Raw genomic sequence first — 56,028 nt, forward strand, 5'->3', positions numbered from 1 at the left:
GGGGGCAGCCAGGTCCAGCAGGTCGTCGACCTGGTCAACGCCGAACGGGCCAAGGCCGGCTGCGCCGCCGTCACGGTGGACGCCAAGCTGACCCTCGCCGCCCAGCAGCACAGCCAGGACCAGGCCGACCACAAGAACATGACGCACACCGGCAGCGACGGCAGCGACGCCGGCCAGCGGCTGGACCGGGCCGGTTACACCTGGCGCACCTACGGCGAGAACGTCGCCTGGAACCAGCAGTCCCCGGCTGCGGTGATGGACGCCTGGATGAACAGCTCCGGCCACCGGGCCAACATCCTCAACTGCGCGTTCACCGAGATCGGCGTGGGTGTGGCCAGTAGCAACGGGCCGTACTGGACGCAGGACTTCGCCGCCCCGCGCTGACCGGGGACGGCCGGCCCCCGGCGACGACGTGACCGCGTCGTCGCCGGGGGCCTCTCGTTTGACCGGGTGAGGCGTGCGACGTACCGCACGGGACCCGGGAGCCGCCGATGCGCATCCGGCCGTCAGCGTCCGCGACGCGCGGCGGGTCGCCGCTGCCCACCCGGCCACCGCTGCGCCACCCGGCCCGCCGGGTGCTGTCGGCCACGCTGGCACTCACCCTGCTGACCCCGGTGTACGCCTGCCGTCCCGACCTCGGCCCGCCCGGCGCACCGACCCCGTGGCCGCCCGGCACGGCCCGGCAGTGGCGGTGGCAGTGGCAGCTCACCGGCCCGGTCGACACCACCGTCGACGCCGACGTCTTCCTCCTCGACCCGGTCCGGGTGAGCACCGCCGAGACCGGGGCGTTGCGTCGGCGCGACCGGCGGCTGATCTGTCACGTGCCGGTCGGGACGTACGCCGGGAAGGATCCGGACGCCGCGCGCTACCCGGCGGCGGTCGGCGGCGGTGCGGCGGGGCGGCCCGGGAGCCGGTGGGTCGACATCCGGCGGTGGGACCTGCTGCGTCCCGTCCTGGCCGACCGGTTCCGGCTCTGCCGGGGCAAGGGTTTCGGCGCGGTGGCCCTCGTCGACGCCGACGGGTACGCCCACCGGTCGGGTTTCCCGCTCGACTTCGACGACCAGTTGGCGTTCAACCGGCGGTCCGCCGCGCTGGCCCGGACCCTGGGTCTCTCCCCCGGCCTGGTCGGCGACGTCGCGCAGGTGGCCACGCTGGCCCCGGACTTCGACTTCGCGGTCGACGAGGAGTGCGTCCGGCTGCGCCGCTGCGCCAAGCTGCTCCCGTTCGCCGACGCGGACAAGCCGGTCTTCCAGGTCGAGTACGCCGGGGACCCGGCGGGTTTCTGCGTGACGACCGTCGGCTACGGCTTCGCCTCGATCCGCAAGAACCGCACCCTGGACGCCTGGCGCGTGCCCTGTCCCACCGTCCCCGGACCGGTCCCCGGCACACCGGGGTGACCCGGACCGCGAGCTGCGGTCCGGGTCATCCGCGCCGCCGGCCACGGCGCTGCACCACCCGCAAGGGCGGTCACCGGCGGCGAGTGGGCGGGGCGGCGGCCCCGGGGCTGGTGGAACGGCCGGTCAGTGTGCCCCGACCAGCTCCGGCGTCGGGTCGGCCGGTGGGGTGGCGGCGGGCCGGCTGCGCCCGCGCAGGAAGCGGGGCGCCCACCAGTTGGCCTCACCGAGCAGGGTCATCACCGACGGCAGCACCACCGCCCGGATGATCGTGGCGTCCAGCAGGATCGCCGCGGCCAGCCCGATACCGAGCTGCTTCATGTCGATCGTGCTGAGCGAGGCGAAGATCGCGAACACTCCCACCATCACGATCGCCGCGCTGGTCACCACACCCGCCGAGGAGGTGATGCCGTAGGCGACCGCGTCGGCGTTGGACCGGCCGGCGCGTACCGCCTCCCGGATCCGGCTGACCACGAAGACGTGGTAGTCCATGGAGAGCCCGAAGAGCACCACGAACAGGAACAGCGGCAGCCAGGAGACGATCGCCCCCATCGAGGTGAAACCGAGCAGGTCCTGCGCCCACTCGCCCTGGAAGACCAGCACCAGCAGGCCGTAGGCGGCCCCGGCGGAGAGCAGGTTGAGCAGGATCGAGGTGAGGGCGACCACCACCGACCGGAACGTCCAGGTCATCACGAGGAAGGTCAGCGCCAGCACGAACGCCATCACCAGCGGCAGCTTCTCCCGGATGTGCCGGGCGTAGTCCTCGCTGGCGGCCACCCCGCCACCGACGGCGTACTCGACGCCGGGGATGCCACGCAGTGCGGCGGGCAGCAGGTCGTCGCGGAGTTCGTGCAGGGAGCGCACCGACCGGTCGTCCCGGCTGGCGTACGGGGTGGCCACCTCCAGCACCGACACCCGGCGGTCCGCCGACACCTCGATCTTCGGGCCGTCCGCCTCCACGGGGGCGAACAGCGGGTCGGCGGCGGCGGTGCGGGCCAGCCCGGTCAGCGCGACGCGCACCTGGTCGGCCTGTTCGGCGGGGGCCCGGACGGCGACCGTGTGGCTGGTGCCGGTGCTCGGGAAGGCGGCGGTCAGCCGGTCGTACGCCTGCATCGCCGGGGTGGTCCGGGGCAGGTCCTCCATGCCGGGGAACTTCAGCTTCATGCCGAGCGCCGGGGCGGCCAGGGCGAGCAGCAGCCCCACCGAGACGATCAGGGTGGCCCGGGGCGCGCGCAGCGCGGGCCGCAGCACCGCCGGCCAGAACCGGGGCCGGGCCGGCTGCCCGTGCCGTCCGGTGCGGGGCGCGGTGAGCCGCCACAGCAGCGGCACCCGGGGGCGGTCCACCCAGCGGCCCAGCTTGGCCAGCAGCGCCGGCAGCACGGTCAGCGAGCCGGTCACCGCGACGGCGACCACCAGGATCGAGCCGACGGCGAGGGACGAGAAGACCACGTCGTCGGCGAGCATCAGGCCGGCCATCGAGATGATCACCGCGAAGCCGGAGACGACCACGGCATGCCCGGAGGTCTCGGCGGCGATCTCCACCGCGTCCAGCCCGGACCGGCCCTTGGCCCGTTCCTCCCGTTCCCGTCGGACGTAGAACAGCGAGTAGTCCACCCCGACGGCCATCCCGATCAGCAGGATCACGCTGGAGGTGGTGTCGGTGGCGGGCACCAGGTGGGAGGCGAGGGTGGACAGCCCCATCGCGGCGGCCACCGAGGAGAGCGCCAGCAGCACCGGCACCCCGGCGGCGATCAGCGCGCCGAACGCGACGATCAGGATGGCCAGGGTGACCGGCAGGCTGAGCAGCTCGGCCCGCTTGAAGTCCCGGCCCAGGGTGTCGTCCAGCGCCTGGTTGATCGACGGGCCGCCGACCTGCTCGATCCGCAGCTGCGGGTGGGCGGCCTGGGCGGCGGCGGTGGCGTCGCGCAGCGGCTGCACCCGGTCGGCGGCGGTCTCCGGATCACCGGCCATGGTGATCGGCACCAGCAGCGCGGCACCGTCGCGCGACGGCACCGGCTCGCCCACCGACGCCACTCCGGTGATCTGCCGCAGCCGGTCGGCCGCGTCGGTCGCGGCGGCCTGCGCGGCGGCCCGGTCCAGGGTGCCGGTACGCGGGGTGATCAGGATGTTCTCCACCGCCGGATCGGTGAACTTCCCCTCGGTGACGATCACGTCGGCGTGACCGGACTCGCCGATCGCCTGGTCCGCCTGGGTGGCCTCGTTCAGGCCGGCGGCGTTGCCACCGACGAAACACACCGCCACGAAGACCACCCAGAGCGCGATCGCGCGCCACGGGTGCTCGGCGCTCCACCGCGCCAACCGCACCGTCACCGGTCTGCCGCCCATCTCCGTCGGGCCCCCTTCCCGCCGGCGCCCTGCCGACCGTGCTGACGCTAGGGACGGCGACGGCGGGGCACATCGGGGAACGGCCCCGGCCCACCCCGGACGCCGCGGAGGCGGCCGGGTCGGGTCGCCCGGGACGACCGACCGGGTGGATCAGCGTAAATCCGGCAGAGGCCCGGAGTGCCGTCGGCGCGGCACACCGGTGCAACCCCGAACCGGGTCGGGGTCACCCCCTGAGGGCACCCCGGGGGCGGGGCTGACAGCGCGGGCAGCTGTACGACGACCGGTTCATGAACGCCTCCCGGCGGATCGGCGCCCCGCAACGCCGGCAGGGTTCCCCTTCCCGGCCGTAGGCGTTGAGCGACCTGTCGAAGTAGCCGCTCTCCCCGTTGACGTTGACGTACAGGTCGTCGAAGCTCGTGCCGCCCTGCTTGATCGCCTCGGCCAGGACGTCCCGTACGTGCCCGAGCAGCCGACCCGCGGCGGGGGCGGTCACCGCGTCGGTGGGGCGGGCCCCGTGCAGCCGGGCCCGCCACAGCGCCTCGTCGGCGTAGATGTTGCCCACCCCGGAGATCAGTGTCTGGTCCAGCAGGGCCCGTTTGACCTCCGTACGCCGTCGGCGCAGGGCGGTGACGAACCCGGTGTCGGAGAATTCCGGGTCCATCGGGTCGCGGGCGATGTGCGCGATCTCGGCGGGCAGAACGGCGCTGCCCTCGCTGACCGCCAGCCCACCGAACGTCCGCTGGTCGACGAAGCGCAGTTGCGGGCCGTCGTCGGCGAACCGGAACCGGACCCGCAGGTGCAGCTCGTCGGCCGCCTCGGCCGGCTGGAGCAGCAACTGCCCCGACATGCCCAGGTGGCCGACGAGCGCGTCACCGCTGTCCAGTGGCAGCCAGAGGTACTTGCCGCGCCGCCGCACGTCGGTCACCGTCCGGCCGGCGAGCACGTCGGCGAAGTGCGCCGGGCCGGGGACGTGTCGCCGCACGGCCCGGGGGTGGCGCACCTCCACCGTCGAGATCCGTCGACCGGTGACCCACTGGGCCAGCCCCTGCCGCACCGTCTCGACCTCGGGCAGTTCAGGCACGACCCAGACCCGCCTCGGCGGTCTCGTCGGCCGCCGGCTCCTGCGCGTCGGGTGGCGCGGCGTCCGCGCGGTCCCGCTCGGCCTGCGCGGTCAGCTCCCGCCAGGCCGCGTCGGCGGCCCGCTGTTCGGCCTCCTTCTTACTGCGCCCCTCGGATCCGCCGTAGCGGTTGCCGGCCACCACCACCCAGGCCGTGAAGGTCTTCAGGTGGTCGGGTCCGGTGCCCTCGATCCGGTACTCGGGCACGCCCAGCCCCAGCGCGGCGGTCAGCTCCTGGAGGCTGGTCTTCCAGTCCAGGGCGGCGCCCCGGCCCGCCGACTCGGCCATCAGCGGATCGAACAGCCGGTGGATGACCTCCGCTGCGGTGTCCAGCCCGTACTGGAGGTAGATCGCGCCGAGCAGCGCCTCCAGGGTGTCGGCGAGGATGCTCGCCTTGTCCCGGCCGCCGGTGCTCTCCTCCCCCTTGCCGAGCAGCAGGTAGGCGCCGAGCCCGTCGGGGCCGAGCCCCCGGGCGACGTCGGCCAGGGCACGCATGTTGACCACGCTGGCCCGCAGCTTCGCCAGTTGCCCCTCGGGCAGGTCCGGGTGGTTGCGGAACAACGCCGTGGTGATCACCACGCCGAGCACCGAGTCACCGAGGAACTCCAGCCGCTCGTTGGTCGGCAGCCCACCGTTCTCGTAGGCGTACGACCGGTGGGTCAACGCCCGCTCCAGCAGCTCGGGGTCGAGGGTCACCCCGAACGCCGTCTCCAGGTGGGCGACGGGCGCGCGCCGCCGCTTGTCGTTGGTCATGCTCCTACCTCTGCTCCGTTCCCGCCGGCGGGGTACGCGGACTCATGGCCCGTACGCCGGTGACCTGTTCGTTCAGGACTGCGAGGCTGGCCGGCACACACCTGGTGCTCATGGCCGTCTCCTCGGCTCGCGGCGATCCGCACCGGGAGGATCGGACCCGGCCGATGCCTGCGGGTCCTCCTGGTCGGTGCCGCCGCCGGTCGGCAGGCCGGCGATCTGTTCCCGGACCCGGTCGGTGGCCCGGCGACGCCACAGGTGGGCGGCCAGGGCGATGCCGGAGGCGACGTCGTCGGGGGTCGCCGCGCCGTGGCAGACCACCACGGTGCCGGCCACCCCGAGCAGGGCCGCCGCCCGCGGGGCGTCACCGCCGGCGGGTGGGCCCCCGGTCATCGTGTACGCCCCCTCGATGGCCTTGAGCAGGACGTTACCGGTGAAACCGTCGGTTACCACCACGTCGGCGCGCAGGCCGAGCGTCACGTCGTAGCCCTCGACCAGCCCGACGTAGCGGGCGGCGCAGGGCAGTGGGGCGGCGGCGAGGAGGGGGTCGGCGGTGCGGCGGGGGCGGTCCCCCTTGCCGGTCTCGGTGCCCACCGAGAGCAGGCCGACCCGGGGTGCGACGATGGCGTGCGCGACGGCGGCGTAGGCCGCGCCGAGCACGGCGTGCCGGGCCAGGGTGGCCGGGCGGGGCTCCAGCGAGCCGCCGACGTCGAGCAGGATCACCGGGCCGGAGACGGCCGGCAGGCTCGCCACCAGCGCGGGCCGGCGCACGTCGACCCAGCGGCCGAAGCCGAGGGCGGCGGCGGAGACGGTGGCGCCGGTGGACCCGGCGGAGACCAGGGCGTCGGCGGCGCCGTCGCGGACGGCGGAGACGGCCGCGCGGACGGTGCTGTCGGCCCGTGGGGCGTGGTCGGCCGGCCCGGCGGCGGTACGGGTCGCGCGGATGGTGATCCGGGTCCGTTGCTCCGGGGTCAGGGCGTCGACCACCCCGGCCGCGACCTCGGTCGGGCCGACGAGCAGCAGGTGCAGGTCCGGGTCGGCCCGCACCGCCCGCAGAGCGCCGTCAACCACGACGGCGGGAGCATCGTCCCCGCCGAGGAGGTCAACGGCGATCCGCGCGGTGCCCGGCTCCATCGCCACGCCGGCCGGAGCGGGCCGGTCGACGTCGGAGGGAGCCGGGGCACCGGGCGATCGCCGGGGTGCGCGCGCCACCCGACCTGTGGTCGGGGGTGTCACTCGGCGTCCAGGTCAGACCTCGAGAACCTGGCGGCCGTTGTACGTGCCGCAGACGGAGCACGCCGCGTGCGGCAGCTTGGGGGACTTGCACTGCGGGCAGGCCACGGTCGCGACCACAGCCGCCTTCCAGTTCGCCCGGCGGGACCGGGTGTTGCTGCGCGACATCTTGCGCTTCGGGACGGCCACGGTTCCTACTCCTCTGTACGGTTCAGTTGCGACAGGCTCGCCCAACGCGGGTCGATCTGCTGGTGGCTGTGATCGGCCGGCAGATCGTCCCAGTGCACCCCGCACTCGGGGCACAGTCCTGGGCAGTCCTCCCGGCAGAGCGGGTTGGTCGGCAGCGTGAGCACCACCGCGTCCCGCAGCGCCGGCTCCAGGTCGATCAGATCGTCCTGCATCCGGCCCACCTCGTCCTCGTCGGTCGTGATGTCCGTGGTGCTGTTCTCGTACGCGTACAGCTCCTGGACGTTCACGGTCAACGAGTAGTCGATCGCGCGCAGGCAACGACCGCACTCGCCCTGGACGGGACCGGTGATGGTCCCGGAGACGAGCACACCCTCGGACACCGACTCCAACCTCAGGTCGAGGTCGAGGTCCGCACCCTCCGGCACGCTGATCAACTCTCCGCCGAGGTCCGCCGGTGCCGGCACGACCCGCCGATGCGTACGCAACGCACCAGGGCGACGCGGCAGGTCCCTCGTGTCGAGGACCAGCGGCGCCCTGGGGTTGAGTGATGAAGGCGAGTGTTTGGGCATAGTCAGACTCCGGCCGGTGAGAGGCCGACAAAAAAGGTTACCTGGGCGACCGCCGGATCGTCGAACCGGGGGCGACGCCCGACCCGTCCGTCGGTGCGATGAGGTGCCGCTCAGAAGGGTAGCGGGCGCTCCGCCTCGTCCCCACCGAAGGTGCCGATCTCCCGTAGCGCGTGCATCTTGTCCCGCCCGCGCTCGATCGACGCCAGCGCCCGGGTGAGGAACTGCTCGAAGTTCGCCAGCGCGGTGTCGACGTAGTCGTCGACCTCCTCCCGCAGCCGCTGCGCCTCGGCGCGGGCCTCGGCGATGATCCGGGCCCCCTCGTGCTCGGCGGAGACCGTGATCTCGTTCACCGAGACCAGGCGGGCGTGTTCCGCCTCACCTTCGCTGATGATCCGGTCGGCCTCCCGCTTACCGGCATCCATGATCTTGTCGCGCTCCTCCAGGAGGGCGGCGGCGCGACGCAGGTCGGCGGGGAGGTCGGCGCGCATCTCGTCGAGAGCCGCGATCATCTCGCCCCGGTCGACCATGCAGTTGTTGCGCGACATCGGGACGGAGCGCGCCTGCTCCAGCACGCCGATCAGTTCGTCGATGCGATCGAGCGGGTCCACCGGTACCTCACCCCTGTCGTTCGTCTGCCGACCTACATGATGCGGCCTGCGCCCGACTTCGGCGCTGCACCACATGATGTCGTGCCCGGGCCACCACCGCCCTCACCACCCCGCCACGACGCGCCGCCCGCCTCCGATCCGCCGCCCCGGCGTCGGGGGGCCGGCGGCGGGCGGTCAGGGGCGCGGGGTGGTGAGCCGGGCCGCGAGCGCCTGCCGGACGGTGTCGGGGACGTGGGACGAGATGTCGCCGCCCCACTTGGCCACGTCCTTGACCAGGCTGGAGGAGAGGAACGAGTAGAGCGGGTTGGTCGGCATGAACAGGGTCTCCACGCCGGCCAGGCCGATGTTCATCTGGGCCATCTGCAACTCGTAGTCGAAGTCGCTGACCGCCCGCAGGCCCTTGATCAGCACACTCGCCTCCTGCGCCCGGCAGAAGTCGACGAGCAGCCCACGGAAGGACGCCACCCGCACGTTGCCGTACGAGGAGGTCACCTCGTGGAGCATGTCGATCCGCTCCTCGACGGTGAACAGGCCACTCTTGGACTGGTTCACCAGCACACCGACGATCACCTCGTCGAAGAGCCGGCTGGCCCGTCCGATGATGTCGAGGTGTCCGTTGGTGACCGGGTCGAACGAGCCGGGACACACCGCACGTCTCATGATCGGCGACCGTACCAAAGAGTGGTCTCGCCGTAACGCCGGCTGCGTTCGGCGGTGATGCCCCGCACCCAGTCGACCGGGCCGGTACGGGTGGACCGCTCGACCACCACCAGCGCGTCGGGGGCGAGCCAGTCGTGCTCCACCAGCGCGGTCAGCAGGGCGGCGATCTCGGTGTCCGGCACCGCGTAGGGGGGGTCGGCGAAGACCACGTCGTACGACACGTCGCCGGGGCCGGCCGCGAGCACGCCGGCCACCTTGCCGGTGACCAGCCGGGCGGCCGGGGCGGCCCGGAGCGCGGCGACGTTCTCCCGGATCACCCGGGCGGCCCGGGGATCGGACTCGACCAGCAGCACGTGCTCGGCCCCCCGGGACAGCGCCTCCAGCCCGACCGCGCCGGAGCCGGCGTACAGGTCGGCGAAGCGCGCGCCGACCAGATCCACCTCGGCGGCGACGGCGCTGAACAGTGCCTCGCGCACCCGGTCGGAGGTGGGGCGGGTGCCGGCGCCGGGGGGTGCGGCGATCCGCCGACCGCCGAGCGTGCCGGCCACGATCCGGGTCACCGTCTTTCCCTGCGCATGCCTGTGACGCTACGCGACCACCGACGCGGGCCGGCGACGCGGTGCGCCCCGTCCGGGTGACCGGAACATCACCCCCAGTAGATCAATGATCTCGAATACATAACAACACTCCCGGTGCCCGTCGTGCACTATGTCCGTATCGACGGGCCCACTAGGGTCGGCCCGGTGCCGGTGCCGCTCCGCCGGCCAGGGCGTCGCACGGCGTCGTCACGGCGCTCCCGACACGCGCCGTGACCAGGCAACGCCACCCCCGCCGCGCCCTGACGCACCCTCACCCCGGGAGTACGCGTGATCCGTCCCCAGCTGTCGCTACGGCGACCGCTCGCCGTGACCGCCGCCGCCCTGGCCGGCCTGGCCACGGTCCTCGCCTGCACCGCCCCGGCGGGCGCCAGCTCACCCTCGCCGTCCCCCACGCCCACCACGACGGCGAGCGCGACCGCCACCACCCCGGCGGGCGGGCAGTCCACGTCGTCCTGTGTCGCCGCCGCCGACGCGCGTTACACGCACACCTTCGACGGTCCGGCGGGCCGCGCCTCGATCACCCTGACCAACGGCCCACTCTGCCGGGGCGAGGAGCAGGACCTGGCCCTGGTGTCGTACGTGACGCCGTCGGCGACGTTCGCCGTGCCGCAGTACGTGCTCGACAAGTCGATCAAGATGTTCACCGGGGTCGCCCCGGGCGAGCTGGGGGTGGCCACCCTCGACTTCGCCGTCGAGGTGCCGAACTGCCACACCCAGGTCGACTTCGTCTTCGGCAGCAAGCTGATCGACCCGCTGACCGACACCAGTGACCGGTACGGCGACCGCAAGGTCGGCAGCCCGTCCGGCATCGGCGCCCGCTCCACTGGCCCGCGTGCCTGGTTCAACGGCGGTTCAGGCACCTGCTCCGCGGCCCCCGAGGTGATCGCCGAGTCCGACTGCGACGGCAACGTCGAACTGACCCTGGTCAACCGCAGCGGCAACGCTGCGGCGACGTTCACCATCACCGGCAGCGGTGGCTTCACCGAGAAGGTGACCGTCCCCCTGCGCAAGATCGAGACCCGCAAGCTCAGCGCCGGGGAGGCGCAGGACATCACCGTGGCCGCCGCCGGCATGAAGGACTTCACCGGTGGGTGGCAGAAGCCCGAGGACTGCCAGCAGCCCGAGGCCGGCACGCCCGACGCCAGCTATGAGTCCAGCTGCGACAAGATGGTCTTCCGGATCAGCAACCCGGAGGACGGCACCCCGCTGACCTCGGTCTTCACCCCCAACAAGGGCGAGCCGAAGAAGCTCACCGTCGAGCCGGGACGGACCGGGACGGTCAGCTTCCCCGCCACCAAGGGGCTCACCGTCACCGTCACCGGCGACCTCGACTCCGGCGGCCCGGTGAAGTGGGAGCAGCCGGAGGACTGCCCGTCCACCGGTGGTGGCGGTGGCGGCGGCGACCAGGACGGCGGCCTCCCGGTGACCGGTGCGGCGGCCGGCGCCATCGCCGCCGGCGCGGCCACCCTGCTGGTGGCCGGCGCGGTGCTCTTCCTCGTCGCCCGACGCCGACGGATCCACTTCACCGTCTGACCGCAGCACGCCCCCGGGGCGCGTCGACCGACCGGTCGACGCGCCCCGCGCGTTTCGGGCTTGACCCTGCCGCAGCGTCAACCCCGGATGCTGACGCCATGTCAGCCGATCAATCGACAATGTCGCCGGCCCATGGGCCCGCCATCCAGGTCCGGGGCCTGACGAAGTCCTACCGGGAACTGCGCGTGCTGCGCGGGGTGGACCTCGACGTGGCACCGGGCAGCATCCTCGCCCTGCTCGGCGCCAACGGGGCGGGGAAGACCACCCTGGTACGCATCCTGGCCACCCTGCTCAAACCCGACGGCGGGACGGCCCACGTGCACGGTCTCGACGTCACCACCCGGGCGGCGAGGGTACGGGAGTCCGTCAGCCTCACCGGCCAGTTCGCCGCCGTCGACGAGATCCTCACCGGCCGGGAGAACCTGGTGCTGGTCGCCCGGCTGCGCCACCTGCGCGACCCCGGTCGGGTCGCCGACGACCTGCTCGGCCGCTTCGCGCTCACCGAGGCGGGAGGCCGGCGGGTGGGCACGTACTCCGGTGGGATGCGCCGCCGCCTCGACATCGCGATGAGCCTCATCGGCGACCCGCCGGTGGTCTTCCTCGACGAACCGACCACCGGGCTCGACCCGCAGGGCCGGCTGGAGGTGTGGCAGGCCGTCCGGGAACTCGCCCGGCAGGGCACGACGGTGCTGCTCACCACGCAGTACCTCGACGAGGCGGAGCAGCTCGCCGACCGGATCGCCGTCCTGCACCACGGGCGCATCATCGCCGACGGCACGCTCGCCGAACTCCGCCGGCTGCTCCCACCCGCCACCGTGGAGTACGTCGAGAAGCAGCCCACCCTGGAGGACGTGTTCCTGGCCATCGTCGGCGACGGCGACGGCGACGACGGGACCCGCACCCGCACCGATGAGACCGTGGACGCCGTCGCCCCGACGGCACGAGCAGTTGAGGAACCCCGATGACCAGACACTTCCTCGGTGACACCGCCGCCCTGCTGGGGCGGTCGCTGCGACACATCAGCCGCAGCCCGGACACCATCATCACCACCGCGATCATGCCGATCGCGTTCCTGCTGCTCTTCGTCTACGTGTTCGGCGGCGCGATCGAGACCGGGTCCGACCGGTACGTCAACTACCTGCTGCCCGGCATCCTGCTGATCACGGTCGTCTCCGGCATCTCCTACACCGCCTACCGGCTCTTCCTGGACCTCAAGGGCGGCATCTTCGAACGGTTCCAGTCCATGCCGATCGCCCGCTCGGCCGTGCTCTGGGCGCACGTGCTGACCTCGCTGGTGGCCAACCTGATCTCACTCGTGGTGGTGGTGCTGGTCGCCCTGGCCATGGGCTTCCGCTCGGGGGCCGGCGTGCTGGGCTGGCTGGCGGTCGCCGGCATCATGCTGCTGTTCACCCTGGCGCTGACCTGGCTCGCGGTCATCCCGGGCCTCACCGCCACCTCCGTCGACGGCGCGAGCGCGTTCTCCTACCCGCTCATCCTGCTGCCGTTCGTCAGCTCCGCCTTCGTGCCCACCGACACCATGCCCGGCCCGGTACGCGCGTTCGCCGAGCACCAGCCGGTGACGTCCATAGTGAACACGATCCGCGCCCTGTTCGCCGGCCAGCCGGTGGGCGGCGACATCTGGACCGCGCTCGCCTGGTGCGCCGGCCTCCTCGTCCTCGCGTACGCCGGCGCGATGGCCGTCCACCACCGCAAGGTCGGTTGACGGTGCTCCCACGTCGGGCAGGCTGAGGCCATGTTGACGATCGGACGGTTGGCGTCCTACGCCGGGGTGACCATCCGCGCCGTACGGCACTACCACCAGATCGGGCTGCTGCCGGAGCCGGAACGCGACGCCTCCGGCTACCGGACGTACGACGCGGCTGCGGTGGTGCGGCTGGTGAGGATCCGGACCCTCGCCGAGGCCGGCGTCCCGCTGGCCCGGGTCCGCGAACTGCTCGACGCCGACCCGGAGACGTTCACCGCCGCCACCGCCGGGATCGACCGCCAGCTGCGGGCCCAGATCCGGGCGTTGCAGGAGCACCGACGACGGATCGCCCGGCTCAGCGGCGGTGACACCCTCGCCGTCCCCCCGGAGGTGGTCGACTACCTGGACCGGCTCCGCGCCGCCGGTGTGCCAACGGTCGCCGTCGAGGCCGAGCGGGACGGGTGGATCCTGATGGCGGCGCGCTGGCCGGACGCGATCCCGGCGATGATGGCCGACAAGGTGGCCCAGCTGGACAATCCCCAGGTCGTCCAGCTCTACCGGCTGGTCGGCCGGCTCGCCGAGAACTGGCAGGACGAGGAGTTGCTGCGCGAGACGGCCGACCTGATGGCCGACCTGTTCGCGCAGGCGGACGCCGCCGGGGAGCTGGAGATGCAGGAGGAGGTCACCCCGGACCCCGCGTTCGTCCGGTTGATGGACTCGTTCGCCGACGCCGCCCATCCGGTCGTCAGGCGACTGCGCAGACTCGTCGCCGACCGGGGCTGGACCGGCTGGACCGTCGTCGAGAAACGCCGCCCCTGAGCCGCCGGGCGGTAGCCCTCCGTCCGGGGGGACGCCGCCGGGCGGTAGCCCCTTGTCCAAGGGATGCCGCCGGGCGGTAGCCCCTTGTCCGGGGGACGCCGCCGGGCGGTAGCCCACCCGTCCCGGGGACGCCGGCCGGCGGGTCGACCGGTGCCCCGACGGCCGACCGCCGTCCCCGACGCCCGAGGCGGCGGTCAGCCCTTCTCCAGGTATTCCGCGCGTTCCTCGTCGACCAGGGCGGCGACCGAGGCGGCCAGCGCCGGGTGCCGCGCCAACTGCGGGTCCTGCTCGACCAGGGTGATCGCCTCGGCGCGGGCATCGCGGATCAGGTCGGCGTCGCGCAGCAGGGACAGCAGCCGCAGGTGCGAGCGCCGACCGGACTGGGTCGCCCCCAGCACGTCACCCTCCCGGCGCTGCTCCAGATCCAGCTCGGCCAGCTTGAACCCGTCGGTGGTGGAGGCGACCGCGTCCAACCGTTCCCGCGCCGACGAACCCTCGGCCGCCTCGCTGACCAGCAGGCAGAGCCCGGGGGCAGCGCCCCGGCCGACCCGGCCCCGCAGCTGGTGCAGCTGCGAGACACCGAACCGGTCGGCGTCCAGCACGATCATCACGGTGGCGTTGGGCACGTTCACGCCGACCTCCACCACCGTGGTCGCGACCAGCACGTCCAGGTCGCCGTCGGCGAAGGACCGCATCACCGCGTCCTTCTCGTCGGCGGGCAGCCGCCCGTGCAGGACGCCGATCCGCAGCCCGTGCAGCGGCCCCTCGGCGAGCAGCGGCGCCACCTCGGTCACCGCCAGCGGTGGACGTCGTCCGTTGTCGTCCTCGCGGGGTGGCTCCTCCTCGGCCGCCGGCCCCTCGCCGATGCGCGGGCACACCACGTACGCCTGGTGGCCGGCGGTGACCTCCTCGCGCACCCGCCGCCAGGCCCGGTCCAGGAAGGCTGGTTTCTCCGCCACCGGCACCACGTGCGAGGCGATCGGGGAGCGTCCCTGCGGCAACTGGGACAGGGTGGAGGTCTCCAGGTCGCCGTAGACGGTCATCGCCACCGTGCGGGGGATCGGGGTGGCGGTCATCACCAGCACGTGCGGTGGCTGGTCGGCCTTGGCGCGCAGGGCGTCGCGCTGCTCCACGCCGAAACGGTGCTGCTCGTCGACCACCACCAGGCCCAGGTCGGCGAAGTCGACCCCCTCGTAGAGCAGGGCGTGGGTGCCGAGCACGATGCCGGCCCGCCCCTGCGCCACCTCGGCCAGGGCCCGCCGTCGTGCTGCCGCGCCCAGCGAGCCGGTGACCAGCTCCACCCGGGTCGCGTCGTCGGCCGCCCCCAGCTCACCGGCCTGTGCCAGCGGGCCGAGCAGGTCGAGCATGCCCCGGTGGTGCTGGGCGGCGAGCACCTCGGTCGGGGCGAGCAGTGCCGCCTGACCTCCCGCATCGACCACCTGGAGCATCGCCCGCAACGCCACCACCGTCTTGCCGGAACCGACCTCGCCCTGCAACAGCCGGTGCATCGGGTGCGGGGTGGCCAGATCGGCGGCGATCTCGACGCCGACGTCGCGCTGGCCGGGGGTCAGCTCGTAGGGCAGCCGGGCGTCGAAGGCGTCGAGCAGGCCACCCGCCTTCGCGGGGCGCGGGGTGGCCGGCGAGGACGCCGACCGAAGCTTGCGCTGCACCAGGGTCAGCTGCACGGCGAACGCCTCGTCCCACTTGAGCCGGCGGCGGGCCCGGTACAGCTCCTCCTTGCTGGACGGCCGGTGGATCTCGCGCAGCGCGGTGTCGATGCCGACCAGCTTCCGGCCGACCCTCATCGGCGTGGGCAGCGGGTCGTCCGGCGGGGTGACGGTGTCCAGCACCACCCGGACGCAGCGGGCGATCACCCAGGTCGGCACGGCTGCGGCGGCCGGGTAGACCGGGATCAGCGCCCCGGCGAACTCCTCGACCTCCTCGGAGGCCGCCACCTCACCCTCGCCCCCCTCGCCGAGCAGGACGTACTCCGGGCCGTTGAGCTGCCGCTTGCCCCGGAACTCGGTGACCTTGCCGGCGAACAGCCCCCACCGGCCGGGGCGCAGCTCCCGCTCCCGCCACGCCTGGTTGCCGAAGAAGGTGAGCGTCAGCGTCCCGCCGGAGTTGTCGCCGACGGTCACCTCCAGCAGGTTGCCCCGCCGCTGCCGCATCGGGCGGACCGCCGTGCGCTGCACCTGGGCCAGGACGGTGACCTGCTCACCGACGTCCAACGCACGGATGTCGGTGTGCTCGCCGCGCTCGTCGTACCGGCGCGGGAAGTGGTAGATCAGGTCACCGGCGGTGTGCAGGTCGAGGTGACCGGCGAGCGCCTTGGCGGTCTTCTCCCCCACCAGCTTGGTGAGCGCGGTGTCCACCGTGGCCGGCTCGGACGTCGTCATTCGACCCCCACCAGGAGCGGATAGTGCGGTTGCCCACCCGAATACGCCTGCACCTCGACGAAGGGCCAGCGCCGGGTCACGTGCGCCCGGACCGCCTCGGCGAGGCCGGCGGGGGCGTCCGCGCCGGTGAGCAGGGTGACCAGTTCACCGCCGCCGCCGAGCATCCGGTCGACCACGGCGGCGCAGGTGTCGACCAGGTCGCTGCCGATCAGGTGGACCTCCCCCTCGACCAGGGCCAGCACGTCACCGGGGCGGCACGGGCCGGCCACGGTCAGCGCCTCCCGGCTGGCGTGGCACACCTCGGCGTACCGGCAGGCACCGGCGGCCTCGGCCATCGCGATGACGTCGTCGGCGAACCGGCGCTGCGGGTCGCGGACGGCGAGCGCGGCGAGCGCCTGCACCGGCGAGCGGGTCGGCACCACGCTCACCTCCACCCCGAGCCGGTGCGCCTCCCGGGCGGCGGCGTTCGCCACCGCCTGGGTGTTCGGGTCGTTGGGGAGCACCACCACCCGGGCGGCGGCGGTGGCCCGGATCGCGTCCAGCAGCTCGCCGGTGGACGGGTTGCCCGGCACCACCGTCGCGCCCTCCCCGCCGAACAGCTCGGCGATGCCGACGCCGGGCGCGACCACCACGGCCGCCCGGCCGTCGGCGGCGGGACCGGGTCGCCGGGCCGGCGCGGCCTGGTCGGCGAACCGGGTCACCGATATCCGGTACGGCCGGCCGGCGGCCACCCCGGCCTCGACGGCCGCCCCGACGTCGTTGACGTGGACGTGGACGTTCCAGGTGCCGGACTCCGCCGGCGTACCGGCGTCACCCACCACCACCAGCGAGTCGCCCAGCGTGGCCAGCTCGGCGCGCATCCGGGTCACCGCCTCGTGCGGCGCGTCGAGCAGGAACTGCACCTCGTAGGCGTAGTCGGAGGAGCCGGTCTCCCGGACGGCGGTCAGCGGCCCACGGGCCGGCCGGGTCACCGGCGCGGGCCCGGCCACAGGCTCCCCCGTGACCACCTCGACCAGGGCGTCGAGCAGCAGGCAGAGTCCCCGGCCACCGGCGTCGACCACCCCGGCACGGGCCAGCGCGGGCAACTGGTCGGGGGTACGGGCCAGCGCGCGGGCCGCCTCCCCGGCGGCGGCCCGGACCACCGTGCGCAGGTCGTCGCTGTCGGCCTGCTCGGCGGCGGTCGCGGCGGCGGCGACCACGCTGAGCACCGTGCCCTCGACCGGCTGGGCCACCGCGGCGTAGGCGGCGGTGGTGGCGTCGCGCAGCGCACCGGCCAACGCCCGGCCGGCGACGGTGGGCACACCGCCGAGTGCCTCGGCGAGCCCGCGCAGGAGCTGCGAGAGGATCACCCCGGAGTTGCCCCGGGCACCGAGCAACGCACCCCTGGCCATCAGCCGCAGCGCGTGCCCGTGCGCGGTGTCGCCGTCCTCCGGCAGGGTGCCGAGGCCCACCGAGAGCGCCTGCTGGGCCGAGGTGAGGGTGAGCACGAGGTTGGTGCCGGTGTCCCCGTCGGGCACGGGATAGACGTTGAGGTCGTCGATCTCACCCTGGTGCCGGCGCAGCGCGGCGAGACCGCTCGCGCACCAGCGGCGTACCGCGGCGGCGTCGAGGGTGTCCAGCACGGCCAGAAGCCTACTGGCGGCGGCCGACACCCGCCGGGGTCGGCCGGCGTGTCCCCGCGGCGGCCGGCGGCGACGCCTTCCGACGGTGGCCGGCCCGGTCCGCGCGCCGTCCGGAACGGTGACCGGCTGCCCGCCACTGCGGTCCGGGACGGTGACCGGCTGCCCGCCGCAGCGGGCCGGGACGGGCCGGTTGGGCGGGGCGGGGGTGCATCGGGTAACCTGGCCAGGTTGTCCGGGCAGCGCCTGCCGGCGACCTCATGAACGTATCAATCTCAGGAGTATCCCGTGGCTAGCGTGTGCGACGTCTGTGGCAAGGGGCCGGGCTTCGGCCACAACGTGTCCCACTCGCACCGGCGGACCAACCGCCGCTGGAACCCGAACATCCAGTCGGTGCGTACCCCGGCCGGTGGCGGCAACACCAAGAAGCTCCAGGTCTGCACCTCGTGCATCAAGGCCGGCAAGGTCACCCGCGCCTGACCGGGTAACACCACCACCGCTCCAGCTCCGACAGTACCGGCGGGCCGTCCCGGCCCGCCGGTACTGTCGTGTCCCCGCACCCGGTGGCCGACCCGTACGGAGGACGACCGTTGGACCTTGACCTGGGCCCTGACGAGATGATCGTGGTGGGCGCCTCGATCGGCATCATGCGCTGGTTCACCGAGGAGCTGCCGCCGGGCAGCGTGGTACTCGTCGAGGAGCCGGAGATCATCGCCCGGCGGGACGTCACCACGACGGTGACCCGCCTGCCGGTGGTCTCCCGGGTGGTGTCCGCCCGCTACCAGACCGGGCTGGACGTCGAGGAGTTGCTGGCCCGCGAGCCGGGGCTGACCACCGCCCGGCTGGTGATGCCCGGCCTGGAGTACGCGGTCGGTGCCGCCGCCCGGCTCGCCGACCGGCTGGGCCTGCCCGGGGCCGGCCCGCAGGCCGCCGACGTCTTCTCCGACAAGCACCGGATGCGCCTGCTCGCCGACCGGGCCGGGCTGGCCAATCCGGCCTACGAGCTGGTCGACTCCCCGCAGCGGGCGGCGACGTTCGCGGCCCGGTTCGGTGGCCGCTGCGTGTTGAAGCCGACCCGCCGCTCCGGCAGCCTCGGCGTGCAACTGATCGCCCCCGGTGACGACGTGTCGGCGGCCTGGTCGGCGACCGCCGCCCCGGAGGAACCGGTGGAGGCGGCCAGCGACCTGCCCACCGAGGTGCTGGTCGAGCAGACCCTGGTCGGCCCGGAATACAGCGTCGAGCTGCTGGTCGCCGACGGCGAGGTGTGCTTCGGCAACGTCACCGACAAGCGGGTGCTGCCGGGTCGTCGCCCGGTGGAGACCGGGCACACGGTCCCCTCGGCGCTGCCGGCGGCCCGCCGGGCGGAACTGGTCGAGGCAGCCACCCGGCTGGCGACGGCGGCCGGTTTCCGCACCGGTGTGCTGCACAGCGAGTGGATCGTCGCCGACGGGGTGCCGACGTTGGTGGAGTGCGCCGCCCGGCTGCCCGGCGACATGATCTCCGCGTTGGTCTCGGTGGCGTACGAGTGCGGTTTCATCGACGCCTACCTGCGGACGCTGCGCGGCGAGCGGCCCCGGCTCCCGGCCCGGCCGTCCGGGGCGGCGGCGGTGGAGTTCCTGCTGCCACCGCCGGGGACGCTCACCGCGATCGACGGGCTGCGCGACGCCCGGCGGGTGCCCGGTGTGCTGGCCGTGCAGCTCGACGTGGCGGTCGGCGACCGGGTCGGTGACGTCACCTCGTCGGTGCGGCGCGGCGGGCACGTGCTGGCCTGGGGCGCCGACCCGGCGGAGGCGACCGCCACGGCCCGCGCCGGTGCCGACCGGTTCCGCTTCACCGTCGCCTGACACCGCCGCACCGGCCGGGTGGGTCGGGGATTCACCCGGTGGCACGGCCCTGCGGCGGGCGGGTCAGAGTGTCCGGCCGAACGACAGGCAGCCGGGGGCGTCGGCGTAGTAGCCGAAGTTGGTGATCCGCTCGTACCCCGCCGAGGTGTAGAGGGCGACCGCCTCGGGCTGCCGGTCGCCGCACTCCAGGATGATCCGCCGGCGACCGTGCCGGCGGGCCGACTCCTCGACGGCGGCGAGCAGGGCGCGGGCCGCACCGCGCCCCCGCACGGCCGGCACGGTGTACATCCGCTTCAGCTCCGCGGCGTCGTCGCCGTGGCTGCGCCACCCCGCGCAGCCGACCGGGGCACCGTCGAGGTGGGCGACGAGGAACTCACCGTGCGGTGGGACGAACTCGGTCGGGTCGATGGGGGTGTCGTCGCCGCTGCCGCCGTACCGGACGCCCAGGTCGGCCATGGTCGCCCGGATCAGCGTCTGCGCCACCGGCGAGTCGAAGCCGAGCGGCCGGATCTCGATCTCACTCACGGGTGAAGGGTACGACTGCCCCTTACCGGAAGTGCTCCCAGCCGGCCGGTCCGTCGTACGCGTCACCGTCGACGGTCACCCCGACGCCCTCGACCACCCGGCCCACCGTCCGCCATGACGACGGCGGGGTCACCGCCGGGGGGAAGGTGGCGACCAGGGCGTGATCGTCGCCACCGGCCAGGATCCAGGTGTACGGGTCGACGCCGAGCGCCTGGGCGGCGTCACGCATCTGCGGGGGCACCTCGAAGCCGTCCCGGCGCAGGTCGACCCCGACGCCGCTGGCCTTCGCCAGGTGACCCAGATCGGCCAGCAACCCGTCCGACACGTCGATCATGGCGGTGGCGCCGAGCCGGGCGGCCTCCGGTCCGGCCGGGTAGGGCACCTCCGGCCGCCGGTACGCCTCGACCAGCAGGCGCGGGGTCCGGAACCCCCGGGAGAGCACGGTCAGCCCGGCGGCGGCCCACCCGGTCCGGCCGGCCAGCGCCACCACGTCACCCGGCCGGGCACCGGAGCGGACCACCGGTGCCCGGCCGGCCAGGTCGCCGAGGGCGGTCACCGCGATGGTCAGGGTGGGGCTGGCGGACATGTCGCCGCCGACCACGCCCGCGCCGACCAGCGCCGCCTCGGCGGCCAGCCCGTCGGCCAGCTCCTCCGCCCAGGCGGTGTCCAGGTCGGCGGGGATGCACAGGGCCACCAGCAGGGCGGTGGGGGTCGCGCCCATCGCGGCGACGTCGGCGAGGTTGGCCGCCGCCGCCCGGTGCCCGACGTCGCGGGCGCTCGACCAGTCCCGCCGGAAGTGCCGCCCCTCGACCAGCACGTCGGTGGAGGCGACCACCCGCCGGTCGGGGGCGGCCACCACGGCGGCGTCGTCGCCCGGCCCGAGCAGGCATGACGCTCCGTACGTCAGCCGGGCGGTCACCCGGTCGATGAGACCGAACTCGCCCACGTCCGCGACACCCATGTCTTCCTTCCGACACGCTCGCTAGCTGCTTGACCTCGACCACCGATAGGGATCGCGCCTGCTCCGTAGGGTATTTTCACCCTTCGGGCCGCCCCTGGGCGGCGACGGACGGAGGTCGAGTCGTGGTACAGGCGTACATCCTCATCCAGACCGAGGTGGGCCGGGCGCGGGACGTGGCCGGTCTGATCGCGGACCTTGCCGGCGTGGTACGCGTCGACGCCGTCACCGGGCCGTACGACGTGGTGGTCCTCACCGAGGCGAACACCGTCGACGAGCTCGGCAAACTGATCGTCAGCAACGTGCAGATGGTGCCCGGCATCACCCGCACCCTCACGTGTTCGGTGGTGCGCCTGTAAGTGGACGAGAAGACTTCCTCCCCCGAGACCCCGACCGACGCCGCGCCCGGCACCGACCGGCCCGCCACCGGCGCACCCACCACCGACCGGCCCAGCACCGACCGGCCCGGCACCGGCCAACCCACCAGCGACCGGGACAGCACCGACCGGCCCGCTGGGGACCGGTCGACCCGGCGGGCCGCGGTGTGGGCCACCCTGGTCGCCGTGCCGGTGACGGTGGCCGTGGCGGGGTTCACCTTCGCCAAGCTGTCCCCGGACCCACCGGTCGCCGCGCCGAGCGCTTCGCCGACCACCCTGCGCCCCCAGTCCAGCGCCCCGGTCGAGATGGCCGCCCCGGCGTTGGCCGAACGCCCGGGGGTGGTGTGCCGGGCGCTGGTGTCGCAGCTGCCGGCCACCGTCCGGGAACTCGCCCAGCGCCCGGTGACCGCCGGTGCCGAGCAGAACGCCGCATACGGTGACCCGGCGTTGACCGTCGCCTGCGGTGGCCCCGAGCCGACCGTGGACGCCACCGCCGACGTGTGGACCGTCAACGGGGTCTGCTGGTATGCCGACGAGCGGTCGGATGCCACCGTGCTCACCACGCTCGACCGCGAGACGGCGGTCACGGTGACGGTGCCCCGGGCGTACGAGGGGCCGTTGCAGTGGCTCACCCCGGTCTCCGACGCGGTGGTCGCCTCCGTGCCGTCCGGCGGCGACGGCCCGTCCGGGTGCCGACGCTGAGGTTCCACCCCGCCCGACCGGGCTCCGGCCCGCGCCCGCTCCACCCGACCGGACCCCCGTGCCCGTGCCCGCACCGGACCCGCGTGCCCGGGCCGCGTGCCCTTGCCCGCACCGGTCGACCGGACCGGGGTGAGGGCGACGCGACGGTCCGGAAAATCGTTTGACGGCACCGATAATCTGATCCTCCGTACCTGCGGCTGACCGTGGGTGGCGAGGGGGCCCTGCCCCCTCACCGCCCAGGAGCCGCCATGCGTCGGACGCCCGCCCTCTCCTTCCTGCTCGTCACCATCTTCCTGGACATGCTCGGGCTCGGCCTGATCGTGCCGACGGTGCCGGCCCTGTTGACCGCCGTCACCGCCGACGCCGCCGCCGCGGTCCGCTGGTCCGGCCTGCTCGGCTCGCTCTACGGCCTGTTGCAGTTCGTCGTCTCGCCGCTGCTCGGCCAACTCTCCGACCGGTACGGCCGGCGGCCGGTCCTGCTCGTCTCGCTGGGTTGCCTCGGCGTCGACTGGCTGGCCCACGCCAGCTCCCCCGGCCCGTGGACGCTGCTGGTGTTCCACAGCCTCGCCGGCGCCTGCGCGGGCACCTACACCGTGGTCAACGCATACCTGGCGGACGTCACGGCACCCGAGGACCGGGCCGGTGCGTTCGGGGCGGTGGGTGCCGCGTTCGGGCTGGGTTTCGTGGCCGGGCCGGTCGTCGGCGGCCTGCTCGGCACCGTCGACGTACGCCTGCCGTTCCTCGCCGCCGCCGCGCTGTCCTTCGCCAACGTCGGGTACGGCTGGCTCGTGCTGCCCGAGTCGCGGCCCGGTGACCGCAGCACCCCGTTGACCCTGCGGACGGCGAACCCGGTCAGCGCCATCGTCGTCGTGCTGCGTCGACCGGTGCTCGGGCGGCTCGCGTACGCCCGGTTCTGCGCCGACGTCGCCCGGATGACCCACCAGTCGACCTGGACGTTCTTCCTCACCCACCAGTTCGCCTGGGGCACCGCGCGGGTCGGCGTGGTGCTGGCGGCGGGGGCCCTGGCCGGCGCACTCTTCCAGGCCAGGGCCGTCGGGCCGATCGTGCGCCGGCTCGGGGACAAGCGGGCCGCGGTGTTCGGCGGGGTGCTCGGCGTCGCCACGCTGGCGGGTACGGCGTTCGTCTCGACGCCCTGGCTGCTCCACGTGCTCCAGGCGGTGGGTGTGCTCGCCACGGTCGGCGGTGTCGCCGCGCAGGCGTGGCTCTCCCGGATCGTCCGGGCCGACGAGCAGGGCACCGTGCAGGGGGCGTTGACCGGGATCGGGGCCGCCGCCGAGTCGGTGGTGCCGGTCCTGGCCGGCGCGGTCTTCGCCTGGTCGCTGTCCCACGCGTCGCCGGGCCTGGTCCTCGCCGGGGCGGCCGGCTGGGCGGCCGGCTCGACGCTCCTGCTGGCCACGGCACCCGACCTGCGCCGGCCCTGACCTGTCGACGCCGGTGTCACCCGCAGGCGTCGAGCCGTCCGGAGCTGCCGGTCGGCCCACGTCGGCGGTGGCACCGGCGGACAGCCGGGCGGCCGGGCCCGGGAGAAACTGCGCGGCCGATGGTGTCGGGCCCTGTCCACCGAGCCGCCGAGTGGGACCGTGCCGGGGGATGCGCCGATCCGGCGTCTGCCGTTTCGTCCCGGCATCACCTTCGGCTCAGGACGCGCACATCTACTCCTGCATTTGCGCCCCGTGGAAGTTCCACGAAACCGATCGGATAGTAAAACGATTTGGCCCGGACGGCGCTGATAGGGGAGACAGCGGACGACTTCCAAAGGATGGGAATGGGCAACTCCTGACGCTGGGAACCGCTTCTGCCGAAACTGGCTGATTCGGCGGTCAGCGCCGCGGTATTCGCCATTTCCGGTCGAGTTCACACACCCGCAGGGTCGAGGAAACTCAACATTCTCCACTATGTGCCGCCGATCAAGCGATTGCCCGACAAAAGGCACGCACGACCCCACCCGCACCCCCGAAACAGGGCTTTGAACTGGGAAAACGTTGATCACTCCATGCCCCGGCCCACCGCGTACCGGCCGCACGGGGCACCTTCAACCGAAGGGATGGTCGGGTAATCGGCTGATCGGCGGGCCAGCATGGACTGATCGGCCATTCTTGCCGCACCTCAATTGCCGCAACCCGAGCGAATGGCTGAGGTAAGCCCGGTTCCACGCCCGACCACGGCCCACATTCTGGCCACCACCGGCTACAGCCGTGTGAAGTGAACGTGAATGAGGTGTTTCGACTCCTCTGAAAAAGAGCACGTCAGCATGGCTGGCACCGACCGGCAACACCGTCAAGATCAGCAAAAAACGCGTTACCGGAAGTCACGCCCGGGTGCCCGGCACTAACACCCGACCCAGCTTGCGTCAATGGTCCACATGCGACAGGATCATGCGCGGAATCCGCACCAACAATTGCTAGCCTTCGATGGCAACCCCGTCATCCATACAGGATCGGCGGCATTGTTCACATCTCCTCATCGGAGGTCACCACATGGTCCACACCGGACCTACCCGTCGTCGCGCGAACCGATTCGCCCTCGCCGGGCTGACCGCACTCACGGTCCTGCTCGGCACCCAGACCCCGGGCCTCGCCCAGCCGCCGACCGCGCCGCGCACGCTGGCCCAGCCGCCGAGCGCGCCCGGACTCGGCCAGGTCGCCGCCAAGAAGGAGGCCCGCCCCGGCCCGCTGCCCACCCGGGCCGGCACCGTCAAGGTCGCACCGCCGTCGGGTGCCCGCAGCGGCGGCGTGGGCACCCAGGCGATCAACGACAAGGTCGCGCTGAAGGCGCTGATCCTGGCCACCGACCCGGCGGACTTCGGCGTGGCCACGCTCACCACCACCCTCAACCGGGTCGGTGCGAGCTACGACATCCTCTACACCACCACCCAGACGATCTCGGCGAGCACGCTGGTCGACGGCAACGGGGTGGGCAAGTACAACGCGGTCCTGCTCACCAACAGCATGCAGCTCTACGAGTCGGGCGGTAACTACCTCAGCGGCCTAACCAGCACGGAGTGGAACACCCTCTGGGCCTACGAGCGCAACTTCGAGGTGCGCCAGGTCGCCCTCTACACCAGCTACGGCACCTGGCCGGAGGACTACTGCCTCAACTCCGCAGGTGAGGGCGCGGTCGGTGAGACCCCGCTGCCCGTCTCGCTGACCAGCAGCGGCGCGGCGGTCTTCGACTACCTCAAGAGCACCGCCCAGATCCCGATCACCCAGTCGTACGTCTACCGCACCTCGATCCGGGCCGGCTGCAACGCCCAGGCCCTGATGACCAACGGCTCCGACGTGCTGGCGGTGAGCACCACGTCAACCGACGGCCGGGAGCGGATCGCGCTGACCTTCACCGCGAACCAGTACCTCCTCCACGCGGACCTGCTGGTCTACGGCCTGTTCCGGTGGGCGACCAAGGGCCTGTTCCTCGGTGAGCAGAAGCACCACCTCAACGTCGACATCGACGACTGGTTCGCCGCCTCGGCCCACTACATGGACGACGGCACCGTCGACTACGGCCCCGCGATCCGGGTCACCGGGCACGACGCGGTCAACCTCGACGCGAAGCAGACCGCGCTGCGCACCGCGCACCCGCTGGCCGCGGGCTTCACCTTCAACATCCCATACAACGGCGCGCAGATCGACCCGTTCGCCGGCAACACGTGCAGCCCGAACGGCGACGCCAACACCCTCACCGCTACCACCAAGTGCCTCAAGAACAACTTCCGGTGGATCAACCACACGTTGAGCCACCCGGCGCTGAACACCACCGACTACGCCACCAACCACGAAGAGATCTCCGAGAACCAGACCGCGGGCAACGCCATCGGGCTGAACCCGCCGGCCACCGTGCTCAAGACCCCCGAGTACTCCGGCCTCGGCGTCTACAACAACTCCAGCGGCGTGCTCACCGACCACGGCCTCACCGCGTCCAACCCGGACCTGATCGAGGCGGCGGCGGATCTCGGCATCACCACGGTGGCCGGCAACATGTCGTTCGCCAGCCACGTGCCGGCGAACTTCAACGGGTCGACCGCGCATCCGCTGGACCCGAGCATCGCGGTGGTGCCGTGCTGGCCGACGAACATCGCCTACCACACCACCAACCAGGCGGAGGAGGCGCACTTCTACAACTCCTTCTACGGCCCGACCGGCCTCTTCCCGTACTGGACCACCGACCGCACCTACGCCCAGGTCCTGGACTACGAGTCCACGGTGGGGCTGCAGCACGTGTCGTCCGGCTCGATCTACTCGCACACGTTCCACATCGCCAACGTGCGTGACTACGGCTCGGGCAACAGCCTGCTCACCGACTGGGTCGACGCGGTGCTGACCAAATACGACTCGCTCTACTCGGTGCCGCTGCTCAACTCGGCGTGGACCGACATCGCCGCCTACACCAGGACCCGGACGGCCCACTTCGCGGCGCTGAGCGCCGGGGCGTCCGCGATCTACGACCGGACCACCGGGGAGATCACGGTGACCTCGCCGGCCGCCGGCTCGCTGCAACTCGGTGGCGTGACCGCGGCCACCGCCGGTGCCGGCACCTACGGCACCGACGTCACCGTCCCGGTGACGCTGGCGGCCAACACCGCCGTGACGTTCAACGCCGCTCCCCGCGCGTAGCGCGGGACGGCTCAGCCAAGCACAGAGGAACGGGGGGAACCGGTGCGGATCGCGCTGGTCTCGGAGGGCACCTACCCGTACGCGATGGGTGGGGTGAGCATCTGGTGCGAACAGCTCATCCGAGGAATGCCGGACTACCGGTGGGAGGTCGTGGCGCTCACCGTGGACGGCGCCGAGGAGCCGGTGTTCGACCGGCCGGCGAACCTCGACCGCGTGCACTCGATCCCGTTGTGGGGCGGCCGGCCGACAGGCCGCCGCCCCCGGCGGGGGGTGCTGGTCCCCTCCGGGCGGCCCGGCGCGGAGTTCATCGAGTCCTACGAGGTGTTCCTGCGGGCGCTGGTCACCCCCCTGGAGTCGACCCGCTCCCAGGCCGGCGCGGTCAACCGGAGCACCTTCCTGCTCGCCCTGCGCGGCATGTTCGAGTACGCCTCCGGCGGCGGTGACCTGGGCGCGGCCCTGCTGTCCAACGAGGCGCTGCGGATGATGCTGGAGGCCTGGCACACCCTGCGGGTCGAGGAGACCGGGCCCGCGCCCACCGTCGCCGACGCGCTGGAGGCGGCCTGGCTCATCTCGCACATGCTGCGGCCGTTGAGCGCGCCACCGGTACGCGCCGACATCGTGCACTCGTCGATGAACGGTCTCGCCACCCTCGTCGGGATGGCCGCCACCTGGACGTACGGCACCCCGCTGGTGCTCTCGGAGCACGGCATCTACCTGCGCGAGCGCTACATCTCCTACCTGCACGACGACGCCCCGCACCCGGTGCGGGTGCTGGTGCTGAGCTTCTTCCGTTCGCTGGCCGGCGCGGCCTACCTGATCACCGGCGCGCTCGCGCCGCACTCGCAGTACAACCGGCGGTGGCAGCTGCACAACGGCGCCGACCCCGAGCGGATGTGGACGATGTACAACGGCGTCGACCCGGACGAGTTCCCACCCGCGGCCGGCGAGCCGGACGTGCCGACCATCTCGTTCATGGGCCGGATCGACCCGCTCAAGGACCTGCACACCCTGATCCGGGCGTTCGCCCTGGTCCGCGTGGAGATCCCGAACGCCCGGCTGCGCATCTTCGGCGGGACCCCGGCCGCCAACAAGGTCTACCACGAGAGCTGCGAGGCGTTGATCGACGAACTCGGGCTGACCGGGCACGCGGTCCTGGAGGGCCGGGTCGGCAGTGCCGTCGAGGCGTACCACGCCGGCAGCCTGGTGGCGTTGACCAGCATCTCCGAGGGCTTTCCCTACACGGTGGTGGAGGCGATGGCGTGCGGCCGGCCGACGGTGTGCACCAACGTCGGCGGGGTCGCCGAGGCGGTCGGTGACACCGGATTCGTCGTCGCGCCGCGTGACGTACCCGCGATCGCCGCCGCCTGCGTCAAGATGCTCAACGACCGGGAGCTGCGGCTGCGCCTCGGGGCGGCCGCCCGGGGCCGGGTGCTGGAGCGGTTCACCCTGCAACGCTCGTTGCAGGCGTACCGCGACATCTACGAGGGACTCGCCGCGCCCCGGACCACCTCCCCCGCGCCGAAGCGGCTGCGCGGTCAGGCCCAGGGCTGGGTACGCGTCCCGAACCGGCCGACCCGCCCCGGAGTGGCGTCCGTCACCGCCCGCCCCGCCGCCCCGTTCGCCGCCCCACCAGAGGTGGCCCCCGTCGCCCGGCCTGAGCCGACCCCCGTCACCGTCCGGCCCGAGCCGACCCCCGTCACCGTCCGGCCGGAAGCGACCCCCGTGGCCGGGCGGGTGCCCCGCCAGCGTGGACCCGAGCAGTACTCGTCGGCCGCCTACCGGACCCACCACGACCCGAACTCGTCCGGGCCGGAGCTGCCGCAACCGACCACACCGGGCCCGGACGACGAGCAGACGATCGCCATCCTGCGCGGTGGCCGCTGATGACCGGAGCCAAGGACCCGGACGTCACCGACCCGTTGTTCCGCCCCGCCGCCACGATGACCACCGAGCCGGGGCCGTCCGACGGGCGGGCGGACAACCCCGAGCGCACGATCCTGCTGCCCCGGATCTCCACCGACCCGGTCGACGACCTGGTCGAGCGGGTCCGGCCCCAGCTGACCCGGGCGGTGGACGCGCTCCAGGTCGCCGCCGCCCTGGAGGCCGACGGGCACACCGACCGGGCCGCCCAGGTCGAGTACGGCTACCGGGACGTCTTCGTCCTGGCCCTGGAGGTGTTCCGACGGCTGGGGCCGACCCCGGAGATGGTGGACGGGCCGCGCACCACGTCGGCGACCGACCGCGACCGGTGGGCCGACCTGCGGACGATCTCGCACGGCCTGCTGTACGTGCTGCCGAGCGCCGCGTTCCCCGCCGTGTTGTCGGTCGTGGGACGGCCGGGCCTGGTGGTCGGCCTGATCCTCGCCGGGACGGTCGGCTGGATCTGGTCGGGGATGGTCGCCTACGCGGCGTTCCGCCTGCTCGGCCTCGGTCGGGCCCGCTCGGCCAGCCGGGTGCTGCGGATCGCCGCGTTGACCGCTCCCCTGCTCGGCCTGGCCGCCGGTGCGGTGATGCTGCCCTACGGTGGCCTGCCGCTCGCCGCGATGATGCTCTGCCAACTGACGTACCAACTGGCCAGCACGTTGCTGATCTTCTACCGGCGGGAGGGTTGGCTGGCCGGGGCGATGGTCCCGGCCGTGCTGGGCAGCGCGGTCTTCCTGAGCACCGGCGGTGCGACCGAGCGGCGCTGGGCGGTGGGCGCGGCGGCCCTCGGCGTGCTGGTCGCCTTCGCCGCCGGGCTCTGGGCCACCCGCTCCGCCGCCCGGTCGACGGAGCCGACGCCCCGGGACCCGCTCTGGCCACCGGTGTCCACCCTGCTCGGCGTCGCCGGTTACGGGTTCTGCTCGGCGGCGTTGCTCTTCCACGCGCAGGCGCCGTACCTGCTGGGGCAGTGGGACGTCGCGGCGTCGGCGGTGCCGCTGATCCTGTCGATGGGGTTCGTCGAGTGGCGGACCAGCCGGTTCTGGGCGGCCGGGGTGGCGTTGTCCCGGCGGGCCCGGCTCCCGCGCAGCTTCGTCGTGGGGATCTGGCGGGCGATCGGCCGGGAGGTCGCGGCGTGCCTCGCGGTGCCGGCGGCACTGGGGGTGCTGCTGCTCGCCGGGCTGACCCAGCTGGGCGTGCTCTCCACCGCCGGGGTGGTGATGACGGCCGCGCACGTCGCCCTCGCCGGGGCGTACTACCTGGCCTTCCTGCTGGCCGGGCAGGGTCGGTACGGCTGGTTGTGCCTGTCCATGACGGTCGTGGTCGCGCTGCACGTCGGCCTCGGCGCGCTGCTCGGCGTCGCCCCGCTGCTCGGGCAGGGCGGCAGCCCGGTCACCGACACCTCGCTGTACCTGGGCAGCGTGCTGCTGCTCCAGGCACTGTTCGCGCTCGGTCTGCTTCCGGTGATCGGGCAGGTTCGGCACTACCGATAGTCCACTCGAGACCTATGGGGAGGTCCGGTTGCACGCGGTGATCCTTGCCGGCGGCAAAGGGGTGCGGCTGAAGCCGTACACCACGACGCTGCCGAAACCCCTGATGCCCATCGGGGACAGCCACTCGATCCTGCAGATCGTGCTCGACCAGCTCGCCTCGCGCGGGTTCACCTCGGTGACCCTGGCGATCAACCATCTCGGCCCACTGATCCGGGCCTTCGTGGGTGACGGCAACCGGTGGGGCCTGACCATCGACTACATCGAGGAGGACAAGCCGCTGTCCACGGTGGGCCCGCTGTTCGGCCTGAAGGACCGGTTGCCCGACGAGTTCCTGGTGATGAACGGTGACGTCCTCACCAACCTGGACTACGGCGACCTGCTGCGCAGCCACCAGCTCTCCGGCGCCGGCCTGACCCTGGCGACCTCCGAGCGGGTACACCGGATCGACTTCGGCGTGCTCGACGTGGACGCCGGCCGGGTGGTCGGGTTCCGGGAGAAGCCGGCGCTGCGCTACCCGGTCAGCATGGGCGTCTACGGAATGTCGCTGCGGACCCTGGAGCCGTATCAGGCCGGGCTGGCCCTCGGCTTCGACCAACTGGTGCTGGACCTGCTCGCGGGCGGTGACCCGCCGATGACGTACCCGTTCGACGGGTTCTGGCTCGACATCGGCCGGCCGGAGGACTACGACGAGGCGAACCGCTCGTTCCCCCAGCTCAAGCCGATCCTGCTGCCCAGCCGGTCGGGGCCGGTCGAGGTCGCCATCGGCGAGGGGACGACACCGCTGGCCGTTGCCGAGGGGACCGAGCCGCTGGCCGTCGGCGACCTGTCGGGCGTCGCGGACCTGTCGGGCGTCGTGCGGGCCGGGGAGCTGACGTGACCCGGGTGCTGCTGTTCGGGGCGTCCGGCTTCATCGGCGGGCACGCCCGCGACGCGTTGGCCGCGGACCACCGGGTGACCGAGGTGATCTGCCCGGGGCGGGCCGCCCACGACCTGCTCGACGGCACGCCGGCCGCGCTCACCGGATTGCTGCGCGAGGTCGCCCCGGACGCGGTGGTCAACTGCGTGGGCGCCCTCACCGGCAGCGCCGCCCAACTGGTCACGGCGAACACGCTGGTCGCGGCGAAGCTGCTGGCGGCGACCGCCGACGCGGTGCCGCAGGCCCGGCTGGTCCGGCTCGGCTCGGCCGGGGAGTACGGGCCGGTGCCGCAGCGGCTCCCGGTCACCGAGGACGCCCCGGCCCGGCCGGTCAGCGCGTACGGCGTCAGTCACCTGGCCGGAACCCGGTTGTTCCAGCTCGCCGGGGAGGCCGGCGAGGTCGACGCGGTCTCGTTGCGGGTGTTCAACCCGATCGGCCCCGGCATGTCGCAGGAGAACCTGCTCGGTCGGGCGGCGGACCGGTTGCGGGCCGCGCTGGCCGACGGGGCCACCGAGATCACCCTGGGGCCGCTGTCGGCGTACCGGGACTTCGTCGACGTGCGGGACCTCGCCGCGCTGATCGTCGCGGCGACGCTCGCACCCGAACTGCCGCACCGGGTGGTCAACGCCGGCAGCGGCCGGGCGGTCACCGCCCGGGAGGCGGTCGGGTTGCTGGCCGGCGCGGCGGGCTACGACGGCCGGATCCGCGAGGTGGGCCTCGGACCGCAGCGCTCGCAGGCGGTCGACTGGATCCAGGCCGGCATCGGCCGGGCCGGCGAGCTGGGCTGGTCGCCGGTACGCGACCTGGAGACATCGATCAAGGACATCTGGGCCGCGGGCGCGGCGCGGTGAGCCGCGCCGACCGCTCCCCCGTCACGACACACCCGCACAACTGAGAGGACACGCATGAGCATGAAGATCGGGGTCGTGGGCCTGGGCTACGTGGGGCTCACCCTCACCGCCGCCCTCGCCGACAAGGGCTTCACGGTGTACGGCGCGGACGTCTCACCGGCGGTGCTGGACGCGCTCTCGCACGGCCGGCCACACATCTTCGAACCCGGCATCGACGACGTCTTCGCCGCCCACCTGGGCAAGAACATCCACGTCGCCGCCGACCTGCCGAAGGACACCGTCGACGTGGCGGTGATCAGCGTGTCGACGCCGGTGGACAACATGACCCACCGGCCCAACCTGGCGAACCTCGCCGCCGCCGCCCGGGTGGTGGCCGGCAGTTGCCGCCCGGACACCCTGGTGGTGGTGCGCAGCACCGTGCCGGTCGGCACCAGCCGCCGGGTGGTGCTGCCCGAGTTGCAGGCCGCCTGGGGTGAGCGGGTGAAGCTGGTGATGGCCCCGGAGCGCACCATCCAGGGGCAGGCGCTGCGGGAACTCGTCGAGCTGCCACAGGTCGTCGGTGGCCTGGACGAGGAGAGCCTCGCCGCCGGGATCGCGTTCTTCAACGGGCTGGCGCGCACCGTCGTCCCGGTGTCCGGGTTGGAGACCGCCGAGCTGGTGAAGCTGTCCAACAACTGCCACACCGACCTGATCTACGCGTTCGGCAACGAGATCGCGCTGATCGCCGAGCGGCACGGCCTCGACCCGCTGGAGGTGATCCGGGCGACGAACGTCGACTACCCGCGCCCGGATCTCGCCAAGCCCGGGTACGTGGGCGGTGGCTGCCTCTCCAAGGACCCGTACATCATGATCGACAGTGCGGGTGACCGCCGGCCGTTCCTCGTCGGCAAGGCCCGCCAGCTCAACGAGTACCTGCCGATCCACGTCGGCGAGACCGTGGTCCGGATGCTGGTCGAGGCGCGGGGGCGCAGTCTCGGCGCCCGGCTGGCGGTGCTGGGGTGGGCCTACAAGGGCTGGCCGGCCACCGATGACATGCGCGGCACCCCGATCGAGCCGATGATGCGGGTCTTCTCCGCCGCCGGGGTCACCGTCCTGGGGCACGACCCGATGGTCACCGACGACGTGATCCGGCAGTACGGCGGCGAGCCGGTCAGCCTGGACAAGGCGTTCACCGAGGCGGACGCCGTGCTGATCATCAACGACCACCCCGACTACCGGGCGCTGCGGGTGCCGGAGGTGCTCGGGGCGACGCCGCCGGCCTTCGTCTACGACTCGTGGCGGGTACTCGACGGCGAAGCGGTCAGGGCTGCCGGGGTCCGCTACGCCGGACTCGGCTACCTGCCTCCCGCGCCGACCGGTCCGGGCGACGGCGGTGCGGCCGGTGCGGGCACGTCGGCCGCCGGGGCGGTGTCGGCATGAGGGCCCTGCTGCTCGGCGGTGCCGGCTTCATCGGCCTGCACCTCGCCCGCCGGCTCGTCGCCGACGGTCACCAGGTCACCATCGTGGACGACTTCTCCCGGGGCCGCGACGACGCCGACCTCGACCGGTTGCGCGCCGATCCGGCCGTCCAGGTGATCTCCGGCGATCTGACCGGCCCGGACACCTGGGCCGCCCTGCCCACCGGATGGGACCAGATCTACCTGCTCGCCGCCGTGGTCGGGGTGCGCAACGTGGAGCAGGACCCGGCCCGGGTGATCCGGGTCAACACCCTGTCCGCGCTGCACCTGCTCGACTGGGTGACCCCGGGTGAGCGGGTCTTCTTCGCCTCCACCAGCGAGGTCTACGCCGGGGGCGTGACGGCCGGGGTGGTGCCGGTGCCGACGGCCGAGACGGTGCCGGCGATGATCTCCGACGTCGCGGCCCCCCGCTTCGCGTACGCGGCCAGCAAGCTGCTCGGTGAGGCCGCGTTCCTGCACACGGCCCGCGCCAAGGGCTTCGAGACGGTGGTGGGCCGGTTCCACAACGTGTACGGCCCCCGGATGGGCGCGGACCACGTCATCCCGGAGATGTCCCTGCGCGCCCTGCGGGGGGCCGACCCGTTCCCGGTCCCCGGCGCCGACCAGTACCGCGCGTTCTGCCACGTCGACGACGCGGTCGAGGCGATGCTGCGGCTGATGGGGGCACCGGCCGCCGCCGGTCAGATCGTGCACATCGGCAACGACCGGGAGGAGACCAACATCGGCGACCTGGCCAAGCTGGTCCTGCGGGTGGCCGGGGTGAGCCCCGCCATCGCACCCGGGAGCGCGCCGCCGGGATCGGTCGCCCGCCGCTGCCCGGACCTGTCCCGGCTGCGGGAGCTGACCGGTTACGAGCCGGGTGTCAGCCTGGAGGAGGGCGTCCGCAGCACGTTCGCCTGGTACCGGGAGCACGGGTGGGCGTGATGAGCCGACGTCCCATCTGCTTCTACTACGGCGACGGCCGACTGCCCGAGCTGTCCAGGTACGTGCGGGTGGTCCTGCAACCGGACTTCTACCGGCCGGCCGAACTGCGCTACCTCGCGGCGCAGGACGTGCAGACCCTCGGCTACCTGTCGTTGTCGGAGGACCAGGGGCCACCCGCGCCCTGGCAGCGGCGGGAACGCAACCCGGACTGGGGTGGCGCGTTCGTCCACGTCGACCACCCGCTCTGGGTGGCGCACGTGATCGGGCAGGCGAAGCAGGCGATCGCGCAGGGATTCGCGGGGCTCTTCCTGGACACGCTCAACGTCGAGCTGACCTTCCCGGAGGACGTGCCGCACCTGCTCACCCTGGTCGCCGCCATCCGGGAGGAGGCCCGACCGGCGTACCTGCTGGCGAACCGGGGCTTCGGGATGCTGCCCCGGCTGGCCGAGATCGTCGACGGGATCGTCTTCGAGTCGTTCTCGGCCCGGTGGACCGACCAGGGTTACGCGCCGTGGCCGCCCGACGTGCTGGAGTTCCACGCCCAGATCGCCGAGCAGCTGCTCCAGTTGGAGCTGGACCTCTACAGCCTCGACTACGCCGACAGCCAGGGGCTGACCGATTTCGCGGAGCGGCGGGCCCGCCAGTTCGGGCTCCAGTCCTCGGTCAGCGACCGCGCCCTGTCCCGTACCTGATCATCCGGCGGGGGCGTCCGCCCCGCCGGTCCGGGGCCGGTCCGGTCCCGGACCGAACACCCGCCCCCGTCGGGCCGGGGCCGGGTCGCGCGTCGGCACCACGCGCGACCGGCTCCGCCCGGCGGGGGCGGGCTCGCGTGACGGCAGCCCGCCCGCCGCCACGGCACGGCGGATGTGGCGGTCCGCCCCGGCGGCGGCACGGCGGGCGGCTGCCAGCCACCGCCGAGGGCACAGCGGGCGGCGGCCCGGCGGGGCGCGACGTCGCGGCAGGTCAGGGTTCGCGGGTGGTCAGGGCGTCGCGGCAGGTCGGGGCGTCGCGGCGTCGAGGGCGGGGGTGAGCGGTGCCAGGGCGGCCCGGACGAGGTCCGGCAGCGGCCGGGACGGGACCACGAAACCGGCCATCGCCGGCACCTCGTTCGTGCCGTGCAGCCACTGCCGGAGCGCCACTCTGACCGCCGCGCCGACGGCGGCGGCGAGCACCTGGGCGGTCAGCCGGTCGAGGCCAGGGCAGCGGGCGGTCAGCGCCTCGGCGAGCGGCTCCTCGATCGTGGTGACGGCGTCGACGTAGCAGGCTCGCAGCGCGGGACTGGCGGCGATCATCAGCAGCGCGGCTGGCGGGTGGTCGCCGGGGTCGGTGTAGAGACCCACGACGGCGTCGACGACCGTGTCGCCGAGGCTGACCCCGGTGGGCCGGGCGAGCACGGCGGCCGTGACCGTGACCGCGCGGTCCGCGGCGACCCCGGCGACGATCGCCTGCTCCCGGCTGGCGAAGTAGTTGTTGTAGGTCCGGGGCGACACGCCTGCTGCCTGGGCGATCTCCTCGACGCGGACGTTGTCCGGTCCGCGTTCCAGGGCGAGGCGCAGCGCCGCCGACTGGAGCGCCTCCCGGGTGGCCCGTTTCTTCCGTTCCCGCAACGTCGGTGGTCCGGTCACGGTGCCACTGTCGCACACACGGTTCGTGCACGCAAAATTGCGCGCACGCAAAATTATGCTACGGTCCCCCCGAACTCCGCAGCATCACGACGGAAAGGGACCGATATGCGTGCCAGAGGCATGGCCTACGACACCGGCTTCGTCACCGACGGCGTCAGCTCGGTGCCGCACTGGGACCCCGAGGTGGTCCGGCGGGAGCTGGCGATCATCCGGGACGACCTGCACTGCACCGCCGTCCACCTGGTCGGCGGGGATCCCGGGCGGCTGGAGTCCGCCGCCCGTACCGCCGCCGCGCTCGGCCTGGAGGTCTGGTTCTCGCCGTACCCGCTGGAGCTGGAACCCGACCTGATCCGCGCCCTGTTCCTCGACTGCGCCGAGCGGGCCGAACGGCTCCGTGCGGCCGGGGCGGAGGTCGTCTTCGTCACCGGCGCCGAGCTGAGCCTCATGAACCGTGGATTCGTCGACGGGGACCGCCTCGCCGACCGCCTCGACCACCTGTTCACCGACCCGGACGGCCGGGCCGAGCGCATCGCCGAGGCCGGCGTCCGCCTCGACCGGTTCCTGCGCGCCACCGTGGCGGCGGTCCGCGAACGCTTCCACGGGCGGGTCACCTATGCCGCGATCCCGTTCGAGGGCGTCGACTGGGACCTGTTCGACGTGGTGACCCTCGAACTCATCCGCTCCGCCGAGGTCGCCGACCAGTTCCGCGCCGGCGTACGCCGGCTGGTCGACCAACCCAAGCCGGTCGCCGTCACCGGCTTCGGCACCGCGACCTGGCGCGGCGCGGGGGACGTCGCGCCGCGCAGCATGGAGATCATCGAGTACGACGCCAGCGGCACCCCCCACCGGCTCAACGGCAGGTACGAGCGCGACGAGGAAGGGCAGGCCGCCTACCTGCGGGAACTGCTCGACATCTTTGACAGCGAGGGGGTCGACAGCACCTTCGTCCACCTCTTCGCGCTGCCCAGCCTGCCGCACCGGCCCGACGGCGATCCCCGGTACGACCTCGACCTCGCCAGCCCCGGGATCGTCAAGGTGCTCGACGGCCGCACCGGCGAGACCTACCCCGGGCTGCCCTGGGAGCCGAAGGCCGCGTTCGCCGCCGTCGCCGAGCACTATGCGCGCCGGCCCGCCGTCGCCGAGCACTACGCGCGCCGGCCCGCCGCCGAGCGGCACGGCTGAGCGGACGCGGTCCGCCCGAGGGGTGGCGCGCGCCCCCCCTCACCGCAGGCGCAGCCCCGCGACGAGGAGCCCGACCATGCGGCGGGCGTCGTAGTAGGGGGCACGGCCGGCGCAGAGGTTGCCGACGGCGAACAACAACTCCCGGGCGTCGACGCCGGGACGGATCTCGTCGGCCGCGACGGCGGCGTCGAGCAGGCGGGTGCACGCGGGCACCAGGTGGTCGAGGAAGTAGCCGTGCAGCGTGTCGAAGGCGGCGGTGTCGGAGTTCAACGCTCCGGCCAGGCCGTGCTTGGTGACCAGGAAGTCGACGAAGAGGTCGATCCAGGCGGTCAGGGCGGCGTGCGGGGTGCCGCTGGTGGCGAGCAGGGCCGGCGCGGCCGCGGCGCACGCCTGCACCTGGTGCCGGTAGACGGCGACGATCAGGTCCGCCCGGGTCGGGAAGTGGCGGTAGATGGTGCCGACGCCGACGCCGGCCCGGGCGGCGATGTCGCGTACCGGCACGTCGACACCGACGGCGAGGAAGGCCGCGGCGGCGGCCTCCAGCAGGGTCGCCTCGTTGCGTCGGGCGTCGGCCCGTTTCCGGGGTGCGCCGGTGCGCCCGGGTGGGGTGGGCGGCCCCGGTTCACCGTCGACCATCGCACCGTCACCTCCGGACACCCTTGGCAAACGGAACAGTGTTCCGTATAGTTCAGAGCGGAACACCGTTCCGCTTGCCCCATGATGCCAGAGCCGGACGGCCGGCCACCAGCCCCGTCCCTCGCCACCAGCCCACGACGCGTCCGCACGCGCCGTGGTCCCCAACGGCACCGGCCCACCCGACCGGCCGTCACCCCGCCACCCCGTGGAGGAAACCGTCATGCAGTACCGCACCCTCGGCCGCACCGGCGTCCAGGTCAGCACCCTCGTGCTCGGCGCGATGAACTTCGGCGCCATCGGCCGCACCAGCCAGGCCGAGGCCACCGCGATCATCGACGCCGCCCTGGAGGGCGGGATCAACCTGATCGACACCGCCGACCGCTACAGCCAGGGCGAGTCGGAGGAAATGGTCGGCCGGGCCATCGCCGGCCGCCGCGACGACATCGTGCTGGCCACCAAGGCGGCCCTGCCGATGGACGACGACCGCAACCACCGGGGCACCTCCCGCCGCTGGCTGCACACCGCGCTCGACGACAGCCTGCGCCGGCTCGGTGTCGACCACATCGACCTCTACCAGGTGCACCGCTGGGACCCGACGACCAGCGACGAGGAGACGCTGTCCGCGCTCACCGACCTCCAGCGGGCCGGCAAGATCCGCTACTTCGGCTGCTCGACGTTCCCCGCGTACCGGCTCGTGCAGGCCGAGTGGGCCGCCCGGGAACACCACCTGGGCCGGTACGTCACCGAACAGCCCAGCTATTCGATCCTGCAACGCGGCATCGAGGCCCACGTCCTGCCCGTCACCGCGCAGTACGGCATGGGCGTGCTCGCCTGGAGCCCACTGGCCTCCGGGTGGCTGTCGGGCGCGGTCCGGGCGGGTCGGGAGATCACCACCCACCGCGCCGACGTCCTGCCCGAGCGCTTCGACCTCACCATCGCCGGCAACCGGGCCCGGCTCGACGCCGTCGAGCAGCTGACCAAGGTCGCCGAGGAGGCCGGGCTCACCCTGATCCAGCTCGCCCTCGGCTTCGTCACCGCACACCCCGCCGTGACCAGCGCGATCATCGGCCCCCGTACGCCGGAGCACCTGCACAGCCAACTCGCCGCCGCCGACACCGTGCTCACCGCCGACGTGCTCGACGCGATCGACGCGATCGTCGCCCCCGGCGTCGACCTCGCCCCCGGCGAGAAGCACGACACCCCGCCGGCCCTGCTCGACCCGGCGCTACGCCGCCGCTGAGCGTCGGCGCGCGCACCGGTCGACCGGCCCGGGGTCAGCTCACGCAGAACACGTTGCCCTCCGGGTCGTGCAGGGTGACGTAGTAGTAGAGGTCCGCCGGGTCGTCGCCCCGGGTCCGGCGCTGCACGGTCGCGCCCAGGGCGACCAGTTCGGCCACCTTCGCCTCGACGATCTCGATCCGCCGCGCCTGGGGCAGGGCATCGTTCCGACCGGTGGGGTAGAGGTCCAGGTGGAGCCGGTTCTTCCCGGCATGCTCCTGCGGCACCCGCTGGAACCACAGCGGCGGACGCAGCCCGGCCGGGTCGAACAGCCGGTCCTCGAACGCCGCCGCCCCACCCAACCGGCCACGGAAGTGCGCGTTCCAGGTGGTCGACGGCTCGGCCGGCGGCGTCGGCTGGTAACCCAACGCCCGGGCCCAGAACCGGGCCAGCCGGGCCGGGTCGTTCGCGTCGACAGTCAGTTGCCAGAACACCATGGCCCCACCCTAACCACGCGCCGCGCGGTCACCGGGTCGACGCCACCTCTCCCGACCGGTCCTGTTCCCCGGTCGGACCGTCCACAAACGACGGTAGGACCCATCACCCCGTCGAGGTGGTCGGGGCGCAACCTCAGGGACGAGATCCGGGTTCCTCCGCATATGACTCGGGTCGGCCGGGGGGCCAGGGTGGACGGATAGCCACGACCCGGGAGGTCCGCCGTGTTCCGTCGTACCGTGACCGTCGTCGTCGCCCTGCTCACCGTCCTCGCCGGTCTCCCGGCGGTGGCCCAGGCGCGTCCCGGGCCACCGCCGGGCCTCACCTGGGGTGAGTGTCCCGACGATCTGCCCGACGTCCCACCCGACCCGCGCGTGCGGTGCGCCCCGCTGCGCCTGCCGGTGGACTGGGCCAGGCCGGACGGGCGCACGTTCACGCTCGTCGTGGCCCGTCGGGCCGCCCGGGTGGCGCAGCAGCGGGTGGGCACGCTGGTGTTCGGACCGGGCGGCCCCGGGGACTCGGGGGTGGAACGCATCCGCCGGGGGGACCGGTTCAGCGACGAACTGCTGGACCGGTTCGACCTGGTCAGCTTCGATCCACGTACGGTGGCCCGCAGCGCCGCCCCGGTCTGCACTCCCGACCCGGAGCTGCGCAGGCCACCCGTCGTGCTGACCGGGCAGGCCGACTTCGACGCCACGGTGGCCTACAACCGGGCGCTGTGGAACCGGTGTCGCCCGACCAGCCCGGTGTTCGGGTACGCCGACACGCTCAGCACCGTGCACGACCTGGAGGCGCTGCGGCGTGCGCTGGGTGAGCGGCGGCTGACCTTCCACGGCAGCTCGTACGGCACGCTGCTGGGTCAGCAGTACGCCAAGCGGTATCCCGACCGGGTACGGGCCGTGGTGCTGGAGGGCGTGTTCGACCACAGCCTGGACGTGCGGTCCTTCGTCCGTACCCAGGCGGCGGCGCTCCAGGACGCCTTCGACGAATTCGTGGCCTGGTGCGACAGTTCGCCCGGGTGCGTGCTGCACGGCCGGGACGTCCGCGCGGTCTGGGCTGCGGTGCTGGCCCGCGCCGACAACGACGGGTACGCCCCGCGCACCGCCTTCGACGTCACCGCCGTGGCCCTCGGGATGCTCGCCGGCCCCCGCTTCCCGCAGCTGGCCGAGGCCGTCCGGGACATGGCCGCCGGCATGCCGCCGCCCGAGGTGAAACTCCCGGTGGCCGTGGCGGTCTTCTGCGCGGACTGGCCGGCCACCGTCCGCGACCACCACGAGTACGCGGCCCTGCTCCGGGCAGCCAGGGCGGTCGCACCGGACGTCCGCTACGGTGCCGGCCTGCTGGCCGTGCACACCTGTCTGGGCTGGCAGTCCCCGGTCCGGAATCCACCGCACGAGCCACGGGTGCACACCCGCACGCCGTTGCTGCTGCTCAATGCCCGGCACGATCCCCGCACCGGCTACGCCTGGGCCACCCACGTCGCGCGGCAACTGGGCCGGCACGGACGCCTGGTCACCTACGAGGGCTCGGGCCACGGCACCTACCTGCGCAACGCGTGCACCGTCGCCGTGGTCGACAGGTACCTCGTCGACCTGACCCTGCCCGGTGCCGACGCCCGCTGCCCCGCAGGTTGAACCGCCCCGTCGGCGACCAGCGGGGTCCGGCCCGTGCCGCCGACGGTCACCTACCGGGTGGGCTGGGCGGCGAGCGGGAAGCTGACGCCGGTCAGTTCCTCGGAGACCGTCCACAGCCGACGGGCGACGGCCGCGTCCCGGGCGGCCTTCGACCGGCCGACGAGCTTGGGCGCACCACGCCCCTCGAAGAGGCCGTCCGGCCCGGCGTAGCTGCCGCCCGGGACGTCGGCCACCGCCGCGTAGAGGGTGGGCAGCGCGCCGTCGTCGCCGCTCTGCGCGAAGCGGTGGCCCAGGGTCGTCTGGAGCCGGTTCCACAGGGAGCGGTCGTGGTCGAGGTGCCCGAGCAGGTTGGTGGCGGCCAGGCCGGGGTGGGCGGCGGTCGCCAGCACCGGCGAGCCGACCTCGGTGAGGCGGCGGTGCAGTTCGGCGGTGAACAGCAGGTTCGCCAGCTTCGACTGGGCGTACGCGGGGAACGCCCGGTAGGGGCGGCGCTCCCAGTTCAGGTCGGCGAAGTCGATCTTCCCGCCCCGGTGCGCGGAGGAGGCGACGGTGACCACCCGGCCCCGGATCTGCGGCAGCAGCAGATTGGTGAGCGCGAAGTGCCCGAGGTGGTTGGTGCCGAACTGGAGCTCGAACCCGTCGGCGGTACGGCCGAGCGGCGGGATCATCAGCCCGGCATTGTTGATCAGCAGGTCGATCGGCCCGGTGTGACCCTCGGCGAACTCACGCACCGAGGCGAGGTCGGCCAGGTCGAGCCGCCGCACCTCGACGTCGCCGGTCATGCCGGCGGCGGCGGTCTGCCCCTTGGCCAGGTCGCGGACGGCGAGGACGACGTGGGCACCCCGGGCGGCGAGCACCCCGGCGGCGACCCGGCCGATGCCGCTGTTCGCGCCGGTGACGATGACGGTACGGCCGGTCATGGCGGGAACCTGGGCACTCGTGAATGTTGTCATGGCCAACAATGTATACGGCGACAACAATGTCGGCAACGACGACATTTTTTCGACTACCATGACCGTCGTGCCCGCGTACCACCATGGAAACCTGCGCTCGACGCTGCTCGCCGCAGCCGAGCGCAGCCTGCGCCAGCACGGCGCCGGCCAGCTCTCGCTGCGCGAACTGGCCCGGGAGGTCGGCGTGAGTCACGCCGCGCCGCGCCGGCACTTCGCCGACCGGCAGGCGCTGCTGGACGCCCTCGCCGAGGCCGGATTCGCCCGGCTGCACGCCGAACTGCACGCGGCGCTCGTCGCCGCCGGGGACGACTTCGCGCCGCGCCTGCACGCCGTGGCCGCCGCCTACCTGCGGTTCGCCACCGAGGACGCCGCCCTGCTGGAGCTGATGTTCGCCGCCAAGCACCGCGAGGGGGCCGACCATCTCGTCGCCGCCGCCGCCGGCCCGTTCGGGCTGATGGGCGAGCTGATCAGCCAGGGGCAGGCCCAGGGCGTGCTGGAGCCCGGCTCCCCGGAACTCGCCGGGACCGTGCTGTTCGCGACATTGCAGGGCATCGCCACCCTGGTCAACGGCAACATGATCGCACCGCCACTGCTCGACGGGATCACCCGGACCGCCGTCGACCAGTTCCTCCGGGGGTCCCGCCCCCGTTAGCGGACGACGTCAGCCGCCGAGCGGCGAGACGCGGGTCACGTTCAGCTGTGTCACGGGGAGGCGGGCCACCCCGTCCGAGGAGGTGCAGCCACGAACGACCGCAGAGGAGCACACCATGGACGCCCGACTGAACTTCCTCACCGACCCGACCGCCGGCAGGGCCTTCAAGCACCTGATGTCGGCAGGCAGGGCGCTGAAGGAGTCAGCGCTGCCGGCCCCCACCCAGGGACTGGTGGCGCTGCGCGTGAGCCAGATCAACGGCTGCGCCTTCTGCGTCGACATGCACACCAAGGACGCCGCTGCGGCGGGTGAGACGTCGGTGCGGCTGAACCTGGTCGCGGCATGGCGGGAGGCCACGGTGTTCACCGAGGCCGAGCGGGCCGCGTTGGCGCTGGCCGAGGAGGGGACCCGGGTGGCGGACGCGGCCGGCGGGGTCAGCGACGAGGTGTGGGCGCACGCCGCGAAGCACTACGACGACGAGCAACTGGTCGCGCTGGTACTCCTGGTCTCGTTCATGAACCTGGCGAACCGGATGAACATCATCACGCGGCAGCCGGCCGGCACCTACCAGCCCGGACAGTTCCACTGAACGCACCACGCCCACCAGCCCGGGGACCCTCTGGCGGGCCCCGGGCCACCGGGCCGGAAGCCCGTTCCGGCGCGGACGGGTGAGCCGGGTGGGTCGGATGGGTCGATGGGTCGGTCAGTGGTGGCGGTCGATGGTGGCGAGGAAGCTCCGCCACGCCTGAGGGGAGAACACCAGCACCGGGCCGGCGACGTCCTTGCTGTCCCGCACTCCGACCACGGCAGGCAGGTTGTCGGCGACCTCCACGCAGTTGCCCTCGGCACCACTACGACTGCCCTTGCGCCAGACGGCCCCACCGAAATCAGCCATGGTCGCTCTCCTTGATCGTCTGAAGGAAGCTCCGCCAGGACCGGGCGGAGAACACCAGTATCGGCCCGGCGACGTCCTTACTGTCCCGCACTCCCACGGCAGCGGAGAGGTTGTCCGCGACCTCGACGCAGTTGCCCTGGTCACTACTGCGGCTACTCTTACGCCAGGTCGGCCCGCTGATTTCAGTCACCGAACTCCTCCTTGATCTCCTGCATCAGCTTGCCTGACTCCTCCGCGCCCAGCGCCTGGACATCGAGCGTGTTCCACACATGGGCGTAAGCCTTGACCTCTTCGATGCGATCAAGGTAAAGCGCCCCGGACAGCCCTTCGCTGTAGACCGTCGTCGGTTCGGCGGACCGGGCTCCCCTGGTGGGAAAATCCAGGATGACAAAGCTCCCTGCGATCGCTGCCCGACTCAGCCCCGAGGCGAGCGGAACGATCCTGACCATGATGTTCTGGGCCTGATTAGCTTCGATCAGTCTGTCCAACTGCCCAGCCATACAGGGCACCCGCTTGCGCAATACCGCTTCCTCGATGATCGCCTCGAACTCGGGAGCCGCCGGCCGCTTCCTGGTGAGCAGGCGTTGACGTTCCTGTCGAAGTTCGACGAGCTTCACCACGTCCTCATCCGCGATACCGGGTCTGGTGCGTGCCACCTCGGCGACGTACTCCGGGGTCTGGAGCAGGCCCGGCACCAGCGCGTGTTCGTAGGTGCGGAGGCGGCTGGCCGCCACCTCCAAGCCGACGTACAACTGGAACCAGCGTGGGATTACCTCGCCATAGGCGTGGTACCAGCCCTTACTCTTCGACTCCTTGGCCAGGCTCACGAGGACTTCGGTCAACTCGGACGGGGTGCCGTAGAGGCGGCACATCTGGTCGACGTCGAGTGCGCGCAGCGGCGTCTGCCCCGCCTCTATCCGGTACATCTTGGCGCGTGACCACTCCAGGTCGGACGCGGCGGCCTCCAGGCCGAAACCGGCCACTTCCCGGGCCTGTCGTAACAGTCGGCCGAGTTCCCTTCTCGGCACGGTCGAGCCGATCTCCGTCACGGACACCATCCTTCCCGTCTCACCACGACACGTCATCAGGCACGCCGTGCGACGCCCTTTGCTTCGTCACCCGCAAGGTGTGCCTCCCGGGTGAATGTCTCACCAGGAGCATTGCACGGGTCGCCGCTGTTCTCGGATCGTGGCTGGCAGAGCGCCTGTCGACGAGCAGTGGAGGTGGCGCGTGGCCCGATGGAAATGGTTTCAGCGAAAAGATCATCCGATTGATGGCGTAAGCCGTCCGCCCCTTGCACGACGAACAGACCCGCCTGATCCACCGACCAGGGTGGACGCCTCGGCAGGAGCCGGCCGACCGCGATCTGCGCTGCTGCGAAACAGCGGTATCGCCGCGCCGGGAAACCGCAATATCGCCTCAGGTGAGTCGATATTGCCGGACGGCCTGCCCGGCACACGGTGCGGGGAGCCCAGGGAAGACGGGACGGGACGGCCGGCGTGGAACAGCCCTACGGTGATCTTCGCGCGGGACCGGCCACTGATGACCCCGGCCGCGCGGTGGCGGGCCCGGCACGCGGTCGAGGAGCACCGCCGATGAGGCCGTCGCCCCGGCGCACATGGTCGAGCGGGGACGAGGGACGACACGTCCAGCGGGGCACCCGCCATGCTTGACGGGCGACCCGAACCGCCGTTCCGCGTCCTGATGGCCGGCTACGTGGTCGACTTCCACCACCGCAACGCCTGCCCCCGCTGCCAGCCCGACGGCTCCTGCCGCCGCCTCACCGCAGCCGCCGAGACCCTCCGCGCCTGGCGCCACCGGCCCGACCACCCACCTCCCCACCACACCGCCCCCGATGCCGGTGAGCAGCAGCGGCCGGCCGCGCCGTGAAGCCCGGTGACCTGCTGCTGATCACCCGGGCGGCCAGTGTGCAGTTCATCCGCCCGATCCGGTGCCGGCTGATCCGGATCGACGACCGGCCGACGTACGACGGGTGGGTCTGGCTGGACGTCTACCAGCTCGACGCCCGGGACCGGGCGGTGGCCCGGCGGAGCATCTTCGTGCAGCGCGCCGGGGTGCGGCCGGCGGACCAGGGGCGGCAACCGCCGCAGCGCGCCACCCCGCGTCAGCCCACCTGCACGGCGGCCCGCACCCGGGTTCCGCCGGAGCCCTGACAATTCGCATTCCGGGGGCCGCACGGCACGACAGCGCCCCGGCCGGTGGCCGGGGCGCTGTCCGGGGAGGGAATTACGCGGGAGAGCCGGCTTCTGCGTAGTCGTAAAGGCTCTTGATGTCGTCGTCGTAGTACGGGCCGTCGAATTGCCCGTTGCCGGGATTGTCGCCGTGGCTGACGGTGCTGTTGATGTATCCGGCGCCGATCGAGTCGTTGTATTCCTGCAACCACGGCCCGCCGCTGGAACCGTAGGTCATGTTGCAGTACATTCGGATCTGCTGGCCGCCGGCGTCCCAGGTGGTGCTCTGACAGTATTGCTGGCTCTCACCGCCGCCGAGGTTGGACGGATAGCCGAGGGCGGTGACCGCGACGCTGTAGCCCCAGTTCCACCGGAGCCCGTTGCCGCCGACGGTGTCGACGACCTTCGCGTTGTAGATGCCGCCGTTGGACATCACCGCGATGCCCATGTCCTCGGCGTAGCTCGACGAGCTGGCCCAGGCGCCCCGGGTGGAGAGGCTGTAGGCGACGAAGGTGCCGAACGGCCGCACCCCGTTGCGGTACCGGGGGACGAACTGCCAGTTGGTGTACCACTGACCGCCGCCGCCCTGGTGGACGCAGTGGCCGGCGGTGATCACGAGTCGCCGTTTGGCGCTGGCGACGGTGCTGGCCGAGCAGGAGGCGGTGCCGCCGCCGGGAACGGTGAAATAGACCTTGCCGACGGTCACCGCCTCGTTCAGCATCGTCCTGGGGCCGCCGGCGATGCTCGGGACCACCGGCGCGACCGTACCGGCCGGTCCGGTGGGCCTCGGCGCGTGGCTCGACGACGCGGCCGCCCTGCCCGACTTCGGGAAGTCCAGGTCGACGGCGGACGCCATGCGCTCCGGGGTCCAGAAGTCGGCGACCTCCTTCGCGATCTTCTCATTGGTGATCGCCCGGCCGTCCAGGGTACGGGCAATCGCCGTGATGTTTCCCTTCTGGTCGACCGTGGTCGAATTCGCCTCGGCTGCCGGCGCACCGGTCAGGATCAGGGTGAATGCCGCACCAGCACTCACGGACCAACGCAGAGCGGATTTCAAGAGGACCTCCATTTTGCCCCTTGCAGGTATCCGAACTCCGGCAGCATATTGAGGTTCTACTATTGATCACAACGCCGAACAATGGTTGTCAGGAATCCGTGCCACCCCACCATAATTGCCATAACCACCATCGGCTTTATTGCCCGTGGGATATGCCGGTGGATTACTCTCGCCCATTGACAGACCGGCCCCGACCAGGACCGCCCGAATCAGGGACCGACAACATGGTCGACCGGCGTCGGGAAGATGCCCGGACGCCGGTCTGCGGGAGGGCCGGCCGCCAGTACGGAGGGCCGGTGCAGGGGTCAGTGCCGGTGCAGGGCGGTCCGGATCAGCCGGTTGACCAGCTTGGGGTACTCCAGGCCGCTGGCCGCCCACATCCGGGGGAACATCGACGTCGGGGTGAACCCGGGCATCGTGTTGATCTCGTTGAGGTAGACGTCCAGGTCGGGGGTGACGAAGAAGTCGACCCGGGCCAGGCCGGCGCAGTCCAGGGCGGTGAAGGCGCGGGTGGCGTACTCCTGGACCTGACGGGTGACCCGGTCGGGCAGGCCGGCGGGGACGTCGTACTCGCAGACCTCGTCGGCGAAGAGGTACTTGGCCTCGAAGTCGTACCACTCGCGGTCGCCGACCATCCGCACCTCGGCCAGCACGGACGCCTCGGGCGCCCCGCCTGCCTCGCCCTCCAGCACGCCGCACTCGATTTCCCGGCCGACGATCGCGGCCTCGACCAGCACCTTGGTGTCGATCTCCCGGGCGGTGGCCACGGCGGCATCGAGTTGCGCCCAGTCGTCGACCTTGGTGATGCCGAACGACGAGCCGGCGCGGGACGGCTTGACGAAGACCGGCAGCCCCAGCCGCTGCTTGTCGGTCTCGCTCAGGGTCATTCCGTTGCGCAGCACCGCGTACGGGCCGACCGGGATGCCCTCGGCGACGCAGAGCTTCTTGGTGAACTCCTTGTCCATCGCCGCGGCGGAGGCGAAGACGTTCGCGCCGACGTACGGGATGTCGGCCATCTCCAGCATGCCCTGGATGGTGCCGTCCTCGCCGTACGCGCCGTGCAGCACCGGGAAGACGACGTCGACGTCGGCGAGTGCCCGGGGACCCTCGGTGGGGTCGAGCACCAGCAGGCCCCCTGCGGTCGGGTCGGTCCGCAGCACGACCTCGGCCCCGGCCCCGGCGGTGATCTCCGGGAGCTTGCGGGCGCGGATCGCCAACTCGCCCGGGTCCCCGCTGGTCAGCACCCACTGGCCCTGCCGGGTGATGCCGACCGGCACCACGTCGTACTCGTCGGGGTCGAGCGCGCCGAGCACACTGCCGGCGCTGACGCAGGAGATGCCGTGTTCGGGGCTGCGGCCGCCGAAGACGATCGCCACGCGGGTCTTGCCTGGGGTGGTCACTCGGGTCACCTCTCGGTACGCGCCTGCGGAGCCGTCAGTTGCGCTCACCCGACTGACCTTACTGTGGGTGGCGACACCCCGATGGTGATACCCGGCAGGACGCGAACCGCCCTCGCAAACGGTCATCCACCCCGATACGGTACGTGACGCTCAGCCCGGGTCGGCGGGCAGGACGCGACGGCGACGCCCGACGGCGATCACCTTCACCCGCTGCCGCCCGGCCCGGACCATGCCCAGGGCCATGAACGCCCCGGCGATCCGGTCGGCCGCCTCCCGACTGTTCGCGCCGACGACCTGGCGGCGGCGCTCGGGGCAGGCCCGTTCGTCGCGCACCTGCGCCTCCACCGGCCGGACGTCACTGAGCACCACCAGGAACCGCGTCATCGCCGTCATCAGGCCCCTCACAGTCCGAAGTCCTTTCCAGACGATGGATGGCGGCGGCGGCACGTGGCGATCGGGAACGGGGGAGTAAACCCGATCGCCACGCGCCTCATCCCCTCCGGTCACTCACCACCGCCGTCGCCACGACAACCGTTGGTGAGGACTCCATTACAGATTGACAGGTGGACAGGCGTGAATGCAACTCTCATCGACGTTCTCTCATGCACAAGTTCCCAAAGACATATGCCACCATCGACGTATGGCTCCCAAGACCGCTCGGGCTCGCCGCCTAGGCATCGCCCTACGCGCCCACCGGGAAGCGGCCGGCCTCACCCTGGAGGCCGCCGCCGACGAGATCAACAGCACCCGCAGCACCCTCAGCCGCTACGAGAACGCACAGACCCTGGTCAACCCGGCCACCGTCCGCGCGCTGCTCAGCCTCTACGGGGTACGGCCCGAGGAGATCGCCGCAGCGGTCCAGCTCGCCAAGGACACCCGTAAACCCGGCTGGTGGGTGCCCTACTCACACCTGCTGGACAAACGCACGATCGACTTCATCGCGCTGGAGGCCGAGGCCACCGCGATCGCCAACTTCGAACCCTCGATCGTGCCCGGCCTGCTCCAGACCGCCGACTACATCCGGGGCGTGATGCGGGGCGGGCCGCACACCCTCACCGACGACCAGGTCGAGCAGCGGGTCAAGCTCCGGCTGGACCGGCAGCAACGGATCACCGCCGCCGAACCCCCGATCTTCGACGCGATCATCGACGAGGGCGCGCTGCTGCGTCCCGTCGGCGACCGCACGGTGATGGAGGCGCAGCTGAGCCACCTGCTCAAGACGGCGGAGCTGCCGAACGTCACCGTCCAGGTGATCCCGCTCTCCGCCGGCTACCACCGGGGCACCCGGGGCTCACTGCACATCCTGGAGTTCGCCGACCCCGAGGACCCGCTGATCGCCTCGGTGGAGACCGTGGCCGGTCAGATGGTCCTGGACCGGCCGGGTGACCTGCGGACCTGCACCAAGATCATGGAACATCTGCGGACCGTCGCGCTCAGCCCGGCGGACAGCCGCGACCGACTGCTGCAACTGATGAAGGGACGGTAGGAGACCGATGACACCGACGATCGGCGTGGCCCTGTCCGGGGCCGCCTGGCGCAAGAGCAGCCACAGCGGGGACGAGGGGGCCTGCGTCGAGCTGGCGTCACTGCCGGGCCGGGTCGCGATCCGCGACTCCAAGGACCCGGGCGGCCCGGTGCTGCTCTTCCCACCCACGGCCTGGGCCGCCTTCGCCACCGCCCCGCCGGCCCCACAGCGCCACTGACCCGGCACCGCCCCCGCACCGAAGCGGTGCGGGGGCGGACGGGTCAGTCGATCAGGGCGGCAGGTGGGGCGGCGGCAGGACGGACCGCCTCGGCCGCGGCGATGGCCACCCCACGCGCCCCGGCCATGTCCCGGTCCGGGACCAGGGCGAAGGTGACCAGCGCGGCCTGCTCCGCCCGGAGCACCGTGTGCGCCCGGACGGTGTCGAGGAACCAGTCGCGGAACTCCGGCGTCGCCTCCACCACCCCACCACCGACGAAGTACGCGTGCGGGTCGGCGAAGTTGGCGGCGATGGTGAACAACCGGCCGAGTGCCGCCGCCTGCTGGGCGAAGACCTCCCGGGCCAGCGGATCACCGCGCTCGGCGTACCCCCGTAGCAGCCTGGCGGCACGCTCGGGCGGCTCCTGCGCCAACGGATGCTCCGGCTGCCGGGACAGCCGGTACGGCAGCAGGTTGCGGCCGATCGCGGTTAGCGAGGCGACGCTCTCCGCGTCCCCGACGAAGCCGCAGGCGCACCGCGGTTCGGGTTGACCGGGGGCGAGCAGCCCGGCCAGCGGGATGTGCACGTGGCCGAACTCCCCGGCCATCCCGGCCGCGCCGGTGACCACCCGGCCGTCGATCACCAGCCCGCCGCCGAGACCGGTGCCGACGATCGCCGCGACCGACGACCGGGTCGCCGCCTCGGCTCCGAAGTGGACGTGGTGGGCGTAGAGCGCGGCGGCGTTGCCGTCGTTGTGATAGATCACCGGCAGGCCGAGACGTCGCTCCAGCGCCCCCCGCACGTCGAACCCGTGCCAGGCGGGCTGGGCGAAGTTCGTCGACCCCCGGGACGAGATGACGCCGGTGGCGCTGGCCGGCCCCGGGGTGTCCAACCCCACCGCCCGGACCTGCTCGCGGGGCACACCGGTATGGGCCAGCACCCCGTCGAACGCGTGGGCCAGCGCCTCGATCGCCACCTGCGGCCCCGCGGTCACCTCGCTGGGGGTCTCCACCAGCCCGTCGACCAGGAACCGGCCGTCCAGGCGGAGCACGGTGGCGTTGTTGCTGGTGCCACCGTTGTCGAGGCCGACCACCACCGGCACGTCCACGCCGACCATCCGCCACCTCCAGCTGGGCCTGCTGCGAGATTAGTTCCCGTTCCCGCCGCCCGTCACGCCCCCGACCGGGGCGAACCCGCCGTCGGGTCGCCCCGGTCGGACCCGACGGGCCGTTCGACCTCGAAGCGGTCGTCGGCGTCGAAGAGCACCCGGTCGGCGGCGGGGCCGCTCAGTCCGGGCGGCGGGCGAGGACCCCGGTGGCCTCCCACTCCTCGGCGCGCAGCACAGTCGGCAGCAGACCCAGCCCGGTCATCGCCTCACACAACGCCCCGGCCTGCCCGGCGCTGACCTCCACCACCAGGTGACCGCCGGGCCGCAGCCAGTCGACCGCACCGGCCGCCACCCGACGCAACACGGCCAGCCCGTCGCTGCCGCCGTCCAACGCCACCGACGCCTCGTGCAGCCGTGCCTCCGCCGGCATCAGAGCCACCGCCGGGGTGGGCACATAGGGGGCGTTGGCGACCACCACGTCCAACCGGCCCCGCCACTGAAGCGGCAGCGGGTCGTACAGGTCGCCCTGCACGACGGTGACGTCCCGGCCGGCCAGGTTACGGCGGGCGCAGGCCACGGCGGCCGGGTCCACGTCGACGGCGGCGAGCCAGCGGGGGGCGAGCCGGTCGACCAGCGCGACGCTGATCGCGCCCGAGCCGCAACAGAGGTCGACCAGCGCCGGGGCCGGCCCGGCGACCGACACGGCGGCTTCCACCAGCAGCGCGGTCCGGGCCCGGGGTACGAACACCCCCGGGTCGACGGCGACCCGACGGCCACAGAACTCGGCCCAGCCGAGCAGGTGTTCCAACGGTTCACCGGCGACCCGCCGGTCGGTCAGGGCGGTCAACACCTGCGGCGAGTCGGCGGCGGAGACGAGCAGCGTCGCCTCGTCCTCGGCATAGACGCAGCCGGCGGCGCGCAGCCGGGCGACGAGGGCGGCGTGATCGTGGGGGAACAGGTCGGATGCCATGGTGATGCCTTTCGGGAGCGCACGTCGGCGCTCCCACCGTCGCTACCGCAGCGACGGGGACTCGACGGGGAGCGCCGGTCCTGACGTCTGGTGGATCGGACTCACCTCCTCCGGTCGGGGCCCGTACGGGCCGGCATCACGATAGCGGACCGGCCGCCCCCGCGCTGTCCAGTGCGGCGGCCACGTCGGCGACCAGATCGGCGGTGTCCTCCACCCCGCAGGAGAGCCGGACGAAGCCGGGGGCCGTGTCGTCGCCCCACTGCGCCCGCCGGTCGGCGCTGGTGTGCAGGCCGCCGAACGAGGTCGCGGCGGTGACCAGCCGGGACGCGACGATGAACCGGGCCACCCGGTCGGCGTCCCCGAGGTCGAACGAGAGCACCCCGGGCATCCGTCGCAGCTGCCGCGACGCCACCGGGTACGCCGGGTCCCCCGGGCGGCCCGGCCAGCGCAGCCCGGTCACGTCGGCCCGGCCGGCGAGCAGCCCGACCAGTGCCGCCGCGTTGGCGGACTGCCGGGCCAACCGCAGGTCGAGGGTGGCCAGCGACCGGTGGGCCAGCCAGGCGTCGAACGCCCCGGGCACCGCACCGGTGGTGGTCCGCCACCCGGTCACCGTCTCCAGCAGTTGCGCCGACCGGGAGGCCACGTAGCCCAGCAGCAGGTCCGAGTGGCCGGTCAGCGCCTTGGTGCCGGAGGCGACCACCAGGTCGGCTCCCAGGTCCAGCGGGCGCTGCCCGAGCGGGGTGGCGGTGGTGTTGTCCACCGCGACCAGCGCGCCGGCCGCGTGCGCCGCGTCGGCCACGGCGGCGATGTCGACCACGTCCAGGCCCGGGTTCGCCGGGGTCTCCAGCAGCACCAGCCGCACCCCGTCGAACGACGGGTACGGCCCGGCGGTGGGCACGAAGCTGACCCGTACCCCCATCCCGGCGAGGGTGTCGGTGGCGAACGCCCGGACGGGGAAGTAGCCGTCGGCGGGCAGCAGCACCGTGTCGCCGGGGCGCAGCACCGCCAGCAGCATTCCGGTGATGGCGGCCTGCCCGGAGGCGAAGACCCGGCAGTCGCCCCCTTCCAGCTCCCCGATGGCCGTCTCCAGCAGCCGGCGGGTCGGGTTGTCCGGGCGGCCGTAGCCGTTCGACGCCCCGGCCGGCCCCTGCCACGGGTCGAGGTGGTAGGGCGCGGCGAACACCGGGCCGGGCAGGAACGGCTGCCCCGGTGCCGGCTCCGGCAGCCCGGCGTGCACGCACCGGGTCCCGTCGTGCCAGTGTCCCTGCTCCCCCGGTGGGACCGACTGGCCGCTCACTCGTACGACTCCGGCTTGGCGGTACGGCTCATCAGGGTGTCCACTGCCAGCCTCGGGTCCATCCCCTCGTGGCAGATCCGTTCGATCTGCTCGGTGATCGGCATCTCCACCCCGTGCGCGCGGGCCAGGTCCCGGATCGCCAGGCAGCTCTTCACGCCCTCGGCGGTCTGTCGGGTGGCCGCCTGCGCCTGCTCCAGGGTCTCCCCCCGGCCCAGGTGCTCGCCGAAGGTGCGGTTGCGGGCCAACGGCGACGAGCAGGACGCTACCAGGTCACCCATGCCGGCCAGGCCGGCGAAGGTGATCGGGTCGGCGCCGAGCGCCACGCCCAGGCGGGCGGTCTCGGCCAGCCCCCGGGTCATCAGCATCGCCCGGGTGTTGTCGCCGAAGCCCATCGCGGTGGCGATCCCGTAGGACAGGGCGATCACGTTCTTGACCGCCCCGCCCAGCTCGCAGCCGATCACGTCGTCGTTGGTGTAGGGCCGGAAGTACGGGGTGCGGATCGACTGCTGCACCAGTTCGGTGCGGCGGGCGTCGGTGCCGGCGACCACCGTCGCCGCCGGCTGCTCGACGGCGATCTCGGGGGCCAGGTTGGGGCCGGAGACGACCACCACCCGGTCGGCGGTGACCCGGGCGGTCTCCACGATCACCTCGCTCATCCGCCGGGTGGTGCCCAGCTCGATCCCCTTCATCAGGGAGACGAGGGTGGCGTCCGGGGCGAGGTGACCGGCCCACTCGGCGAGGTTGCCGCGCAGCGTCTGCGACGGCACCGACAGCACCACCAGCTCCGCGCCGGAGATCGCCTTGGCCGCGTCGCCGGTCGCGGTGACCCGGTCGGGCAGCCGCAGCTCCGGCAGGTAGTCGGGGTTGCGCCGGTGGGTGCGGATCGCCTCGACGACCTGTTCCCGCCGGGCCAGGATGGTCACCTCCCGACCGGCGTCGGCGAGGATCTTGGCGAACGCCGTCCCCCAGGAACCCGCCCCCAGCACCGCCACGTGGCCACTCACGCCGTCGCCTCCCCACCGTCGGTGACGCCGTACGCCCACGCGCCGGTCCGCCCGGTCCGTCCGCTCATGCCCCTGCCGTCCGTGCGTCGCGCCGGTCGATCCACTCGCTCATTCGGTCACCTCGGGAGTACGCGGACTGACGGGACGTTCCCACAGCGGCGGCGGTGTCCCGCCCCGGATGCCGGCGAGCAGGTCACGCAGGGTCAACATGATCTGGTCGGTCATCTCCTCCAGCACCACCCGGCCGGGGGTGGCCCCCGCCCACCGGCTCAGGTCGACCGGCGGACCGGCTACCACCGTCACCGGGGTCCGGGGCCGCAACCCCACCCGGCGGGTACGCGGGTCGAAGAGCCGTTCCGGGCCCCACAGCGCGACCGGGATGACCGGTGCGCCGGTGGCCAGGGCCAGCCGGGCCGCGCCGGTCTTGCCCCGCATCGGCCACAGCTGCGGCTCCCGGGTGATGGTGCCCTCCGGGTAGATGACCACCGCGCCGCCCGCGTCCAGCGCGGCGACCAGCCGGTCCAACGACTTGACCGCGACGGACGTCTCCCGTTCCACCGGGATCTGCCGGCAGCGGTGCAGGATCCAGCCGACCACCGGGACCCGGAACACGCTGGCCTTGCCGAGGAACTGCGGCCACCGGCCGGCGTCGTAGATGAAGTGCGCGCAGACCAGCGGATCGGTGTGCGAGAGGTGGTTGGGGACGATGATGACGCCCCCCGGACGGCGCAGCTCCTCGGCCCCGTGCCAGGTGCGTCGGGTCCAGGCCAGCATCACGGGCTTGACCAGCGCCACGGCGAACCGTCGCCAGAAACCCAGCCTGCGCCGTGTCACCCCTGCCTCCTCGTCACCCCGCCCGCGCGCCGCACCCCCACCGTTGCGGCCCGCAGCGGAAATCATGCCTGCTCGTCCCCGGTACGGCCAGTGAGGGGTACCGCCGTCGGCGCTGGCAGGATTGTCGACGTGGGCCAGGCGAGGTGGGTGGTGGTGGTACCGGTGAAGCGGCTCCGTGCGGCCAAGAGCCGACTGCGGGGGGCGCTGCCGGGCGTACCCCACGAGGAGCTGGCGCTGGCGTTGGCGGCCGACACGGTCGGCGCGGCGCTGGCCTGCCCGGCGGTCGCCGAGGTGCTGGTGGTCACCGCCGACCCGCAGGTGGCGGCGGCGGTCGGCGCGGCGGGCGCCCGGGTGGTGCCGGACCGCCCGGATTCCGGGCTGAACGCCGCCCTACGACACGGCGTCGACGTGGCGGTCACCGACGGTGACGACCCCGCCGGAGGTGGGTGCGGGACCTGGGTGGCGGCGCTCACCGCGGACCTGCCGGCGCTGCGCCCGGCCGAGCTGGCCGCCGCACTGCACGCGGTCGGCACCGGCCCGGCGGGGGTACGCCGGTTCGTCTCCGACGCCCCCGGCACCGGCACCACGCTGCTCGCCGCGCCCCCCGGGGTGCCACTGGACCCCCGGTTCGGGGTCGACTCGGCCGCCGCCCACCTGACCTCCGGGGCGGTGCCGCTGCCGGGCGGTTGGCCGAGCCTGCGGCGCGACGTCGACACCGCCGCCGACCTGGCCGACGCGGCCCGGCTCGGCCTCGGCCCGGCCACCGGCGCGCTGACCGGCGTCGTCCCGGCGGGTCCCGGCCGGCCCGACTGAACCGGCCGGCGGCCCCGGACCGACCACCCACCCCGGCGACACCACAGGTGTACGGTGCTGACATGCAGGGCACCGTGGCGACCTTCGACGCGCAGACCCGCACCGGCGTGCTGCTCCTCGACGACGGCACCGAGCTGCCCTTCCCGGCCCGCGCCTTCGACGCCTCCGGGCTGCGCCTGCTCCGCCTCGGCCAACGGCTCCGGGTGGAAACCGGTCCGGACGGCGGGGTCGTCCGGGTGACA

58 protein-coding genes (2 of these 58 running past the window's edge) are annotated in these 56,028 nt (G+C 73.0%); 30 read left to right on the plus strand and 28 right to left on the minus strand.

Translation table 11 applies throughout. The annotated features are described in order from the left end of the window. Both JQN83_RS12050 and JQN83_RS12055 read left to right on the plus strand, forming a co-directional pair. On the plus strand, positions 1-384 hold the 3' end of the coding sequence (locus JQN83_RS12050; RefSeq protein WP_307799199.1) for a CAP domain-containing protein. Its footprint begins 1,380 nt before the window's first position; only the last 384 of its 1,764 coding nucleotides appear in the window; the start codon falls outside the window, past its left edge; its stop codon occupies positions 382-384. 107 nt (positions 385-491) lie between these two features. Then, entirely contained in the window at positions 492-1,397 is a 906-nt protein-coding gene (locus JQN83_RS12055) for an endo alpha-1,4 polygalactosaminidase (protein WP_208567208.1), read from the plus strand. A gap of 123 nt (positions 1,398-1,520) precedes the next feature. Here the strand turns inward: JQN83_RS12055 and JQN83_RS12060 are convergent, their stop codons facing one another. The 9 genes from JQN83_RS12060 to rsmD form a co-directional block, all read right to left on the minus strand. Next, on the minus strand, positions 1,521-3,740 hold the full coding sequence (locus tag JQN83_RS12060; protein ID WP_208567209.1) for an MMPL family transporter: 2,220 nt from the start codon (positions 3,738-3,740) through the stop codon (positions 1,521-1,523). 223 nt (positions 3,741-3,963) lie between these two features. Continuing rightward, positions 3,964-4,821 carry a bifunctional DNA-formamidopyrimidine glycosylase/DNA-(apurinic or apyrimidinic site) lyase gene (mutM, locus tag JQN83_RS12065; protein WP_208567210.1) on the minus strand — a complete coding sequence of 286 codons (858 nt, stop codon included), beginning with the start codon at positions 4,819-4,821 and terminating at the stop codon, positions 3,964-3,966. After that, on the minus strand, positions 4,814-5,611 hold the full coding sequence (rnc, locus tag JQN83_RS12070) for a ribonuclease III (RefSeq protein WP_244252296.1): 798 nt from the start codon (positions 5,609-5,611) through the stop codon (positions 4,814-4,816). The genes mutM and rnc overlap by 8 nt, the downstream gene beginning before the upstream one ends. 108 nt (positions 5,612-5,719) lie before the next feature. Then, the gene (locus JQN83_RS12075; protein WP_208567445.1) at positions 5,720-6,742 is read right to left on the minus strand and encodes a phosphate acyltransferase PlsX; all 1,023 of its coding nucleotides are present in this window, start codon (positions 6,740-6,742) and stop codon (positions 5,720-5,722) included. Positions 6,743-6,856: 114 nt separating this feature from the next. Beyond that, the gene (rpmF, locus tag JQN83_RS12080; protein WP_088646032.1) at positions 6,857-7,030 is read right to left on the minus strand and encodes a 50S ribosomal protein L32; all 174 of its coding nucleotides are present in this window, start codon (positions 7,028-7,030) and stop codon (positions 6,857-6,859) included. A gap of 5 nt (positions 7,031-7,035) precedes the next feature. Then, positions 7,036-7,599: a YceD family protein gene (locus JQN83_RS12085; protein WP_208567211.1), complete on the minus strand. Its 564-nt coding sequence runs from the start codon at positions 7,597-7,599 to the stop codon at positions 7,036-7,038. A gap of 110 nt (positions 7,600-7,709) precedes the next feature. After that, positions 7,710-8,207, minus strand: a complete 498-nt coding sequence (locus JQN83_RS12090; protein WP_208567212.1) for an SPFH domain-containing protein — start codon at positions 8,205-8,207, stop codon at positions 7,710-7,712. A gap of 174 nt (positions 8,208-8,381) precedes the next feature. Beyond that, on the minus strand, positions 8,382-8,867 hold the full coding sequence (coaD, locus tag JQN83_RS12095) for a pantetheine-phosphate adenylyltransferase (protein WP_208567213.1): 486 nt from the start codon (positions 8,865-8,867) through the stop codon (positions 8,382-8,384). Beyond that, the gene (gene rsmD, locus JQN83_RS12100; RefSeq protein WP_208567214.1) at positions 8,864-9,427 is read right to left on the minus strand and encodes a 16S rRNA (guanine(966)-N(2))-methyltransferase RsmD; all 564 of its coding nucleotides are present in this window, start codon (positions 9,425-9,427) and stop codon (positions 8,864-8,866) included. The genes coaD and rsmD overlap by 4 nt, the downstream gene beginning before the upstream one ends. Positions 9,428-9,733: 306 nt before the next feature. Here rsmD and JQN83_RS12105 point away from each other — a divergent pair, with 306 nt between their 5' ends. From JQN83_RS12105 to JQN83_RS12120, 4 genes are all read left to right on the plus strand, one after another. Further along, positions 9,734-10,999, plus strand: a complete 1,266-nt coding sequence (locus JQN83_RS12105; protein WP_208567215.1) for a cell wall anchor protein — start codon at positions 9,734-9,736, stop codon at positions 10,997-10,999. 98 nt (positions 11,000-11,097) lie between these two features. Then, complete coding sequence (locus JQN83_RS12110; protein ID WP_372444011.1) at positions 11,098-11,964, plus strand: ABC transporter ATP-binding protein; 867 nt, start codon at positions 11,098-11,100, stop codon at positions 11,962-11,964. Further along, positions 11,961-12,722: an ABC transporter permease gene (locus tag JQN83_RS12115; protein ID WP_208567217.1), complete on the plus strand. Its 762-nt coding sequence runs from the start codon at positions 11,961-11,963 to the stop codon at positions 12,720-12,722. The genes JQN83_RS12110 and JQN83_RS12115 overlap by 4 nt, the downstream gene beginning before the upstream one ends. 30 nt (positions 12,723-12,752) lie before the next feature. Next, entirely contained in the window at positions 12,753-13,523 is a 771-nt protein-coding gene (locus tag JQN83_RS12120) for a MerR family transcriptional regulator (RefSeq protein WP_208567218.1), read from the plus strand. A gap of 194 nt (positions 13,524-13,717) precedes the next feature. On the opposite strand, the gene recG is transcribed toward JQN83_RS12120, so the two are convergent. Both recG and JQN83_RS12130 read right to left on the minus strand, forming a co-directional pair. Continuing rightward, complete coding sequence (recG, locus tag JQN83_RS12125) at positions 13,718-15,922, minus strand: ATP-dependent DNA helicase RecG (protein ID WP_208567219.1); 2,205 nt, start codon at positions 15,920-15,922, stop codon at positions 13,718-13,720. After that, the gene (locus JQN83_RS12130) at positions 15,919-17,544 is read right to left on the minus strand and encodes a DAK2 domain-containing protein (protein WP_208567220.1); all 1,626 of its coding nucleotides are present in this window, start codon (positions 17,542-17,544) and stop codon (positions 15,919-15,921) included. The genes recG and JQN83_RS12130 overlap by 4 nt, the downstream gene beginning before the upstream one ends. Before the next feature lie 285 nt (positions 17,545-17,829). Between JQN83_RS12130 and rpmB the strand changes: the two genes are divergently transcribed. Both rpmB and JQN83_RS12140 read left to right on the plus strand, forming a co-directional pair. Further along, complete coding sequence (gene rpmB / locus JQN83_RS12135) at positions 17,830-18,021, plus strand: 50S ribosomal protein L28 (protein WP_007456456.1); 192 nt, start codon at positions 17,830-17,832, stop codon at positions 18,019-18,021. Positions 18,022-18,131: 110 nt separating this feature from the next. Further along, the gene (locus JQN83_RS12140) at positions 18,132-19,385 is read left to right on the plus strand and encodes an ATP-grasp domain-containing protein (RefSeq protein ID WP_208567221.1); all 1,254 of its coding nucleotides are present in this window, start codon (positions 18,132-18,134) and stop codon (positions 19,383-19,385) included. 63 nt (positions 19,386-19,448) lie between these two features. On the opposite strand, the gene JQN83_RS12145 is transcribed toward JQN83_RS12140, so the two are convergent. Both JQN83_RS12145 and JQN83_RS12150 read right to left on the minus strand, forming a co-directional pair. Beyond that, on the minus strand, positions 19,449-19,910 hold the full coding sequence (locus tag JQN83_RS12145; protein ID WP_208567222.1) for a GNAT family N-acetyltransferase: 462 nt from the start codon (positions 19,908-19,910) through the stop codon (positions 19,449-19,451). Positions 19,911-19,932: 22 nt separating this feature from the next. Continuing rightward, a complete protein-coding gene (locus tag JQN83_RS12150; RefSeq protein ID WP_208567223.1) occupies positions 19,933-20,871 on the minus strand; it encodes a thiamine-phosphate kinase in 939 nt (312 codons plus the stop codon). Positions 20,872-20,993: 122 nt separating this feature from the next. Between JQN83_RS12150 and JQN83_RS12155 the strand changes: the two genes are divergently transcribed. From JQN83_RS12155 to JQN83_RS12205, 11 genes are all read left to right on the plus strand, one after another. Then, entirely contained in the window at positions 20,994-21,227 is a 234-nt protein-coding gene (locus tag JQN83_RS12155; protein ID WP_088646044.1) for an Lrp/AsnC ligand binding domain-containing protein, read from the plus strand. Next, the gene (locus JQN83_RS12160; protein ID WP_372444013.1) at positions 21,228-21,947 is read left to right on the plus strand and encodes a DUF3515 family protein; all 720 of its coding nucleotides are present in this window, start codon (positions 21,228-21,230) and stop codon (positions 21,945-21,947) included. A 248-nt stretch (positions 21,948-22,195) separates the two neighbouring features. Beyond that, positions 22,196-23,389 carry an MFS transporter gene (locus JQN83_RS12165; protein WP_208567224.1) on the plus strand — a complete coding sequence of 398 codons (1,194 nt, stop codon included), beginning with the start codon at positions 22,196-22,198 and terminating at the stop codon, positions 23,387-23,389. A gap of 1,056 nt (positions 23,390-24,445) precedes the next feature. After that, positions 24,446-26,578, plus strand: coding sequence for an Agd3-related carbohydrate-binding protein (locus JQN83_RS12170; RefSeq protein WP_208567225.1), 2,133 nt, complete (start codon positions 24,446-24,448; stop codon positions 26,576-26,578). A gap of 42 nt (positions 26,579-26,620) precedes the next feature. After that, positions 26,621-28,462, plus strand: coding sequence for a GT4 family glycosyltransferase PelF (pelF, locus tag JQN83_RS12175; RefSeq protein ID WP_307799200.1), 1,842 nt, complete (start codon positions 26,621-26,623; stop codon positions 28,460-28,462). Continuing rightward, positions 28,462-29,991, plus strand: coding sequence for a hypothetical protein (locus JQN83_RS12180; protein ID WP_208567226.1), 1,530 nt, complete (start codon positions 28,462-28,464; stop codon positions 29,989-29,991). The genes pelF and JQN83_RS12180 overlap by 1 nt, the downstream gene beginning before the upstream one ends. Positions 29,992-30,028: 37 nt before the next feature. Then, on the plus strand, positions 30,029-30,868 hold the full coding sequence (locus JQN83_RS12185; RefSeq protein WP_307799234.1) for a sugar phosphate nucleotidyltransferase: 840 nt from the start codon (positions 30,029-30,031) through the stop codon (positions 30,866-30,868). Next, positions 30,865-31,758 (plus strand): NAD-dependent epimerase/dehydratase family protein, encoded by an 894-nt coding sequence (locus tag JQN83_RS12190; RefSeq protein ID WP_208567228.1) that lies wholly within the window; start codon positions 30,865-30,867, stop codon positions 31,756-31,758. The genes JQN83_RS12185 and JQN83_RS12190 overlap by 4 nt, the downstream gene beginning before the upstream one ends. Positions 31,759-31,812: 54 nt before the next feature. Next, positions 31,813-33,177 (plus strand): nucleotide sugar dehydrogenase, encoded by a 1,365-nt coding sequence (locus JQN83_RS12195; protein ID WP_244252297.1) that lies wholly within the window; start codon positions 31,813-31,815, stop codon positions 33,175-33,177. Continuing rightward, the gene (locus JQN83_RS12200) at positions 33,174-34,139 is read left to right on the plus strand and encodes an NAD-dependent epimerase/dehydratase family protein (protein ID WP_208567229.1); all 966 of its coding nucleotides are present in this window, start codon (positions 33,174-33,176) and stop codon (positions 34,137-34,139) included. Before JQN83_RS12195 ends, JQN83_RS12200 begins: the two co-directional genes overlap by 4 nt. After that, the gene (locus JQN83_RS12205; RefSeq protein ID WP_244252298.1) at positions 34,139-34,831 is read left to right on the plus strand and encodes a putative glycoside hydrolase; all 693 of its coding nucleotides are present in this window, start codon (positions 34,139-34,141) and stop codon (positions 34,829-34,831) included. The genes JQN83_RS12200 and JQN83_RS12205 overlap by 1 nt, the downstream gene beginning before the upstream one ends. Before the next feature lie 288 nt (positions 34,832-35,119). Here the strand turns inward: JQN83_RS12205 and JQN83_RS12210 are convergent, their stop codons facing one another. Then, positions 35,120-35,764 carry a TetR/AcrR family transcriptional regulator gene (locus JQN83_RS12210; protein ID WP_307799201.1) on the minus strand — a complete coding sequence of 215 codons (645 nt, stop codon included), beginning with the start codon at positions 35,762-35,764 and terminating at the stop codon, positions 35,120-35,122. Between the two features lie 120 nt (positions 35,765-35,884). Between JQN83_RS12210 and JQN83_RS12215 the strand changes: the two genes are divergently transcribed. After that, a complete protein-coding gene (locus tag JQN83_RS12215; protein WP_244252299.1) occupies positions 35,885-36,946 on the plus strand; it encodes a glycoside hydrolase family 113 protein in 1,062 nt (353 codons plus the stop codon). Between the two features lie 39 nt (positions 36,947-36,985). Here JQN83_RS12215 and JQN83_RS12220 read toward each other — a convergent pair whose 3' ends face one another. Then, positions 36,986-37,582, minus strand: coding sequence for a TetR/AcrR family transcriptional regulator (locus JQN83_RS12220; RefSeq protein WP_208567231.1), 597 nt, complete (start codon positions 37,580-37,582; stop codon positions 36,986-36,988). Positions 37,583-37,802: 220 nt separating this feature from the next. On the opposite strand from JQN83_RS12220, the gene JQN83_RS12225 reads away from it, so the two are divergent. Then, a complete protein-coding gene (locus tag JQN83_RS12225; protein WP_208567232.1) occupies positions 37,803-38,822 on the plus strand; it encodes an aldo/keto reductase in 1,020 nt (339 codons plus the stop codon). A 34-nt stretch (positions 38,823-38,856) separates the two neighbouring features. Here the strand turns inward: JQN83_RS12225 and JQN83_RS12230 are convergent, their stop codons facing one another. Next, positions 38,857-39,297 carry a VOC family protein gene (locus tag JQN83_RS12230; RefSeq protein ID WP_208567233.1) on the minus strand — a complete coding sequence of 147 codons (441 nt, stop codon included), beginning with the start codon at positions 39,295-39,297 and terminating at the stop codon, positions 38,857-38,859. 222 nt (positions 39,298-39,519) lie between these two features. On the opposite strand from JQN83_RS12230, the gene JQN83_RS12235 reads away from it, so the two are divergent. Beyond that, the gene (locus tag JQN83_RS12235; protein ID WP_208567234.1) at positions 39,520-40,929 is read left to right on the plus strand and encodes an alpha/beta fold hydrolase; all 1,410 of its coding nucleotides are present in this window, start codon (positions 39,520-39,522) and stop codon (positions 40,927-40,929) included. Between the two features lie 50 nt (positions 40,930-40,979). Here JQN83_RS12235 and JQN83_RS12240 read toward each other — a convergent pair whose 3' ends face one another. Continuing rightward, positions 40,980-41,882 carry an oxidoreductase gene (locus tag JQN83_RS12240; RefSeq protein WP_208567235.1) on the minus strand — a complete coding sequence of 301 codons (903 nt, stop codon included), beginning with the start codon at positions 41,880-41,882 and terminating at the stop codon, positions 40,980-40,982. Between JQN83_RS12240 and JQN83_RS12245 the strand changes: the two genes are divergently transcribed. Both JQN83_RS12245 and JQN83_RS12250 read left to right on the plus strand, forming a co-directional pair. Beyond that, positions 41,881-42,534, plus strand: a complete 654-nt coding sequence (locus tag JQN83_RS12245) for a TetR/AcrR family transcriptional regulator (RefSeq protein WP_244252300.1) — start codon at positions 41,881-41,883, stop codon at positions 42,532-42,534. The genes JQN83_RS12240 and JQN83_RS12245 overlap by 2 nt on opposite strands. Before the next feature lie 115 nt (positions 42,535-42,649). Continuing rightward, positions 42,650-43,123, plus strand: a complete 474-nt coding sequence (locus tag JQN83_RS12250; protein ID WP_208567236.1) for a carboxymuconolactone decarboxylase family protein — start codon at positions 42,650-42,652, stop codon at positions 43,121-43,123. A 114-nt stretch (positions 43,124-43,237) separates the two neighbouring features. Here JQN83_RS12250 and JQN83_RS12255 read toward each other — a convergent pair whose 3' ends face one another. The 3 genes from JQN83_RS12255 to JQN83_RS12265 are packed head-to-tail and all read right to left on the minus strand — an operon-like array spanning position 43,238 to position 44,487. Further along, on the minus strand, positions 43,238-43,429 hold the full coding sequence (locus JQN83_RS12255) for a DUF397 domain-containing protein (protein WP_208567237.1): 192 nt from the start codon (positions 43,427-43,429) through the stop codon (positions 43,238-43,240). After that, entirely contained in the window at positions 43,422-43,619 is a 198-nt protein-coding gene (locus JQN83_RS12260; protein ID WP_208567238.1) for a DUF397 domain-containing protein, read from the minus strand. Before JQN83_RS12260 ends, JQN83_RS12255 begins: the two co-directional genes overlap by 8 nt. Beyond that, the gene (locus tag JQN83_RS12265) at positions 43,612-44,487 is read right to left on the minus strand and encodes a helix-turn-helix domain-containing protein (RefSeq protein WP_208567239.1); all 876 of its coding nucleotides are present in this window, start codon (positions 44,485-44,487) and stop codon (positions 43,612-43,614) included. Before JQN83_RS12265 ends, JQN83_RS12260 begins: the two co-directional genes overlap by 8 nt. A 607-nt stretch (positions 44,488-45,094) precedes the next feature. On the opposite strand from JQN83_RS12265, the gene JQN83_RS12270 reads away from it, so the two are divergent. Together JQN83_RS12270 and JQN83_RS12275 are read left to right on the plus strand one after the other, a co-directional pair. After that, positions 45,095-45,319 (plus strand): hypothetical protein, encoded by a 225-nt coding sequence (locus JQN83_RS12270; protein WP_208567240.1) that lies wholly within the window; start codon positions 45,095-45,097, stop codon positions 45,317-45,319. Further along, on the plus strand, positions 45,316-45,603 hold the full coding sequence (locus JQN83_RS12275; RefSeq protein ID WP_208567241.1) for a hypothetical protein: 288 nt from the start codon (positions 45,316-45,318) through the stop codon (positions 45,601-45,603). The genes JQN83_RS12270 and JQN83_RS12275 overlap by 4 nt, the downstream gene beginning before the upstream one ends. Positions 45,604-45,676: 73 nt before the next feature. On the opposite strand, the gene JQN83_RS12280 is transcribed toward JQN83_RS12275, so the two are convergent. The 3 genes from JQN83_RS12280 to JQN83_RS12290 all read right to left on the minus strand — a co-directional run bounded on the left by JQN83_RS12280 (position 45,677) and on the right by JQN83_RS12290 (position 48,462). Continuing rightward, the gene (locus JQN83_RS12280; RefSeq protein ID WP_208567242.1) at positions 45,677-46,690 is read right to left on the minus strand and encodes a trypsin-like serine peptidase; all 1,014 of its coding nucleotides are present in this window, start codon (positions 46,688-46,690) and stop codon (positions 45,677-45,679) included. A 293-nt stretch (positions 46,691-46,983) separates the two neighbouring features. Beyond that, positions 46,984-48,078, minus strand: a complete 1,095-nt coding sequence (locus JQN83_RS12285; protein WP_208567243.1) for a D-alanine--D-alanine ligase family protein — start codon at positions 48,076-48,078, stop codon at positions 46,984-46,986. Between the two features lie 150 nt (positions 48,079-48,228). Beyond that, complete coding sequence (locus JQN83_RS12290; RefSeq protein ID WP_208567451.1) at positions 48,229-48,462, minus strand: hypothetical protein; 234 nt, start codon at positions 48,460-48,462, stop codon at positions 48,229-48,231. A 256-nt stretch (positions 48,463-48,718) separates the two neighbouring features. On the opposite strand from JQN83_RS12290, the gene JQN83_RS12295 reads away from it, so the two are divergent. Both JQN83_RS12295 and JQN83_RS12300 read left to right on the plus strand, forming a co-directional pair. Then, a complete protein-coding gene (locus JQN83_RS12295; protein ID WP_208567244.1) occupies positions 48,719-49,564 on the plus strand; it encodes a helix-turn-helix domain-containing protein in 846 nt (281 codons plus the stop codon). Positions 49,565-49,571: 7 nt separating this feature from the next. Then, positions 49,572-49,781, plus strand: coding sequence for a DUF397 domain-containing protein (locus JQN83_RS12300; RefSeq protein ID WP_208567245.1), 210 nt, complete (start codon positions 49,572-49,574; stop codon positions 49,779-49,781). Positions 49,782-49,824: 43 nt separating this feature from the next. Here JQN83_RS12300 and JQN83_RS12305 read toward each other — a convergent pair whose 3' ends face one another. The 5 genes from JQN83_RS12305 to JQN83_RS12325 form a co-directional block, all read right to left on the minus strand. After that, positions 49,825-50,877, minus strand: coding sequence for an ROK family protein (locus tag JQN83_RS12305; RefSeq protein WP_208567246.1), 1,053 nt, complete (start codon positions 50,875-50,877; stop codon positions 49,825-49,827). Positions 50,878-51,046: 169 nt separating this feature from the next. Continuing rightward, entirely contained in the window at positions 51,047-51,838 is a 792-nt protein-coding gene (locus tag JQN83_RS12310) for a putative protein N(5)-glutamine methyltransferase (RefSeq protein WP_208567247.1), read from the minus strand. 136 nt (positions 51,839-51,974) lie between these two features. After that, complete coding sequence (locus tag JQN83_RS12315; protein ID WP_208567248.1) at positions 51,975-53,135, minus strand: cystathionine gamma-lyase; 1,161 nt, start codon at positions 53,133-53,135, stop codon at positions 51,975-51,977. After that, complete coding sequence (locus tag JQN83_RS12320; RefSeq protein ID WP_208567249.1) at positions 53,132-54,139, minus strand: NAD(P)H-dependent glycerol-3-phosphate dehydrogenase; 1,008 nt, start codon at positions 54,137-54,139, stop codon at positions 53,132-53,134. The genes JQN83_RS12315 and JQN83_RS12320 overlap by 4 nt, the downstream gene beginning before the upstream one ends. A 108-nt stretch (positions 54,140-54,247) precedes the next feature. Further along, complete coding sequence (locus tag JQN83_RS12325; RefSeq protein ID WP_208567250.1) at positions 54,248-54,973, minus strand: lysophospholipid acyltransferase family protein; 726 nt, start codon at positions 54,971-54,973, stop codon at positions 54,248-54,250. Between the two features lie 129 nt (positions 54,974-55,102). Between JQN83_RS12325 and cofC the strand changes: the two genes are divergently transcribed. Together cofC and JQN83_RS12335 are read left to right on the plus strand one after the other, a co-directional pair. Beyond that, entirely contained in the window at positions 55,103-55,786 is a 684-nt protein-coding gene (cofC, locus tag JQN83_RS12330; protein WP_208567251.1) for a 2-phospho-L-lactate guanylyltransferase, read from the plus strand. A gap of 62 nt (positions 55,787-55,848) precedes the next feature. After that, on the plus strand, positions 55,849-56,028 hold the 5' portion of the coding sequence (locus JQN83_RS12335) for a cold-shock protein (protein ID WP_208567252.1). Its footprint extends 18 nt past the window's final position; 180 of the gene's 198 nt are visible here — the first part of the coding sequence; the start codon lies at positions 55,849-55,851; the stop codon falls past the right edge of the window.

It is taken from the genome of Micromonospora antibiotica, assembly GCF_017599305.1.
Lineage (GTDB): Bacteria > Actinomycetota > Actinomycetes > Mycobacteriales > Micromonosporaceae > Micromonospora > Micromonospora antibiotica.

Coding starts and splice junctions, on each gene's coding strand:
- recG (WP_208567219.1), bottom strand. CDS start 15,922: ATGACGACGTCCGAGCCGGCCACGGTGGACACCGCGCTCACCAAGCTG.
- JQN83_RS12245 (WP_244252300.1), top strand. CDS start 41,881: ATGGCCAACAATGTATACGGCGACAACAATGTCGGCAACGACGACATT.
- JQN83_RS12110 (WP_372444011.1), top strand. CDS start 11,098: ATGTCAGCCGATCAATCGACAATGTCGCCGGCCCATGGGCCCGCCATC.
- JQN83_RS12120 (WP_208567218.1), top strand. CDS start 12,753: ATGTTGACGATCGGACGGTTGGCGTCCTACGCCGGGGTGACCATCCGC.
- JQN83_RS12220 (WP_208567231.1), bottom strand. CDS start 37,582: ATGGTCGACGGTGAACCGGGGCCGCCCACCCCACCCGGGCGCACCGGC.
- JQN83_RS12205 (WP_244252298.1), top strand. CDS start 34,139: ATGAGCCGACGTCCCATCTGCTTCTACTACGGCGACGGCCGACTGCCC.
- JQN83_RS12295 (WP_208567244.1), top strand. CDS start 48,719: ATGGCTCCCAAGACCGCTCGGGCTCGCCGCCTAGGCATCGCCCTACGC.
- JQN83_RS12240 (WP_208567235.1), bottom strand. CDS start 41,882: ATGACAACATTCACGAGTGCCCAGGTTCCCGCCATGACCGGCCGTACC.
- JQN83_RS12075 (WP_208567445.1), bottom strand. CDS start 6,742: ATGGAGCCGGGCACCGCGCGGATCGCCGTTGACCTCCTCGGCGGGGAC.
- JQN83_RS12270 (WP_208567240.1), top strand. CDS start 45,095: ATGCTTGACGGGCGACCCGAACCGCCGTTCCGCGTCCTGATGGCCGGC.
- JQN83_RS12310 (WP_208567247.1), bottom strand. CDS start 51,838: ATGGCATCCGACCTGTTCCCCCACGATCACGCCGCCCTCGTCGCCCGG.
- JQN83_RS12290 (WP_208567451.1), bottom strand. CDS start 48,462: ATGACGCGGTTCCTGGTGGTGCTCAGTGACGTCCGGCCGGTGGAGGCG.
- JQN83_RS12300 (WP_208567245.1), top strand. CDS start 49,572: ATGACACCGACGATCGGCGTGGCCCTGTCCGGGGCCGCCTGGCGCAAG.
- JQN83_RS12170 (WP_208567225.1), top strand. CDS start 24,446: ATGGTCCACACCGGACCTACCCGTCGTCGCGCGAACCGATTCGCCCTC.
- coaD (WP_208567213.1), bottom strand. CDS start 8,867: ATGAGACGTGCGGTGTGTCCCGGCTCGTTCGACCCGGTCACCAACGGA.
- JQN83_RS12200 (WP_208567229.1), top strand. CDS start 33,174: ATGAGGGCCCTGCTGCTCGGCGGTGCCGGCTTCATCGGCCTGCACCTC.
- JQN83_RS12280 (WP_208567242.1), bottom strand. CDS start 46,690: ATGGAGGTCCTCTTGAAATCCGCTCTGCGTTGGTCCGTGAGTGCTGGT.
- JQN83_RS12215 (WP_244252299.1), top strand. CDS start 35,885: ATGGCCTACGACACCGGCTTCGTCACCGACGGCGTCAGCTCGGTGCCG.
- rnc (WP_244252296.1), bottom strand. CDS start 5,611: ATGACCAACGACAAGCGGCGGCGCGCGCCCGTCGCCCACCTGGAGACG.
- JQN83_RS12055 (WP_208567208.1), top strand. CDS start 492: ATGCGCATCCGGCCGTCAGCGTCCGCGACGCGCGGCGGGTCGCCGCTG.
- JQN83_RS12230 (WP_208567233.1), bottom strand. CDS start 39,297: ATGGTGTTCTGGCAACTGACTGTCGACGCGAACGACCCGGCCCGGCTG.
- JQN83_RS12265 (WP_208567239.1), bottom strand. CDS start 44,487: ATGGTGTCCGTGACGGAGATCGGCTCGACCGTGCCGAGAAGGGAACTC.
- JQN83_RS12085 (WP_208567211.1), bottom strand. CDS start 7,599: ATGCCCAAACACTCGCCTTCATCACTCAACCCCAGGGCGCCGCTGGTC.
- JQN83_RS12150 (WP_208567223.1), bottom strand. CDS start 20,871: ATGGGTGTCGCGGACGTGGGCGAGTTCGGTCTCATCGACCGGGTGACC.
- JQN83_RS12115 (WP_208567217.1), top strand. CDS start 11,961: ATGACCAGACACTTCCTCGGTGACACCGCCGCCCTGCTGGGGCGGTCG.
- JQN83_RS12165 (WP_208567224.1), top strand. CDS start 22,196: ATGCGTCGGACGCCCGCCCTCTCCTTCCTGCTCGTCACCATCTTCCTG.
- JQN83_RS12225 (WP_208567232.1), top strand. CDS start 37,803: ATGCAGTACCGCACCCTCGGCCGCACCGGCGTCCAGGTCAGCACCCTC.
- JQN83_RS12180 (WP_208567226.1), top strand. CDS start 28,462: ATGACCGGAGCCAAGGACCCGGACGTCACCGACCCGTTGTTCCGCCCC.
- JQN83_RS12195 (WP_244252297.1), top strand. CDS start 31,813: ATGAGCATGAAGATCGGGGTCGTGGGCCTGGGCTACGTGGGGCTCACC.
- JQN83_RS12250 (WP_208567236.1), top strand. CDS start 42,650: ATGGACGCCCGACTGAACTTCCTCACCGACCCGACCGCCGGCAGGGCC.
- JQN83_RS12305 (WP_208567246.1), bottom strand. CDS start 50,877: ATGGTCGGCGTGGACGTGCCGGTGGTGGTCGGCCTCGACAACGGTGGC.
- JQN83_RS12060 (WP_208567209.1), bottom strand. CDS start 3,740: ATGGGCGGCAGACCGGTGACGGTGCGGTTGGCGCGGTGGAGCGCCGAG.
- JQN83_RS12255 (WP_208567237.1), bottom strand. CDS start 43,429: ATGGCTGATTTCGGTGGGGCCGTCTGGCGCAAGGGCAGTCGTAGTGGT.